Below are 57,671 nucleotides of genomic sequence, written 5' to 3'. Positions count from 1 at the left end.
GGCGTGGCGGTCGCTTTTATGTTCGGATACGTGTTTGACACGACCAACGGCTCGCTGAACCTGTTCCTCTCCAGCCTTGGACTGAAGCATCTTGGCGAAACAAGCTGGCTTGGCACGGAAGGGCTTGTCAACTATGCGCTGGCCTCTACCGGACTGTGGCGCTTTATGGGCTACAACATGGTCATTTACATCGCTTCCCTGCAGGCCATTCCGAAGGATATTTACGAAGCGGCGAAAATCGACGGTGCCGGCTCTTTGCAGACCTTGTGGAAAATCACGCTGCCGAACATGAAGCCGGTTATTCAACTGAACCTGTTCCTGACCGTGACGGGCGCGCTCGAAGTGTTCGACCTTCCGTTTGTGCTGACCAAAGGCGGACCTGCCGGAGCGAGCCAGACGTATGTGCAGCGCGTCGTGGAAACGGCCTTCGCCTACAACAACTATGGATTGGCCTCGGCGATGAGCGTCATCTTATTGTTCTTTGTGGTCATCGTACTGGCCGTTCAGCAGCTTGTGCTCAGCAGAGGAGGAAATAAATAATGCATTCGTCCAAATTCCGGATCCAGGACCTGATTAAGTACTTGACCCTGCTCATCGGGGTATTCGTCGTCCTGTTCCCTCCCTATGTCGTCATCATCAACGCATTCAAATCGAGGGATGAATTTAACAGCAGCAGTTCGATGTCGCTGCCCCATAACTTTTTGAATTTCGAAAATTTCAAGGTCGTACTCGAGCGCGGCGGCCTGCTCAGCGGATTCGGCAACATTCTGATCATTATCGTCGTCTCGCTCGCGCTGAACATTTTGTTCGGCACGATGGTCGCCTATGTCCTGGGCCGGTTCGATTTTAAACTGAAACCGATCGTGTTCGGGGCATATCTTGTCGCTACCATCATCCCGAGCATCACGACACAGGTAGCCACGTTCGGCATTATCAAAAGCCTAGGCCTGTACAACACGATGGGTGCCCCGATCGTACTGTACATCGGAGCCGACGTGATCCAGATCATTCTATACCTGCAGTTCATCCGCAACATCCCTTATGACCTGGACGAAAGCGCCATGGTGGAAGGCGCATCCCTGTTCAAAATTTACCGTTCGATCATTTTCCCGCTGCTGACGCCGGCTACGGCAACGCTCATTATTCTGAAAACGATCAGCATTTATAACGATATGTACATTCCATATTTATACATGCCGAAGCAGAGCCTCGGCGTCGTCACCACTGTATTGATGCGGTTCCAGGGCGTCAACACGGCCGATTGGAACCTCATCTGCGCCGCGATTCTGGTCATCCTTTTGCCTACGGTCATATTGTACTTTTTCCTGCAGCGTTATATCTTTGAAGGAGTAACCAGCGGAGCGGTTAAATAAGACAAGCATCAGGGAGTGGACTATCGGTTATGAGTACTGCAATCGGCCGCATCATACGCAGGGGATGGCTCTTTCTGGCCAATCTGTCATTGGAGAAAAAGCTGATTCTCGTATTTGTCTTTCTGTTATCGCTGCCCATCACTTATGTCAGCTACCTGTCGGCAAGGTCCACGTTCAATTCCGTGCTGCAGAACGCCACCAACAACGCGGGACAGATGGCCGACAACGCCTCCGATACGATCGACCGGTACGTGGACGACCTGAAGCGCTACACGGCGCTTCCCCTGTATAACAAGGATGTGCAGTACTATCTCGGACAGGAACACACCGACTGGTACAAGAATGAGAGCATGGGCATGTTTCTCAGCTATCTGAGCCATACCAAAAAAGACGTCGTGGCCGTCTATCTCGTTGACCGGTACGATAATATTTTTTATGACAAGAACGGGAACATCAACGATCTGTCGGCCGAAAATCAGCTTCCCGGCTGGAAGAAGCTCTTAGGTGAGGCGGGCGGAGCCCGTCCGATCCTGGAAGGCCGCCACCCGATCACGGTCAACGGCAGCAGTACGATGGATGTTATCAGCGTGTTGCGGACCATTAACTCGGCCAGCTCGCTCCAATATCTCGGCATCATCGTCCTGGATATCGATATCCGCCTGTTTCAAGGCATTGTCGAGCCAATGGATCGGGTGACCCAGGGCAGCTCGCTCATTATGGATGAGCAAGGACAGCTGGTGTACGCCAGCGGTGATGCGAATTCGGTTCAGGATCGGCTGACCGCGCTGATGACGGCGGCCAAGGGTCAGAAGGATGGCCATTTTGAATCGACTATACACGGAACCCGTTATCTGACCGTCTACTACACGTCGGATCAGACCGGATGGACGACGTCCGTCACGATTCCGCTGTCCAAAATTTTGTACAAGGTCCAGCAGAACAGCCGGGCGCTGATGGTTACGACCTTAATCCTGCTGGCGATCGCCCTGTTCGTCGCAACCTTCTTCTCTCACGCCTTGACCAAACCGCTGAAATCCATGGTTCGGCTGATGCGCAAAGTTCAGCACGGCAACCTCGACGTTTGGATTTCGCCTAAATACAATGATGAGATCGGCATGCTGGGCAGCCATTTCAACCGGATGATTCTGCGGGTCAAGGACCTGCTCACCGAAATCAAGCTGACGGAAAAACGCAAGCAGACCGCCGACATGAGGGCGCTGCAGAGCCAGATCAACCCTCATTTTATTTACAATACGCTCGAGTCCATCCGCATGCTGGCCGAGAGCAACGACGATCCGCGCGTTGCCAAGCTGACCTACCTGCTGGGAAACCAGATGAGGTATTCCATAGTCCGCAGCGGGGACCCGGTGACCATCCGGCAGGAGCTGGAGCATGTCCGCAACTATTTCGATCTGCTGGCCATCCGTTTCCCGGATAAATTCCGGCTCATCATGGATGTGCCTGAGCCCTACCTCGGCCTGTCGGTGCTCAAGCTGGTGTTCCAGCCAATTGTGGAAAACTCGGTCTTTCATGGGCTGGAGCGCAAGCCCGGACTCGGCACCATCACTATCACCGCTTCGCGCGAACAGGACCACGTCGTCTTCGTGATCGGCGATGATGGAGTCGGCATGGATGCGGATACCGTCCAGCAGCTGAACCGCAGCCTGAAGCACGGCGACTCGGGCGGTGCATTCGGCATCGGGCTGCATAATGTGGCCGAGCGGGTACGTCTGCATTACGGCGGCACCTGCGGTCTTGAAGTGGAGAGCGAGCCCGGGCACGGAACCCGGGTCGTTGTGCGCATTAAGGAAGAACTCCCCGACGAAGACCAAGAGTAAACATCATTACAGCAAAGGCGGGAGAGAAATATGCTTCGAATTGTGATTGTGGACGATGAAGTTCTGATTCGCGAAGGCCTGTCGCGAATGATCGAAAAGGAAAGCGGCCTCTTCCGCGTGGTCGGGCAGTTTCCGGACGGCAAGGATGTACTGGACAGCCTTCCCGGCCTGGAGGTCGACGTGGTTATTACCGATATCCGGATGCCGGTTGTGGACGGTCTAGATCTGATCAAGCAGCTGAAGGCTGCCCGCCCGCACGTCCGTTCCATCCTGATGAGCGGTTTCACCGAATTTAACTATGCCAGGGAAGCGATCCGCGCTTCCGCGGTCGACTACCTGCTCAAGCCGATCAACAAAGAGCAGCTGTTTGAGCTGTTGTACCAATTGGACGAGGAGCATCAGTCTTCGCTCGAAAAAGAAGCCTTGAGCCGTAAGCGGCTTCTTCATTCCTGCTTTCTGAGCGAGTCTCCCCTTCCCTATCTTTCCGAAGATACCGGGCTGCCCCTGTCCTGTTATGCCACGTTCGTTCAGAAAGGCGGATCGCTGGAAGCCGCAGCCGGGCGGATCCAGCAGCACCCGGAGCTCGTCGGTGACTGGATCTCGGTCCAGGAGCGCATGCTCGCCTGGGTCTTTTATTTTCCGGAAGCTCCGGGGCATGAACAATTGGACCGGATCGCCCGTCTGCTGGGCGGTGCTGAGGAACAAAGCGAAGAGCAAACGGCGGTTCATATCGGATTCAGCCGCATCCACAACGGCACTGCCGAACTCAGAGCCTCCTATGAAGAAGCCATGCAAGCCTGTGACCTGGGCCTTTATTCAGATTCGGCCCCATATTATGCCGCCGGTTATGCCGGGGAAGCTTTCGGAGATATCGTCGAAGCGGAGGATGCCGTCCGCGGCATGAACCTTGCCGAGCAGCTGCAGCTCCTCCATATTCCAGCCGTGCTGGAATGCGTCCGTCAGTGCTTTGAGCGGCTGAAAGAGCAGCGTGCAGGTACCGGGACGATCGTCCGCGTCTGCAGTCAGCTGGAGGATATGGCATGCCGGGAAGTGCAGGAGTACCGGGAGATTCGGGGCAAAGAAGCCCGCGCCCGGCTGGAGACGCAGCTGCGAGCCTGCATGAGCTTCTCCGGCATGGAAGAATGTTTTGTGGAGGCGTTCAGGTCGGCGCTGGAGAAAGTGTACGGACTGCGCAGCGAGATGGGCGGTAAAGCCGTAGAGATCGTCAAGCGCTGGATCGCCGAGCATTACAGCGAGCATGCCGAGCTGAACACCCTGGCGGCCATGGTGTATCTGACACCGAGCTACCTCAGCAAGCTGTTCAAGCAGGAGACCGGTCTGACGCTGACCGAGTACATCACCGACGTGCGTCTGAAAAACGCCAAACGCCTTCTGCGGACCGAGACGAACATGAAGGTGCACCAAATCGGAGCGGAGGTAGGATATGCGGATCCCGCTTACTTTAATAAGCTGTTTAAGAAAGTGGTCGGCGTCACGCCGAATGAATATAAAAAGTGGAAATAACCGCCAATAAACAAGCGCCCTGAATCGTCAGGACGCTTGTTTGTTTTTATTATGCTCAAATGGAAATCAGTCAAAATCGGTTGAAAAAGCGAGATCCTTTTGCTGTTCCAATTCCGCCAGCCGCTCGGTAAGAGCTTTGTGAATCGTCGAATATGCGTCGCTGCCCAGCACGATTCTTTTAGGCGCCGGATTCTGGTCTACACTGTTGATCATCGCAGCAGCCATTTTGGCGGGGTCACCCAGCGAGGGTGCCTTGGCTTCTTCGATAATCCGCCGCGCGTGGATGGCCGGGGAGGCCTCATAAGCATCTATCTTTGGTGCCAGCGCGGAGCTTTGATACCGGAAGTTTGTCCTTGCACTGCCCGGCTCCACAATAGTGACGCCTATATTAAAAGGGGCAACTTCAGCCATGACGGATTCGGCAAACCCCTCAATCCCCCATTTGCTCGCATGATACAAAGAACTTCCCGGGAAAGCGGCCTGGCCGCCTACGGTCGACAGCTGGAGGATCCGCCCATAGCCTTGCTTCCGCAAGTGAGGAAGAGCCGCGCGCACCACCTGGATGGATCCGATCAGGTTCGTTTCAAGCTGATGGCGTATCTGCTCATCTGTCAACTCCTCTGCCGCACCGAAAAGGCCGTAACCCGCGTTGTTGACCACGACGTCAATGCTGCCGAGATCATGAAAAGCGTTGTCCACAACCCGGTGTATGGCCGGCGTATCGGTGACATCCAGCTTGGAGACCCATAATAGGTCGCCATATTTTGCTTGCAAATCATTCACAGCCTCCATATTGCGGACCGTTCCCGCGACCCGTTCCCCTCGTTTCAAAAGCTGCTCCGTCATTTGACGTCCAAAGCCGCTGCTAATGCCGGTGATCAGCCAAGTACGATCATTCATTGTCGAATCCTCTCCCACTCTCTTAGTATGTGCCATTAGTTTTTATAACTAACTGGTTAGTTATAAATTACACCTATCGAACGATATTGTCAAATGGAAATGACTTATAGACTGATTCCGATACTATAATTCCGTTTCTTGCACGGAAGTTAGAACCCCGCCCTGTTGAACCATGCCCGTTCAGGTTAAATACTATTGTAGTCATTTTGATGGGACGACAGGAGGGAATGATTGTGTACAAGGATCTTGAGGGCAACACAGCCATTATTACCGGAGCTTCTTCCGGCATCGGACGGGCTATGGCGCTGAGGTTCGGGCGCGAAAAGATGAATGTGGTCATTAACTACCGCAGCGGGGAGCAGGAAGTGAATTCGATCATCCAGGAGATTGAACAAAGCGGCGGTCAAGCGATAGGCGTGTACGGCGATGTCACCCGTGAAGAGGATGTCAAAAAGCTGGTAGCCGCCGCGCATGAGCATTTTGGCTCGCTGGACGTCATGGTCAACAACGCGGGCATCGAAAACGAAGTCCCCTCGGAGGACTTGACGCTGGAGGACTGGCGCAAGGTGCTGGACGTGAATCTGACCGGAGCTTTCCTCGGCTGCCGCGAGGCGATCGATTACATGCTGGAACACCGGATCAAGGGACGGATCATCAACGTTTCGAGCGTGCACGAGATGATTCCGTGGCCCCATTTCGTGCATTATGCCGCGAGCAAGGGCGGGATCAAAATGATGACGGAGACGCTGGCGCTGGAATTTGCGCCGAAGGGAATCCGCGTCAACAGCCTCGGTCCCGGCGCGATCGATACGCCGATCAATGCCGCCAAGTTTTCCGATCCTGCCGCCAAAGCAAGCGTTGAGGCGCTGATCCCGCTCGGGTATATTGGCAAGCCGGAGGAAATCGCCGCTGCAGCCGCCTGGCTGGCCTCCTCCGAGTCCAGTTATGTTACGGGCATTACCCTGTTTGCGGACGGCGGGATGACCAAATACCCCGCTTTTCAAGGGGGACACGGTTAACTCCCCATACAACCTGTATCATGCACGGACAGGAGGAATGTGCACATGAACGAAACCTGGTGGAAAGAAGCCGCCGTGTACGAAATTTATCCCGTCAGCTTCATGGATACCAATGGAGATGGCAAAGGCGACCTTCGCGGAATTATTTCCAAGCTGGATTATTTAAAGGACCTCGGGATCGATGTCATTTGGATCTGCCCGATTTACGAATCTCCCGGTAAAGACAACGGATATGACATCAGCGACTATTACGCGATCAATCCTGAATTCGGCACGATGGAGGATTTCGATGATTTGCTGCAAGAAGCCCATGCCAGAGGAATGAAAATCATGATGGACCTGGTGCTGAACCATACCTCAGACCAGCATCCCTGGTTTAAAGAATCGAGATCGTCGACCGACAACCCCAAGCGAAGCTTTTATATTTGGCGCAAAGGAGTCAACGGCCTGTACCCGAACAACTGGGAGTCCTATTTCAGCGGCTCGGTGTGGGAGATGGATCCGGAGACGGACGAATACTATATGCATCTGTATTCCAAGCATCAGCCGGATTTGAACTGGAGAAACGAAGAAATGGTACATGAGCTGTACCAAATGATCCGGTGGTGGCTGGAAAAAGGCGTGGACGGCTTCCGCTTCGATGCCATCGCTCACATCGTAAAGGCGAAAGGACTGCCGGATGCCGACAATCCCCAGCATCTCCCTGTTGTGAGAGCGTACCAGCTATTTTCCAACCTGGAAAAAGTCCATTTCATGCTCAAAAAGCTGAACGAGGAAGTGCTGATGGACTACGACATCATGACCGTCGGCGAAACCTCGGGACTCGGCCCGGAGCAGGCTTTGGAGTATGTGGGAGACCAGCGCCATGAGCTGAACATGGTGTTTCAGTTCGAGCATATGACGCTGGACTCCGCCTCAAACGGCACCGGTAAGTGGGAATTCCGGGCATGGACGCTGCTGGAGCTCAAAAAAATAATGAGCCGGTGGCAGACTACACTGCATAACCAGGGCTGGAATGCGAACTACCTCGGCAATCATGACCAGCCCAGAGCCGTCTCAAGGTTCGGCAATGACAAGCAGTACCGCGTCCAATCGGCCAAAATGCTGGCCACCTTCATGCTCACCCTGGAAGGGACGCCATACATTTACCAGGGCGAAGAAATCGGGATGACCAATGCAGCCTTTGACCAAATCGGCGACTACCGGGACGTAGAAACCTTGAATTATTATGAGCAGTCCCATCTTCAAGGCAAGCCGATCGACCAGACGATGCAGGCCATCCAGGCGAAGAGCCGGGATAACGCCCGCACCCCGATGCAGTGGGACGACGGGCCTCAAGCCGGCTTTACAACCGGCGAACCTTGGATCAAGGTCAACCCCAATTATACGGATGTGAACGTGGCTTCGTCGATGAAGGACCCGGATTCTATCTATCATTACTACAAGCGGATGCTCTCCCTGCGCAAGACCTATAAAGCGTTGATCTATGGAGAGTATAAGCTGCTGCTTCCATTGGATCCGGATCTCTATGTTTACACCCGTACGCTCGATCAAGACACCGTCCTGGTCATCCTTAACTTTTTTGATGATACGTCGGTCATGGAATGGCCGAAAACGCTGCGGGGCATGTCGCGAGACCTGCTGATTAGCAATTACGATCTGCCGCCTGACGCGGAAGGAGACCGCATTCAACTGCGCCCCTATGAAGCCAGAGTATACCGATTGTCCTGACCCGGGTTTGGCAAGAAAAAAGGCACCCGCTGCAAGCCTTACGGCTGCAAACGGTGCCTTTTCCTTGCTTCAATGATCTTTTCTCCGTGTTCTTTATCCCCGTTAATCGTTCAACAAGGCCAGGTCAAGCTGGCGCAGGCGCACCGGATCGGCAATCATTTCGATGTCGGTGATTTTATCATTCTTTACCGTAAATACGAGTACGAACAGGATTCGATCAAGCGGACCTATGACGGCGCCTACGGAACCGTTCACGAGCGCAGGCTGGGCACCTTGGGCACGGCCGGCGAATTGCTTGGCCGCAGCTTGCGAACCGTGAACAACCGGCGCGTTTGCGGCCGGCGGAAACGCCGGATCGTTTCGTGTCACCACATTCGGATCCAGGATAGAGAGAAGTTTCTCAAAATCTCCGGCGCGCGATGCAGCAAGGAATGCATCCACCAGCTCCCGTTTGCGCCTGAGCTCTTCGGCTCCCGAAGCCGATTCATCCCCCTTCACCCGTTGACGTGCACGGCTGGCAAGCTTTCTGGCTGCCGCCTCGTTTCTCCCCAGGATGGAAGCGATATCCGCGAAAGACATGCCGAAAATATCGTGCAGCACGAACGCGATTCGTTCGGCGGGACTTAATTTTCCCAAGACCACAAGCATGGCATGCCCCACAGCGTCGGCCATCAGCGCTTCATACTCTGGGTCGCTTCCGTCACGGAAGTGGGTAACCGGCTCTGGTGCACGATCCATCGTCAGATCCTCATACCGTGATTTACGGGCTCGGAGCATATCCAAACAGACCCGCGAGACGATCGTTGTCATCCAGCCCCCGATATTTTCCACGCTGCTCGTATCCGAACGGCTAAGACGTATCCATGACTCCTGTACGGCGTCATCCGCCTCATTCCGTGATCCCAGTATTCGGTAAGCCACCGACTGAAGGTGATTCCGATGCGATTCGAATTGTTCTGCAAGCCCGTCGTGATCGTTCACGCGCCCCAACCCTTCCTTTTCCTTATTACTCATATGTCGTAAGAAATCTAACGGATGTGACCGAAATCGTAAAAAAAATCGCAAAAAAATTATTTTAACTTTAACGGTCACGTTTACCTGCCGGCGAACGACATTGGTAGTGAAGGGAATCCCGCTGCCAAATAAAAGGCCCGTCGGTATCCCGGTAAAAAACATGTACAGGAGATGATTGTTGTGAGCACGAGTTTAATCCCTTTTATTGAAATGAATGGTCAAGCAAATGAGGCTATCGATTTTTACGTCAAAGCGCTGGAAGCCAAGGTTGTCTATGCACAACGGCTGGGCGATTTACCGGAAAATCCGGACTCCCCGCTCCCGCCGGAGAAAAAAGCTTGGATATCCTTTGCGGTCTTGGCCATCGGTGAATCGCAGCTTCAGCTGTCCGACCTTGTTACCAGCAGCAGCTACCAGAAGGGCTCGCCAGTGACCATCGTTGTGCAAACCGATGACAAAGATCAGGCCGCCCGATACTTTGACGCCTTGAAACAGGGCGGTCAAGTGAACACGCCGCTTGAAGCCAGCTTCTTCAGTCCCGCTTACGGCAATGTGACGGATCCATTCGGTATCACGTTCCGGATCCTTGCCAAAGGACAATAGTGAGCTATAAGCACAGCTCCCCCTTTTCACGAAGGTAAGCTAACCGGTTTCAGGAAGCGGAATCGTATAACAAATCATAAAATAACGCATCGAATCCGCCTTCGATGCGTTATTGTCTATCAATATTGTATCCTGGAACTAAAAGCGGGCTCAATGCCCTCTTTTAGTTCGCAGGTTTTTGTTGTGATCGGTTTGCCTTGGATAGCATGAACTCCAGCGACCACTTAACAAAACAGGCTTTAGCTATATATAGCGGGAACGAATAAATAGATTTCCAATGGTCCATGTCATAAATATCAATCCAGACAAAGAGAGGCTCTGCAATGAAGGCAGCCCCTAGGGCCAGTATGACGTTGGCGACAAAGAATGACTTCCAACTTCTGAAATACTGATAGATCAACATATGGATGACAGGTAATACGGAGTAATCAATCGAGCTTAAGCGAGGAATCAGCCTGAAGACTTGATGAGGGTAAGACCATAATCCGAGTCCTCTTCCAATATCATCCAGAAGGACAATGATGATGGTTAGTGCAAAGCCGTAAAGTAAAATATCCTTCAGTCTTGACTTATCGACCATTTTCCACCAAACGATCCATGGTACAATTAACAGCACCAATAAAAACCACCATTGAATCGAGAACAGGTCATGGCGATAATAATACAGCTTTCTCATTTCACGAAGTTTACGCTCTGCATCCTTGATTGCTTCAAAGGAAGGATATGGGTCAGACAAAAGTAATGCAGCTCCTTTTTTACGCCAATTCATCGTCCGTGGATTGTCCTTAAACTTCCCCAAAGTAATCCCGCTAATTCCATGTCTTCTTTAAGCCAATCGCGTTATACCTCCCAAGGAAGAATAATCTTTCGCCAATTGACAAAAAATTCGATTAAACTATATTTCATTGGAGCGTTGAAAAGTGAATAACTATAGAAACAAATATAGAAACCGTTATTATCATGCCTATGTAACGACGTTCGGCACCATCCAGCTTCACCAGCGTAATCCCCTGGTCGTAGCGTTATGGTCCGTAGCGTTCCCCGGATTTGGCCACATCTTATTACACAAATTCATTTCCGGGTTCGCATTATTTTTTTGGGAATTTTATATCAATCAAAAAACTCAGCTCAATACGGCCATTATGTATTCGTTTAACGGAGATATCGCCCAGGCAAAGGCTGTTTTAAATGAAAAGTACATTTACCTCTATATCCCGGTTTATTTGTTTGCCATATGGGACAGCTATCGGACCACAATCGATGAAAATAAGATTCACCTGTTGGCGAAAAGGGAAAATGCCAAATACCCGAATTTTTCGGTCAGTCCCTTCGAGATCAACTATTTGGACAAGAAAAAGCCATGGCTTGCATTGGTCTGGTCGATGACCGTTCCAAGTCTCGGACAACTGTATATTCATCGGATTGTAGCCGCTGTTCTGACGCTTGCTATGACCATGTTCATCGTCATTTATTCCAATATGATTGAAGCCTTGCATTACTTTTTGCTGGGGGACTTCCCTAAATCAAGAGAAGTGATGGGCGTTCAGTGGTTCCTTTACTTCCCCTCGATCTACTTCTTCACGATGTACGACTCTTATACCAATGCCGTAGAGCTGACGAAACTGTTTGATTGGGAACAAGCCGATTATTTGAAACAAAACTATCAGCCGCAAAATTTTGTACTGCATAAGGGAGAAAAAGTCTAATGGGAATCCAATTTTTCTCTACATTTCAGCATTCACACTATGTTGAGCTTGCTATAAGCAAGCTTAAGGAAAACGAGGTCGTCCATATTTACGCTGTACCCCTAGATAATCGTTCGATGGATATGAAGTTGGTTGATACGATGCACGGGACGGACGGAACCTCGTTAGTCGATATCGGGCTTATCCTAGCCATGATGGGCGGGACCATTGGGGTATCCAGAGGTTTTGTTCTCCACTGGGGTCCGGTCTATTGGGGGCTAATTGGAGCGGCTGTGGGATTTGCTGTTGGCTTTGTTTACGATCTGATAAAAAACATTGTGAAACGAAAAAAGATCCGAACAGTCAAGACAACAGCCGGTGAAGTGATATTGATCGTCCAATGCAGAGCGGAGCAAGCCCCGTTTGTTGAACAGACGCTGTGGGGGAACAGGGCACTCGGAGTTGCCAAAACACAAATGCAAACAGCTCCATCCGAGCCCGTTACAACAGACTTATGATTTGTCCAGGCCCAGAAGGAAGTTGCGGGTATATACATAGGCGTCGGTCCAACCCATTTTGGCATAGAAGCGCAGTCCGTCCAGTCCTTTGAAGTAATAAGCTCCCTTTAATCTCTCATTGAAATCGGGGATGACGATTCCGGCTTGCGCTTGATGGTCCTGATAAGCTTGTATGACGTTGTGCCCGTCCATGTGCCGGTCCAGAATGGCCAGATCCACAAGAAAGTCGCCGTAAGCGCAATTGCAATCCAGAATTCCTGTAATCCGGCTGCCGTCAGACAAGATGTTCCACTGGTGAAAATCCCCATGTATAAAATAGCGGTGCGGCTCGTTAAAGTGTGAATAAGCCGTTAACCGGCTGTAAATCTCATCGAATACCTCTTTTTCCAAACAGGAGGTATGGAATAAGGCGTACCAATTCTCCCAGAAGCTGCCCGTTTGGTCTTCCGCATAGACGGATTCCCAATAATTCTTCCAGGTTCGGAACGCACCGTCACCGCCCGCCCCGATCCAGCCGTATCCACGGGCTCCACCCAGATCAATATGGTTCAAGCGCGTCAAAATCCGAATAAGCTCCGGAAGCCGGTGTCGCTGCTCCTCAGCCGAATAATCCGCCAGATTGCGGCCTTCTATCTTTTCCAAAATAGAATATTCCAGATTCTCTGTTTTTCCATGTCCGATGCACCGGGGGAAAGGTATGCCCTGGCTGGACAGCAGATTCGATACGTAGATTTCCGACTGGTACGCCCCCTCCAGGTCGCTGAACTTGATCACGTACCCTTGACCTTCATGGTTAAAGGAAAAAACGCGGCTTAAGTTCCCCCCTTGCATCGGCGTGATTTCTACCGCTCCAACACCCAGATGCTCGCTGATCATCTCCTCGACCAAAATGATGTCCACGATTGGTTTTTCGTATTCAGTCATGCCATCCGCCTCCCTTTCACTTCCATATCGTTCGATCGGTTACCCTCGATTCCGGATTGAACCCATTATATCCCGGATTGTCTCATAGAAAAATGGGGCCGGGCAATAAAAATATGGTTTATCATGCGGCTCTTCAATGCTCCATAGAACTCCGCCCGTACCCGTGAAAAAATACTTTTCTTTTGTGTTGACCATATACTGTTTATATAATATACTGTTTTCAAAGGTTACTGTTTATACAATAAACAATAAGGAGAGGGATTTTAAATGAGCATTTCAACCCCCGCAACGGCCAAATTGGCCGGCCGCAAAGAATGGATCGCGCTTTGCATCCTTTGTCTCCCGCTGATGGTCGTCTCGATGGACGTGTCCGTGCTGTTCTTCGCGGCACCGGCCATTGCCGCGGATCTACTGCCGACTGCCACCCAGCAATTATGGATTTTCGACGTTTACGGCTTCATCCTCGCCGGGCTGCTGCTGACGATGGGCGCCGTCGGCGACCGGATTGGACGGCGGCGCCTGCTGATGATCGGTTCCGTCGGATTCGCCTTAAGCTCTTTGTTCGCAGCGTACGCCCAGTCGGCCGAAACGCTGATCCTGGCTCGCGGGATTCTGGGAATCGCCGGTTCGACCCTCATGCCGTCGACGCTGGCGCTCGTCCGCACGATGTTCCAGGACCCGGCACAGCGGACGAAGGCGATGGCCATTTGGAGCGCCGTCATGGCGGGCGGCGTCACCGTCGGGCCGATTATCGGCGGCTTGCTGCTCGACTCTTTCTCCTGGGGATCCGTGTTCCTCATCAATATCCCCGCCATGGTCCTGCTGCTCATCATTGCGCCGTTTTTGCTGCCGGAGTCCCGCAGCACGGCAAAAGTCAAAGTCGATGTATTCAGCTCGACCCTCGTGCTCGCCGCGATCCTTCCCGTCACTTACGGCGTCAAGACACTTGCGGAAGACGGCTGGGCGATCCTTCCCGCCGCACTGCTTGCCGCAGGCTTGCTCGTCGGCATTCTGTTCGTACGGCGCCAGCTGACCATCTCTAATCCGCTGCTCGATATCCGTGCGCTGATGGAGCGGCGGACCGGCGGTTCGATCCTCGTAAACTTTATCGCTACGTTTACGCTCATGGCCAGCTCGCTCATCAATACCCAGTTCCTCCAGTCGGTTCTTGGATACTCCCCATTCGTCGCTTCCCTCTGGAGCGTGGCGCCTTCTGTGGTGGTCGGGGCAGCGGCACCGATTGCCGGTAAACTGTCGCAAATCTACGGAAGACCGCGCGTCATGGCCGGCGGCTTTCTCCTGTCGGCAGTCGGATTCGGCGTACTGACCCAGGTCCGCCTGGAAGGCTTCTCGCCGCTGACCGTGCTGCTCGTCGGCGCTGCCTTGGTCGCCGCGGGCATCGTATCCGTCATGACCCTCGTCACCGATTATGTCGTGGGCGTCGCTCCGGCCGACCGAGCGGGAGCCGTCGGCGGCCTCATTGAAACGTCCAACGAGCTCGGAGGCGCATTCGGCATCGCGCTCCTCGGCTGCGTCCTTGCGGCCATCTACCGCCACGCGGTCACCCCGTTCCTGCCCTCAGGACTCGCGCCGGATGCGGCCCAGGCAGCAGGGCAGACCATTGCTGGCGCATCGGCCGCCGCCCTGCATTTACCGGCGGATGCTGCGGCGCAGGTCATGAAGGCTTCCCGTGAAGCGTTTATCACCGCCATGCACGCCACCTGCCTGATCTCCGCCGTCATCCTGCTCCTGGCAACCGCAGTCACGCTCGTACTGCTTCGTGACCAGAAGAAGGCCGTGCACACCGCTGCGTAAGAACAGCGCAAATGAAAAAAAGGCTGCTTCCAGGAATCATCCTTGGAAGCAGCCTTTTTTTATGTTCAGCGGCAAAATTATCGGTTGGCGCCGCCGCTCATTTTCCGATTCAAATACTGTTCGATCCCGTCCAGCATCCGCTCCAGCCCGAATTCCAAATCATCGCCTACCGTGTTTTCGGCCTCTTGCTCACCCGAATATACCCCGGACATAACGATCGGATACAGGTTCGGATATAGTTCAGGCTTGACCAGCGTCTGAAGCGCCACCGAATAATTGATTCCGCTGAACTCCTCCTCGCTCGAACCCGCCTGAACGGCCCGGTCGATGTCGCGCTGGAGCATCCCGCAATGACGGGCATAGCCGCTCAGCAGAAGAACGATCGACATTTTCTCGAAATGGTCCAAAGGCATGTCCCGCAGCGGCCGGAGCGCCCAATCGACGATCCGTAAATTGTTAGGCGTGATCGGAATGCCGAAGATCGGAATATCACCATACCATGGATGTTTCCTGAATATAGCGACCGTTCCCAGCACATACTCGCGCATACTCTTCCGCCATTCATGCTGGGGACGCTCAGGAGTCAGCGGAATATCGCATGCCGCATCCTGCATGAGGATGAGCAGGTCGTCTTTGCTCGGGATGTAGCGGTAGAGGGACATCGCCGTGAAACCGAGCGCCGACGCGATCCGGTTCATCGAAACGGCGGCGAGGCCGTCCTGGTCCGCGATTTCAATCGCCCTCGACACGATCTGGTCGATGCTCATCTCCCGCTTGGGCCCCCGCTGCGGAGGCTTCACCAGTCCCCAGCTCAGCGCTGCGCCGGCAGGAAGCATCTTCGCCGCTTCTTCCGGTGTCACTTCTTCATTACTCATCAGATCTACCCCCTAGTCGTCCTAAGCCATTATGCGCCCAAAAAATGTTTATACCATAAACAGTATATCACATTTGACTGCATTTTAAAAATTCACGGGAGTCATTCCCCCATTCTTCTGCCCCCGCCTTTTTCCCTCACCGAGCCGATTCGTTCTTAGGCATCCCCTCCAGGAGGCTTCGGCATTCGTTCGGGGTCATGCCGTATTCCTTTTTGAAGACGCGGTAAAACGAACGCAAGCTGTTGAAGCCGGAGTCAAACGCAATCTCGGTAACCGGATCGGCGGTGGACAGCAGCAGCATGTGGGCGTAGGCCGCCCGCTGGCCGTTGATATAATCGCGGAACGAGACGTGGAACTGCTCGGAGAAAATTCGCGAAATGAGGAACTTGCTGATCCCGAGTTCTTTGGAAAGCGTGTCCAAGTTGATGGCCTCCAGAAAATGAAGGTCGATATAAGCAAGAATCTTTTGGAAGAGATCCATATCTTTCGTATAATCCACCCTTTTCAGGGACAACAGCGGCAGCACATGTCCTAATAATACCGAAAGGTACGCCTTGAGCAATCGGCTGTCGCCAGGTTCGTTGTACAGCTTGTACAAGCTGGTCAGGGTGCCTGATACGATCGGATGTTTGTGGACGACCGGGTGGTCTGGAACATAATGAAGCAAATCTCCTGTGTAATCCCCCGGAAACGAAGCGTCAAAAAAGATCAGCAGGATTTGGCTGTGGTCTATCGTTTGATATCCGTGCGGCTGATTAGGAAAAATGATCGCCATGTCCCCTTCGGAGAGGACGTACTCTTGTTGATCGATGTGGACACGGATGTCGCCGGACAGGACCATGGCAATTTCGACGTTTTTATGCAGATGCAGAGGATAGGTATTATTGGTGGAAATGAATAAATGAAACTGCGGGTCCCTGTGCTGGTATTTGATTTTCATTGCGATCCTCCGTTTCGGTCTGATGTGAACCCTGGCAGCCAAGCTTGGTTTGTTATGAAAAAGATAATATGGATGTCTGTATCTGCACAAGCACCGGTCGCAACTTCTGGCACAAAAAAATTCGTTTTTGGCAGGTAAAAGCAGCCTAAAGGATTTAAAGTAAGAGCAGTAAGCGGCTCCATGGAGCGGAGAACACAGCAATCCGCCAGGCATCCTGCTCCATATGCCGTTGAAGGGAGGAAGTGTGATCGAATGACAAATCGAACAGTAAGGGGTGCATTTATGTTACACGGCAAGCGGATGAAACAGAAGAACAAAGGAATTAAAAGCATGGCTGTTGTGTTGAGCATTATGGTAGCGTTTCCACTTGTGGGAATGCCGCATTCCGGTTCGGTTTCGGCCCAGTCGGCGGATGAGCAGAAGTTTGCGGGTGCATCGATTCCCGCTTTTCCGGGTGCGGAAGGCGGTGGGGCTTATACGAGCGGCGGCCGCGGGGGCGAAGTTTATATCGTCACCACACTGGAGGATTACGGCGCCAACGAAAAGGCGGTCCCGGGATCGCTTCGCTATGGGATTATGTCCACGCCGAAAGAAGGCCGCACGATTGTTTTTAACGTATCCGGAACGATCGAGCTGGAAAGCTCACTGCTGTTCAAAAACATTAAAAACCTGACCATTGCCGGGCAAACCGCGCCGGGCAACGGCATTACCCTCGCAGGTTGGGACACCAACATCAGCAACTCGGAGAACATTATCCTCCGGTACCTCTCCTTCCGGCCGGGGGCGACCAACGTGTACAACGGCAGCGATTCGATGGATGCGCTCTGGGGCAGGGACAACAACTATTTTATCATTGACCACTGCTCCTTCAGCTGGAACACCGATGAAACGCTGTCGCTGTACAGGGGCGAAAACGGCACTGTCCAATGGTCCCTCATTTCGGAGAGCCTCACCCTGTCCGGGCATTCCAAAGGCAGACACGGCTACGGCGGCATCGCTGGCGGGGACAAAACGACGTTCCATCACAATCTGTATGCCAGCCATACTTCCCGGAATCCAAGGCTCGGCGGCGGGTATGCCGGCGCGGCGGATGCCGATCACGTGGCGGTCGTGCAGCTCTCCAACAATGTGATCTATAACTGGGGCTTTAACGGCACCTATGGCGGAGGGTTCACCTTTACGAATTATATGAACAATATCGAAATCGCCGGTCCAGGCACAAGGGATAATGTAACCGGCCGGGTCATCGATGCGGGCGAATCCAAAAAGCTTGGCGGCTTCTACATCGCCGGGAACCGGATCAATGGCAAGCTAACGGGATGGCTGGACGGATCGTCCCCATTGGTGAAAAGCTCCGGTGACGCCAGCGGAGACCAGCCGACGTCTTTTGCGTCCAAACCGTATCTCTCTGCGGACAGCACGGGTGTCAATCACGGGGTGACCAATCCGGCGTTTGACGATTACGTGCAGCATGGCGTGGAAAAAGCGAACGAGCCGCTGCTGAAGGCCATTTTGCAGAAGGCGGGTGCGACCTACCCGCGCCGCGACGCCATCGACGCAAGAATCGTCGCGGAAGTGGAGCATGGCCTTGGAAGATACATCAACACCGAAAATGAGGTTGGCGGGTATGTTTCCCCATTCGGCGTGATCGAGGAGCAGCGCGGCGCCGATTTTGATACGAATCAGAACGGAATCGACGACCAATGGGAAAAGAAAAACAACATCTGGGGCATTCAAGATGCCTATAAGACAGTAACCGGCACGGGCTACACCTGGCTTGAGCTGTACCTCAACAGCCTGGCCGACATGGACCATGCGGCCGAAAATCCGGATGCCACGCTTGCGGCGCCGCTGAACAATGCGCAGTTTGCACTGGGAGAGGACATTGAGGTCAACGTCAAAGCCTCCTCCAAATTCGGAAATAAAATCAACAATGTGGCCGTATACAACGGATCGCAGTACCTTGGAGAAGCGGTGAAAAAAGGCGGCGCCTATGTGTATACCATCAAGGGCCTTCAGGATGCTTCCTACAATATTTCCGCCAGAGTGTCAGACACGGACGGAAATGCGACCCAAACGACCGCAGCCACCATCCATGTCAATACGGCCCCTCGTACGCTGGCTGATGCAGGCTGGGCATCGGCCGATATCGGCCGCCCGGACATTAAAGGAACCGGAAGTCTGACGGACGGCGTGATCACCGTTAAAGGCAACGGCAAGCTGGGAACGAGCGAAGGAAGCACCGAGCAATCGCCGGAAAACGATGCTGCGAAAGACGATTTTCATTTTGTATATAAGGAAATGACCGGAGACATGGAGTTCACCGCGAAGCTGGAAGCCATCGGAGCCGTTGACAATCATGCCTTTACCGGACTGATGATCCGCGATGATTTACAGGATAACAGCGCCACTGCAGCCCTTGGATTATCCTGGGTGAAGCTGTCCAAAGAAACAAGCTGGTCGGCTTATCTGACGGGAAGAGATCAGCAGGGCTCAGGCTTTGATCCGTTGACCGAAACATTGGACAGCGCATCCAGCGCGCAGGAAGCCGGTATTCAGCTAGTTCCCGACATTCCGTTCAAAATCGGCGGCGTCGAGCAGGGCTACTGGCTCAAGCTCGGCCGGAACGGCGACACCTTCTACGCCTACGGATCGACGGACGGCAAGGAATGGAAGCCGATCGGTCAGAGAACCATCGGGATGAAGGATTCGGTCTATGTCGGTTTTGCCGTGGACAGCAACGATGTGGCCAATGCGATCGAGCAATTAAACTTTGCCAAATTCTCGAATGTGAAACTTGAGGATCACTTTGCTCCCATAAGCAACTAAGCTTAAATCGACGGGATGTGTGCATATGGGCGTCTCTCTGAGATAACCCTTTTTCCGGTATGTAAAAATCGCCCGGCGGCCGTTTCCGCTCGGGCGATTCTTTTTTTATCACAACTTAGGCTTCGATCGTTTTAATGACTTTCGCCGGGTTGCCTCCCACGATCGTGTTGTCCGGAACATCCTTGGTCACGACCGCTCCGGAAGCGATGACAACGTTGTTGCCGATCGTTACGCCTGGATTGATAACAGCCCGACCGCCGACCCATACATTGTCGCCGATCGTTACGGGTTTGCCGTATTCCGGCCCCTTAATCCTTTCGTACGAATCCACCGGATGAGTCGCGGTATAGACGTGAACCCCGGGCCCAAACAAGCAGTTGTCCCCGATCCTCACTTCGCACACATCCAGGATAGTACAGTCAAAGTTGGCGTAAAAATGTTCACCGACATGAATATTGTAGCCATAGTCAAAGCGGATGTCGGGCTCCATCGCCAGGAAGTTCCCGGTTGAACCGAGCAGCTCCTTCAGAATTTTCAGCCGCAATGCTTCATCCGTTTCGGTCGTCTGGTTGTACATGCGAGTCATTTGCCGGGCATATGCCCGCTCCCGCGTCAATTCAGGGTCGGCAGCGACGTACAATTCGCCGTCCAGCATCTTTTGTTTTTCTGTTTTCATCTTAGGAGTGAAGTCCCCTCTCATCTTGATGTAATGTTTGGTGCAGCTGTACGGGCTTGGCTGCTCTAGACAGAGAACCTGCGATCCCAATGCCGATCAGCACAGCGATCAGTGCGTGCAATAACCCGAAATGCTCTCCCAGGAAGCCCAGCGCAGGCGGACCCACCAGAAAAGCGATGTAGCCTGTAGTCGCCACGGCTCCGACTCTTGCGGCAGCGCCTTGAGGATCATCCCCCGCCGCTGATAGACCGACCGGAAAACCAAGGGAAGCTCCAAGTCCCCACAGGACAACGCCTATGGAGGCCACAACTTCATTCGGACCCCAGATCACCAGCGATAACCCCAGAATGGCTGCCACGGCGCATCCGGATAACACCGGCACCCGGCCATAACGGTCCAGAACCCATCCGCCCGTAAACCGTCCCAGCGTCATCGCCGCAACGAACAAGCCGTAAATAAATGAACCTGTCAGCGAGCTCACCCCGTAGCCATCCACCATGGACAGCGGCAGCCAGTCATTGGCGGAACCCTCGGCAAACGCCATGCCCAAAACGATGATTCCAATCAGCAAGGTGCGCCTCTCCGTCCACATCCTTAACTGCTGCTGAATCGCCGATCCTTTAGGCCCTCCAGCATTCGCCGGTTCCTTCCCCGACCCCTCAGGCAGATAACGCCAGCCATAGAGTACAGCTGCCGCCATAATTAAGGCGAGGATCGTGAAATGGACCATCACCTGAAGATGGATGGCGACCGCGGCGGCGCCGAGTGCTGCGCCCACAAGCGTCCCCACACTGAAAAAGCCGTGAAACGCCGGTAAGAGCGTCCGGTTCAACGCCTTTTCCGCAGCTGAGCCCTCCACATTGAGCGCAACTTCCGCCGTACCATAGCCGCCGCCGAAGATAATCAGGCCGATAATAACTACGGGTACCGAAGCCAGCGACGTACCGATTCCTGCAACGACGAAGCCAACCACAATCAGCAAAGAGCTGATCAGGATGACAAATCGTGCGCCTTTCCGGGCTACGATCGAACCTGACGTAAGCAGACCGAACAAAGAGCCGGCGGCAATCGCAAATATAATCATCCCCATCCCGGCGGTGGAGACTTGAAGCGTGTCCCGAACGTCAGGCGTGCGGGAGACCCATGACGCAAAGGATAGACCCGGCAGGGCAAACAGCAGAAACAGGATATTCCGGACCGTTCCCGGATGCGGTTTACTTTTCACAGATGTCATTAGGCTGACCCTCACCTCCGCTTCTCTACCAACTGCAGGGAATAAGCCAGGCTTTCCAACGTCATAGTCGTCAGCCCGTACATGTAGTCCTCATCCGGATGCTCCAGCAGCGCCAGCTGCGGCATATGCAGCTCCGGGATATACTTCAGGCATTCCTGGCGAATCAGCCGGATATCATCCGCCTGCACCAGACTTCCCGTCAGAGCGATCGTCTCCGGGTTCATGATCGCAATCAGGCTGGACACCGCATGCGCAGCCAGGGAATGGAAGGTCTCCCGGTCGTGCAGCTGCCGCAGCTGCTCGGCCTGTGAAATACCATACGGTAAGAAGGCGATCTCACCGGCAAAGCGGGTATTCCCCCGATGAATATGCCCATCGACGATTAACCCGGCGCCCGGTAAGCTTCCTTCGAGAAACGTTGCGACTGCAATCGACTTCTCGCTGTCGTATTCCTGCTTTCGGTAAAAGCCGTACACGGTCGAGTTCATGTCGTTCTCCAGAATGACTTCGATCCCATGCTTGTCGCGAATGATCGCCTCCAATGGGGCATGAATCAGTTCAGGAATATCGCTGACATTGATGACGCCCTGATAAACGGCACCCGGAACGCCGATCCCAACCGCCCGGATTTGCGGGTATTGGGAGATGAGCCCGTCCATCAGTTTCTCAATCGCTGCAACATCGATCCGGCCCGCTTCCTGCTGCCCTTCCTCTACCGCTTCACCGGCCAGGTTAGCGACCCTGTACGTGAGGGAGTGCACCTTCACGCCGGCCCGGATGATCACGCAGGCAATATAAGAATAGTTCACATTATACTGATACAGTCTGGCCGGACGGCCGCCGCTCGATTCCTCCCTGTCCAGCTCGAGCAGTTCACCGGTTTCCAGCATTTCGTTCAGGATGCTGCCGCAGGTCGCCACGCTTAATCCGGTCATCTGTGCCACCATCGATTTGGTACCCTGTTTCATCGATTTGAGCGCTTGCCGCACAAGCTCCTGATTCATCTTTTTGACTCGCATCGTATTGTTCGTGACAGGATTCACTTCCGCCAACCTCCCCTCCTCGACTTATTAAAATACTTTTAATAAGTAATAACATAAATGATTTTGTTGTATCTGTCTACCCAGTGATCCTGATCGAGTGCTAATGCTGGATGACCTTTTACCAAGATACGGGACGCTGCAAGTGTTTAACGCCATGCAAAAAAAGCCGACCGATTTTTAAAATCAGCCGGCAAATTTATTTTTAGTTCTTCGGACGCGGGGAATCGAATAAGTACGATACGAGGTTATCCACAAAAGGATCCTCCAGTGTCGAATGCCGGTTCAGAAGCCTGTACCACATCGATCCATAACACAAGTCCGCGATAAGCTCCAAATCTGCATCCTCTGGCAATTCGCCACGCTGCTGTCCCCGCTCCAACAACCGAATCAAGGCTGCTCTGCGCGAAAAGATAAAGTTGTCACGAAAGGCTGCGGCAAATTCAGGGTTAAATTGGGCTTCCGCCATCAAACTGCATACGATTTCATCCATTCCTTCTAACAAGGAACGGAACGTCCGGCTTAAATATTCACGCACATCGCTCTTGAGATGGCCTGAATCCGGCAGGCCGATCTCCGTGTTCACGTGTAGTTTCAGCGCCTCCATCACGATAAAAGGAACACCTGGCCACCAGCGGTATAACGTAGGTTTTCCAACACCGGCCTCTTTTGCGATTTTTTCCATCGTTAAGCTCGGGTACCCGCCCGATTTGAGAAGGTCAAGAGTCGCCTTCATTACGGCTTCATACGCTTTTTGGCTTCTTGGCCGACCTACAGCTGTCGTTTTGTCTTGCTCAGTATCCATGATAGCTCCCTTAAAATAATTTATTTACAGAACGTTACGTAATATATTATAATTCAAACCAGAACTTCAATCAAGCACAGTGAGGAGTCGATCCAATGGAACAATCTTTAAAAGGTCAACGTGCCATTATTATGGGCGGAACATCGGGAATGGGGCTGGCATCAGCCCGGTTGTTGGTCGAAATGGGTGCTGACGTCGTCGTCACGGGACGGGATCAGGCCAAGTTGGAGACCGCTCTTCAGCATCTGGGTCCGGGTGCGAAAGGAGAGCAGCTCAATGCAGCTTCTTATGAAGATCTAAAATCTTTCTATGAACGTCAAGGAAGCTTTGATCACCTGGTCATTGCCGTTTCGGGGGCTAAAGGTGGCGGAAACTTCCGTGAGCTCTCGCTCGATGAATTGCGCAAAGGGTTCGATGCCAAGTTTTGGCCGCAAGTGATGTCTGCCCAGCTCAGCCTGAATACGTTGAGCGACAACGGTTCGATCACCTTCCTTACATCGATATCGGCCCGTTCCTACGCGCCCGGCAATGCCGGACTCACCGCGATTAACGCCGCCTTGGAGTCTATGGTTCCCATATTGGCACAAGAGCTGGCACCTGTACGCGTTAACGCCATATCTCCTGGCGTCGTAGATACGCCTTGGTGGAATTGGCTGCCGGAAGATCAAAAAAACGCTGCGCATGATTTTTACAAGGAGAAATCCCCGGTTAACAGAATAGGCCAGCCGGAGGATATCGCCAAAGCGGTCCGTTACTTAATCGATAACACGTTTGTGACCGGAACCGTGCTTGAGGTGGACGGCGGGCTTCGACTTCGGTAGCACCGAACCCTTTCTGCGGGAATTATGGGTATTTCTTATGAGCGCTGAACAGGCTGCCGTTAAGAAGCGGCAGCCTAAATCATAACTCTCGAAGCACAAATAAGTTTCGTGCTGTGTGTATTCTCTGCAATTCTAAGGGAGGAGTAGCCGCTCCATTCCAATATCTACTCCTTAAACTGCGATTGGGGCTTCATAAATGATTTTTGAACGTTTAAAAGAACTCATCAATCAACGACATTCCTTTCGTGATCCGCATCCGACTATCCTGCAAAAAGTCGCGGGTCCAACCGTCTGGTTCACGTAAATCCCAGCTCCGGTGCATCCCGACGAATACAATGATTTCACGCAGTATAAGGAAGAGCGGCAGTTGGTCTTTCCAGCCATCAGGCATAGTACGTCCATCCTCGGTATAGCCACGCACGAAATGTTTAACGAAAAGTTCATATTGCGCTTTCCGCTCGGATTTCGAATCCTCCCCATAAACATACAGCAAATAATAAAGCTGGACGGCGATGTCTTCGACATACCAGCTGTACTGGCATTCGTCGAAGTCGAAAAGTATGATTCCTCCAGCTTCATCCACCATAAAATTCCCGACATTAATATCCCCGTGGATCAAACCGAATTGATCCTCTGAAGCTGGCAGGACAGCCAGCTGTGCTTTAAGCTCATCCAGGGCGTGAAGTATCGGTTGATGCTCTGAGGGCAGCACATTTTGGGCTTGCAAGAGGTATTCATTAGACTTCCAAGTATGTCTTCTGAGTGTTGGCTTATAACGCTTCGACAGTTCGTGAAGACGGCCGGTGATGCGTCCGCATTGTTCATAAAGCATGGCATTTCCTAAACACTCCGGGTACCCAATCTTGCGACCAACCGCGTGCTTGAATGACGTCACGTAGAAATCAATGGCATTTCCTTGCACCTGTTCGATGTCTTTCCCGTCCATTGAAGATACCGGTTCTGAAACAGAAAGTCCATTCGCCGAAAGATAACGAATCCATTCGATCTCAGCTGCAAGTCCTTTCCATGTGCGAAGCGTGCTCGGGGTGAAACGGAGGATATATTTTGAATCGCCCTTCATGTAGGAATAAATAAAGTTCTGAAAGCCTCCGATGAAAGTCAGCTCCTCTGGGCTAACGCCAAACCGGGCAGCACCTTCTGCGGCATGCTCGTTCAGGAACATTAATTTTACTTGGGGGTCCATGATTTCTCCTTGTAAATATAAAGTTTCATAAGAAAATAGGGAAAACGCTAGAACTTTATCTTAAAGGTTATTACTCCTCAAACTGTAAGGTGAATACGAGCGCCCATTCCGTTTGGCTTAACGATTCCGTTGAAAGATCCGATGTACGGATGGTATTGGAACTTGTGGCTTGCATGCCAAACACATGCACGGCCTGATCGGGCGTAAACGAACGCGGCTCCGCATCCTGAATCAATCCTCGAGCCGTCAGCTTTTTGTCCCAAGGAATCTGAAATGTGGTTAGGTCTGTTCCCGAGCGATTAACAATGCCTACCTTAATACTTGCGGACTCGTCCTTCTCCCCCATGAATACCGTGTCAATGGATATGATCACTTCTATTTCGTTATTCTTCTGCTCTTCAGGACTGTAAAACACATCCCCTATCCAGCCTATAGAATCTACTCTCTGACCGTTCTTCCAAATGTCTATGTCCAAATTAGCGTTTGGCTTGCTCCCTTCATATTTCAGCTTAAATGCACCGGACATCGCCCCGACGAATGGCTGAAACTTGGCTGCCTCACCCTTGAACAAATCAACGGGCACCAGCTCTATTTTGGCAGGGCTAGAATCCCTCTCAGGTGACGTCGTTTCCTTACTCTCTGCAAAACATCCCGTTAAGACGAATAAGATGATCAATATGCATGCTTTTAAGCGCATGTTACCTCCCCAAAGATGATCTCATAATTCCAAATTGTACCATACAGTGCGTTATAAAATGATGTTATCCGGAACGGTTAGCGAAAAAAAGCAGCCGATCGTTGGGATCCGCTGCTTTGATCTGCTTCATAGTTTTGGGTGGGTCACATTTCACACCGTTCATAACGTCCACGATTTTGACGCCGGTCCGTACAGATCATACATCGAAACCGGGATGCCAAGCTGCTTCATATAGGTAAACATTTGGCCGCGGTGGTGATAGATATGCGTCGTAATCTCGATCAACCATTTGATCTGAACGGACGGCTGGTGCTTGGCAAAAAAAGGGGCGGTCGATTTGTACATCAGATCTGCCTCATCCAAGTTGTTCATGTAGTCTTTTAACGCTGCGACTCCGCGATGCATGACCTCTGACAGGGCGGCTGCGTCTTTCACATGCATAACGGACATGACCAGACTTCTAACCTGCTCCATGGGCTGTTCCTGCAAAATGGCCAGTTCTTGCTCGGGGACCTGGACAAGATGGCGGGCAAGCTCGATTAAGCTCCGCATGTTCTCGCGCGGACGATATTCCCAGTGCTCCTCCTCAATTATGGCAAGCAGCGAGGCAGTTGTCGTGAGCGCAAGCTCCATCTCTTCAAACAGCAAATCCTTGATGCGGGATACTTCCGGATTCATCTCTCTCATCCTTTCTTCGGGGCAGAGGATCATTACGAGCATGAATATAACACCTAAATAAGTCAGAACTTGGCTTATTTTATGTGATAATATGGAAGACAAATATGTGGCGAGGGATGAGCGTGTATTGATCAAATCACAGCGCCTGATTCAATTAATGATGGTGATTAACGCCAAAAGGTCGTTTACGGTCAGAGAGCTTGCCGACGAGTTCGGCTTGTCTCCGCGGACGATTACCCGGGATTTGCAGGAACTGAGCGAAGTTGGGTTTCCGATCTATTCCGTGCAGGGGCGCGGCGGCGGTTACCGGCTGCTTCAAGAAAGGATGCTTCCGCCGATTGCCTTTTCAGAGAACGAAGCGGTCGCCGTATTTTTTGCCTGCCAATCCCTGCAGTACTTTGGTTCCGTTCCCTTTGACGAGAGTGCGGCTTCGGCGATTCATAAGTTTTATCACTACTTGCCTGCCGATGCGAAGGAACAGATCGACCGGCTGCGGAATCGGGTGGTCATCTGGAATCCTCATCGGACGATGTCCGCCGACTCCCTCCAGACCCTGTTGCGAGCGATCATGAACGACAGCGTCGTCACCATTTCGTATAAATCAGGCGATGGCGTCACACAAAGAGATATTCAGCCCGTCGGCCTCTATGCGAGCGAAGGATACTGGTATTGTCCGGCCTATTGCTTCCTCCGCCAGACCTATCGGCTTTTCCGTGCAGACCGAATCAGCTCGGCAAGCTTGAACGATACCTTTCATGACTGGCAGGATCTGAGCGAACGATCGGTATTTGATTGGATCACACCGGATTTGTCCCGCTTCGATCAGCAGTGCGATTTGATCGTCGAATTAACAGAAGAAGGAGTACGTTCGCTTGATACCAACGTCTGGTTCAGTGCTCACATAGCAGTTCATGAAGATGGAAGTGGTACTTTACGCATGCGGATTCCCGTTCAGAAAATCGAATTTTTTACAGATTTGATTTGGCCCTTAGGGGGAGAAGCAAAAATCGTGGAGCCTATTGAGGCTGTAGCTTATATCCGGCAAAAAATAGAAACGATCACAAAATGCTATTTTTGATCCCATGAGTTAAAAGAAGGCAGCCGTTCGCACCGACCGGATACCTTCTTTTCCTGATTAAGTAGGGACACTTCATTCATCTGTCGACGGTTGCACCCATGACGGCTGCTTTTACATAGGGCTGACCCTGCAATGCTTTCAGGCTTTCGGCCGTTCCCGTCACGACAACGCCAAAGAGATGCACGTCACTTGTTTCCGGGTGTTCCTTATCCTTGCGCAAATAATCGTAAATCCGCTTAAATTCCTGCTTATATTTTCGATTGTGATGCACTCCGTATTCCAGTGCGCTAAGAAAATCCTTTTCAGAAACATCATTACTATCCGGATGAACGCCAAAACCGTATACGCTGCTCGCCCAGTCGGGAAACGGATCAACAACGGATCCATCAGGCATTTTAGAGGCTATATATGGTTTCATATTCGAGTAAGTGTCAACCCAATACCACACGGGATGGACACCTGGCGGAAGCATCGCCTTGATCTGCTCTACCGAATAATTTTTATCAAAAGAAATGCCCATTTCAACCCGCTTCCGTCCATCCATGTCCTTCAGCTGCGGAAGCTCGTTAAGGTAGTTCGCGTATTTCACACTCGGAAGATAGAACAGCATCTCTCTCTCCCCATTATAGCGGTTATAGGGACGTGAATAATGAAATCCTTTGGCCTCCATATCTGGGTCCATAAGCGACAGGTCAGAATAGTCGCCGAAAAAGCGAGAAAAACTTCCCCAGGAGCTAAAATCGTAGTTTTCCTCCCCCCAGATGACCGGGACGCCCTCTACAACCTTATACGTCCGGTATTCAAGCGTACCATGAAGAAAGCCGTAGTTAATCTGGAAACCTAATATATACTGATTGGGACCACTGATCGCTTTAAGCATCTCAATGTCACGCATTGCATGTTCTTCGCTTCTGTACTGAAGCTGTAAATTCGCAAACCATCCTCCCGCAAGGATAAGCAGAGTTACAGCTAACGAGATACTTACGTTCCTTGCAATCGTTCTGCGGCGTGCCTTCCTGACAAGAGCCGACAGCTTCGCCCCATCATCAAAGCTGGATTCGTTATCGTTCATCATATAGTCCTCCATATTTTTTCTGAAATAGCTTGCGTGCCCGATATAAGTACGTCTTCACCTTCTCCTCACGAATGGCTATGAGTTCAGAGATTTCTTTATAGCTAAAACCCAGTTCGTATTTTAAAATAAGCAGCTGTTTATAGATCGGAGCCAGTTCTTCCATCACCTTTTCGATCTCTTCTCTCCGTTCCTTTCGCAGCAGGATTTCCTCTGGAATTTCACTGCCTTCCACCGTCGCCTCTTCCATCGAAATCTCGATTCGTTTGCGTTTTCGGAGCATATCGTAATATCGATTGAGTGCGACCCGATACAGCCACGCCGAAAACTTATCAGGCCCAATGGAATCAATATACAGGAGACCATTATATACGGCGTCCTGGACGATATCCTCTGCGTCAGCCCTGCTTGCCCCCAGGCGAATCAGGTACCGCTGAATCTGTTTCATTTTATCCTGCATTAGCAGCAGCATCTGCTTATCCACTTTCAACCTCCCTTCAAGCAGTACAACGTTTGGGTAGGTGCATATGTATACAAGCGCGGCAAAAAAGATTTTCCCTCTCGTAGAATCGGACCCATCGGTGAATCGCAACAGCCATGAATTAAACAAAAAAAAACAGCCGATCTTATCGATCAGCCGCCCGACTACTTATTTGTTTGTAAAGTTGAACACCTTTGCCGCCCCGATCTCAGCCCGCAATTCCTTGTCCTCTTCCGTGAACCTGTTGTTCGTATAACGTGCCAGGGTTTTTCTCCAAAAATGAATGGTCCTTGAATTCCTCTCTGTCGGAGTCGTGTAGATCAGCCATTTTCCCTGGAACCGGTTGAATATTTGGGTAATGGCCTCCTCGGCAACGCCCTGACCCCGGAAAGGCTGCAGTATAAAATATTCGTTCACCAAAAAGTCGCTGTCATCCTCCACATAAGGCGGCGTGGCAATCAATGCGAATCCTGCGGGCACTTCGTCGACCCGAATCAAAAAAGGAAAGAGATGCTCCTCTTTTTCCCACCAAATATCAAACTCGGGCATTTGCTGCTGAAGCGTTTGAAAGGCATCACTGTCTTCAAAAACGCCATACCGATTGGGAAGCACGTTACGGATCCCTGCTAAATCGTGAAGATACAGGGGGTAGAGATTGTAGATGATCAATTGCGTATCTCGCCTGCTTAATTCAACCGTTATTTCCGCCATGTCGGATCCTCCTCAAAGAGCCTTTTATCTTTTACCGTAAAGTATACCGGCTGGCGCTTTGAAACAATATGCATAGAATACACATAACCGTTTAGGATACAAAAAGGGGCTCGCGCTGGTTTGATCACACGCAAGCCCCTACCATTATTTTTTCTGGTATACGATCTTTCGGATCGTTTCTTCAGCGAGGCAATAGGACTGGGAGAGCTGCTCCACACCAATTCCTTTACGGAACGATTGCCTGATCTCTAGATTGCGTTTCCGCAGATAGTCCCGCTGTCCCGAAAGCTGGCCCCATTTTTTGCGGCCATCCTCGCGAGAAGGAATATAGATCGTCCTGCCTTGGACGTATTTTTGAATTTCCTGAAGCAGCTGTTCAGGTAAAATGCCGCTCGCAGATACATATTTCATTGGCTTCGCCCTTTCATCTAAGTGAGTTGCAGATGGTAAGGTAGCAAAGCCTGTATGACAAACATCCTGCTAATGAATTGAAAATGATGCGGTTAATAGATAAAGCTCCATGCAAAACAACCGCCGCTGTTTGTCATATAGACTCTGCATGGAGCAAAGATGTAAACTTTGCATCGGGTAAGCTTTTGGATTCAGTAGGTCTTGAGCCGGCATCATCGCGATATTCCTCTCTTTCGGTTATTCATCCGCCTAGTAGTTTCCACATGATGATTGTGAATTCCTTTTTATCATTAGAAGGAAAGACTCCTATTTCAATCCCACAAAATCGTATCCGTCGTAATATAGGCCGCACCCGCCTCCTCAAACGGCTGCGAAATCTTCCGCTCGTTTACGGTCCAGATCGACACGTCAACGCCGGCCTTGCTGCAGTTTTGCACGTCATCCGGCGTCGCCGAATGATAGTCGTAATCCAGAAAAGCAGGCTGCAGCCGGCCGATGAGCTCAAGGTCTGCTTCGCTTGGCGGCTTCGCCGATAAAAAGCCGAGCGGCACCGCCGGATCGATGGCACGCACCTTCAACAGATCGTTGGCATTGAAACAGATAAAGCTCATTTGTCCCATCATGCCGGAGCCGCGGACCAGCTCAACGAGCCTTTCCAGATCGCGATCCTGGTGGTATTCCTCGATCTCGACGAATGCGTGCATGCCGTATTTGACGCATACGGACAATACTTCCTCCATTGCCGGGATTTGCAGGCCGGAATAATCATTGATCCCGTTTCCGGAGGTGATGCCCAGCTCGCGGATCTCGGCAAACGAGAAATCCTTCGTCCTCCCCGTTCCGTTCGTCATCCGGTCGACGGTACGGTCATGATGGACAATCCAGCGGCCGTCCGTCGTGCAGTAAGTATCGCATTCGATGCCCCAGAATCCCGATCGGCCCGCCAGCTCAAAAGCCGCGATGGTATTCTCAGGCGCCTGCATACTAAGCCCCCGATGGGCTACATACTTCGGTTGCTGATTCACCTGTCTTCACCCCATGATCCGAATTTTTGTTGCTGTCCTCATCCTTTAATCGAACCGAGCATAACCCCTTTGTTAAAGTATTTTTGCAAAAAGGGGAATATGATCAGCAGCGGCAGCGCCGTTAACATGATCGCCGCCATTTTGGCTGCAGGCGTATATTGATACAATACATTGGACGCATTGGAGATGGTAGGGTCATCCTCAACGAGCATTTGCCGTAAAAATACCTGCAGCGGCATAAGCTTCGCATCGTTTAAATATATAATAGCGGAAAAATACGTATTCCAGTTGCTCACCAGATAAAACAACGTAAAGGTCGCAATGACTGGCATAGACAACGGCACGATGATTGATAGAAACAGGCGCCACTCTCCGCCCCCGTCGATCCGGGCCGACTCCTCCAGCTCAAGCGGCATGGACTGAAAAAAGCTTCTCATCACAATGACGTTGAATGCGGCAATCGCCGAGCTAAGCCAGATTGCCCAGAAGCTGTCCAATAGATGGAGCGATCGGACGACCAAATAAGTCGGAATCATGCCTCCTGAGAACAGCATCGTGAAAAATACCATAAAATTCATTGAATTCCGGAATTTCAACCACCGCTTGGATAAACCGTAGGCCATAAGGGAGGTCAGCACGATATTCAGCGCCGTCCCTCCCAAGCTGATGATCACTGCATTCCGGAATGCAAGGGTAAAGCCCGGATGGGCCAGTAAATACAAATAACCGTCCAGGGTAAACTGCTTCGGAATGACGAAGAATCCCCTCGTTAAATACTCATACTCCGTTGAGAAAGAAACCGCAAGCACGTAGAACATTGGAAAAATCGCGATTGCGGCCGCCAGGAAGAGCATGAAATAAACGAGACACGTGAAGAACAGATCGGTGCCTTTTGCCTGCCGCATTTAAAACACTCCTTCCTGGCCGAATCTTTTGGCGAGCCGGTTCACACCCCATACCAATACCAAACCGACCACGGATTTAAATAAACCGACGGCCGTCGAATAGCTGTAGTTGCCTTCGATCAGACCCTTTTTGTATATAAAAGTCTCAAACACCTCGGACACCCCTTGGTTCATCGGGTTTTGCAGCAGGAAAATATGCTCGAAGCCGAGGTCCATCATGTGCCCGAACCGCAAAATAAACATGACGACGATGACGCCCCGCAAGCCGGGCAGCGTAATATGCCACACCTGACGCCACCGGTTCGCCCCGTCCATCATAGCCGCTTCGTACAGCGTAGGGTCGATGCCCGACAGGGCGGCCAGGAAAATAATCGCTCCCCACCCGGCCCCCTGCCAAATGTTTTGTAACAGCCACACCCACCGGAAGTAGCGAGGATCCGTTATCAGTTCAATCGGGCCCAGCCCCCAGTCCTCCAATAGCTGATTGATGCCTCCGGAACCTGTAGCGAAGAGCACGATCGTAATACCGACGATCACGACCCAGGATATAAAATTGGGCGCATACAGAATGGTTTGGACCGCCGTCTTGATCCGTCTGGCTCTCACTTCATTCAGCAGCAGGGCGACGAGGATCGGGGCCGGGAAAAAGAACAGCACATCCAGCAGATTGAGCAGCAGCGTGTTTTTGAGAAGCAGCAGGAAGTCGCCTTCGGCAAATAATCTGCGGAAGTAATGAAGACCTACCCATTCGCTCCCCGTTATTCCCTTGAAGGGACTATACTTCATAAAGGCGATCGAGATCCCGAACATCGGGATATATTTGAAAATGATAAAATAGAGCAGACCCGGCAGGATCATGAGATAGATGGGAAATGCCCTCTTCCAGTACGCTTTCATGTCTTCAACCCTCCAACTCGCTGTAAAGCCAGCCCGGAAATAAACGGCCCCAGGCGGCCGCAGCCGCCCGGGACCTTCAGGCGAACGTTATGGATTCGCCGTGTATGCGGCATTTACTTCCTCGATAATCTGGTCTCCGCCGCTGCTCTTCCATTCTTTGATCGCTTCATCGATGCTCTCTACCGGCTTTTTGCCTGCGATAATTTCAATGACGGTTTTGTGGAAGCTTTCGTCGAGTGCCGTCCCTTTCTCCAAGTACGTATTGGACGAGAACAGATAGGCGTCGGACGCGTTCTTATACGGATACTTGCCAGCGTTATCAATGGATTGCTCCATCTCTTTAGCCCATGTGGGATCGCTCCACTTGTAGGTGTTGAACGTATTGGAATTGTTCCGCAATACCCAGTTCCACAAGAGGCTTTGCCGCCCTTCGCCTTCGGCCTTCAATTCATCGGTCATTTCATAGGCTCCGCTGCTGTTTTTCTTGTAATGGATATTTTCAATCCCGTTCTTCAAGATGTCTTCCCCTTCCGGCGATACCCACCAGTCAAACAACTGCAGGATGCGGTCCCGCTTCTCGGCATCCACGTCCTTGCTCAGGACGACCTTGATTGTTCCGCTCGTTGGCGTCGACGTTCCCCGCATCCCGTCCTTGCCCATCGGCGGCGCCAGCTCCACAAATTTGGCTCCAGGAGCAATCGTCTGCAGCTGCTGATTGGTTTGCTGGCTGAACTGGTAATGCATGTCGGCAAAGCCCACTTTGCCTTGCGCGTACTTCTCGTTGAAGTTCGTGTTCGTAACAAAGTCTTTGTCGAGCACGGCTTCCTTGTATGCACGGCTCATAAAGGTCAAGAAAGCCTTCCATTCGTCCGATTGGACCTGCATCGGAATCAGCTTACCGTTCTCCTCCTTCCAGCCATTCGCGAGCCCAAATGGCGCGAACAGCTCCGGCATGCCCAGCAGGCTTGCATTGCCCAGCGCCGAGAATCCAAACGTATCGTTCTTCCCGTTGCCGTCCGGATCCTGAGTCGTGAAAGCTTTGGCGATATCATAAAATTGGTCGATGGTGAATGTATCAGGGGACGGTACGGGAATGCCCAGCTTATCCAGCCAGTCCTTGCGGACGTAAATGGTATTTTGGGCTGTGGCGTAGATCGGAATGCCGAAGATTTGGTCCTTCGGGTTCAGCAGCGCCCATTCTTCCGGTTTCGCGATGCTTTGCAAATGAGGATATTGGGCTAACTGAGGCTTTAAGTCCTGAAATACGCCCTCCTCCACCCATTTCAAATACTGGCTTGGACTATCGATCCGCATAACGTCGGGCAGTTTGCCGGACGCCGCAATCACGTTCAGCTTTTCGTAAAAATTCGCATTCGGCACCCATTGAATTTGCAGGTCCACATTGAATTTGTCATCGATGTACTTGATGATCGGATGATTGTTGTCCGGCCAGCCCCCGCCTTTCCATGATGCAATCATCATGTCAATTTTGATTTTCTTCGGCTTGTCCTTGTCTCCGTTCGTTCCAGATGCGGTACCCATATCCTCCGATCCCGCGGATGAACATCCAACGGCCGCTAAAAATACGAGACTCATAACCAGTATGATTGAGAGCATTCGTTTCACTTCAGGTGACCTCCATTACCCATTGGATTTTGTCCTCTTCCATTTCAATATATCTTGCTGACAGGGGTCACTTTTTCACAAAATGACGATCTTTTTATCCAAATTTCCGATCATGGATTTATCTTTTTCGGGAATTTCAGCGTGACGACGCTTCCTTTACCCGGTATTGACTGTACGCGGACGCCGTAAGCTGAACCGTATTTCAGCACCATTCGGGCATGAACGTTAATGATTCCAACCGATTCCTCTTGGGCGAACGGCTCTGACTGCTGCTCTACCAGCTCCATTCGATGCATGATCCGCTCCAGGTCTTCCTCGGGGAACCCATTCCCGTTATCCGTAACGTCAATGACGAGGTCGCCCTCTCTCTCATAGGCTTCCACCGTAATTTGGGCATGGCCGTTTTTGGGTTCAACCGCGTACTTCACGCTGTTCTCCACGATCGGCTGCAGCGACAGCTTGATCATGCGGCAGTCCATGCAGGACTCAGGCACCGATATGCTGCTGTGAAAATGATCAAAGCGGATATGAATGATATCCAGATAATTGTGCAGATTCTGCAGTTCATCCCGCAGCAGCACTTCCGATCCGGGCATTTTCGAGGTATACCGGTAGACGCCCGCCAGGCGGGTCGCCATTTTTTCTATGGTCGGCACCTTCTCTATAAAAGCGATGCTCTTGATAATTTCCAGCGTATTGTACAGCAAATGAGGATTGATCTGGTTCTGAAGCGCCTGAATATGCGCATCCCTTTGCCGCAGCTGCAGCTTCATCTCATTGATCTCCAGACGATGGACGGTGTGGATGAGCTCATTCAGTCTGGACGTCATCTGATTAAAGCTCCCGTTCAGCTGCTGTATTTCGTCCCTGCCGGGAACCACGATCGCACTGACCTTGGTATCGCCTGTCTCCACGCGCTTCATCAGATTCCGCAGGTGAAGAATGGGCTGGACCACTTGCCCGACCATCCTGGGGATAAAGAACAGCGATAACACAATGATGCCCGTCATCACCCACAACGTAGCTTTGCGGGCGAAGTCCAGGCCGCTGGCCATCTCGTGCATAGGCACGGAGGCGACCATATTCCAGCCGGTCACTTCCGAGCGGTTGCCGGACATCAGAATTTTTTCCCCGTTTCGTTCGATGACGGCATCTTGCTTCCCAAGAGGAAGGACGCCCAGAGCTGTGTTCTCCACGTGCCGGCCCGCCAAACTCACGTCCGGGTGATACACGATTTCTCCGCTCGAATCGACGATAAAAAAATACCCTGTTTTCCCGAGCCTCGTCTGTCCAAGAATATCCTGGACTTCTGTAATCGATAAAGCGATATTCAGATTGCCGACGAGCTTAAGCGAATTCGGATCAAATACAGGGACGATGAGCGTAATATAAGGGTATGCGGGCACAACCGCATCTTCATGGCGGTAATAGGAGGGAACGATTTTTAATTGATCGGACAAGGGGCCCACCATCCAGGGCGAGGATTCAATCATCGGATGGCTCAGGGAGTGATCTTTCGAATAAATCAGCCGGCCGTCCAGCGAACGGAGAACGATGCCCAGGACGTTGGAGTAATTGATCGCAATATATTTCGACATGATGCCTTCGACCAGCGCTTCCTGTTCCCGGTTGAAATTCTCGCCGCTGATGAGCCATTTCTGAAGAAGACCGCTCTCCGGATTGTCGCCAAGCAGCGAATTCGAGGGCAATGGACCAGCAATCGAAGCGTAGGTCGATTGGGCCATTTGCGTAAAATACCTGTCCAGCTGATGATTGATTCTTGCGGTTGAGTCCTGGGCAATCGTGTAGAAATCATCCTTGGCCGATTCCGTGTAGTAGTAGGATGTGAAGATCGCCATCAGTGCAATGGACACAAAGCTCACCGACAGCACCAGTCCGAGGATCTTCGTCTTGAAGGAGAAGCGGTAATGCCAGTGGCTCCATTTCATGATCCCATCCTCTTTCTGTATTCGAGGGGCGCCACCCCGGCAAGTGCTTTGAATACCCGCGTAAAATAAGGCGTAGACGAGTAGCCGACGATTTCCGCAATTTCGGATACGGCGTATGAGGTCGTTCGGAGCAGCTTTTTGGCCTCATCAACGCGCAAACGGTTGACGTAGCTGACAAGCGAGCTGCCCGTATGCTTTTTGAACAGTGCGCTGAAATGGGAGACGCTGAAATTTGTCAGGTTCGCCATGTCTGTGAGCGACAAGTTCTTTTTATAATTGGCGTCGATATACCGGCACGACTCGGCAATGGCCGCGGGCATGCTCGTTTTCGGTGCTCCCGGGAATCCAAGGTACCACTTTTCCAGCAGCGTCATGTAATATTTCAGGGTGGACGCATCATCGCCTGACTGATATTTCGGAACGTCCGTGAAGTCCAGGCCGAATTCATTCATCAGGTTCTTCAGCTTGTGCTCTATCATATTCAGCAGTCCGACCCGGGCATTTCTGTTCAGCAGATGCAGCCTTAAGATGGACTCGATGAATTGGCGCTGCTTTTGCATCACGACATCGACCGCCAAGCCCTGGCTGTTATCCAGCAAAGACTGAAACTTGACGATGTAATCGTTCAGGTCCTTTAGCGACTCCAGCTTCTCCTTCGATCGGTTTAATGCCTCGGTCAGCGTTTCAAACTCTACCGGCTTTAGCAAATAGTCCGATACGCCATACGTCATCGCCCTCTGGGCATATTGAAAATTGTCGTATCCGCTAATAATGACCGATACGAGCGGAATGCGATGCTCAGCTATTCTTTTGATCAGAGATAACCCGTCCAGTTCAGGCATCATAATATCGGTGATCACGAGCATGGGCCATACTTCTTGAATCATGCTCCACGCTTCTTCCCCGTTACTGCATTCTCCGACGACCTCGAATTCCTCCCCGGCCGTCTTCACCATCTGGACGATTCCTTTTAATACCCACGGTTCATTTTCGGCGATCAGAACGGTGTACATTTTGCGCTAAACCTCCATTGTTGGCCATTATCCAGGATGCTTGGGATGTCCTTTCTGGCATCTTTAAAAAAACCATTCGTGAACGAATGGTTTATTCCTGCTTCTTGACGGCCGGGTAATTGCACCCATTCCATGCTACAATATCCGGTATATAACAAAAGAAGGCGAGGAGGCAGTAGACTGTTATGAATGTAAGGCTGGCAGAACGAATCATCGAAAAATGGGCATCGGCGAATGCCGGTGTGATCGGTCTAGATCCTAATCATATCCAGGCTTCATACATCTATAATCCCGGTGGCTTCGGCAATTTGTCTCTCCGCTTGTCGGACGGCCGCACGCGGCTTCACGTTAAGCTGGCTCCGCCTGATCGGAGCGAGCGGCTGCAGCAGTGGGCGGGCGTCAGCGATTATCTTGCCGAACACTACGCCGCACCCAAGCTGGTCCACAGGATTGAAAGCGAGATCGTAGAAGGGTATCCGTACGGCCTTGTGTTCGAATACATCGAGGATGCGGTCCCGCTGGCGGAAGCGGCAAATCCGGAAGCTATTCTGACGAGCGTCATCGAGACCGCCTCCAGGCTGCATCGCGACGGCATTCTTCGCGGAATGCTGCCTGAAGCCGAAGCCCGCACTTATGCGGATGCATTTGAAGACGAGTACATATCCAGATTTACGGAAGACTTGGAAGGAATCCGCGGATCCCGGGAGCTGCTGCGGGACTTCGTGTCGGATGAGACCATTTCGTGGTTTGGAGAAGAGATCGAAAGGCTGAGGGAAACTGTCCGGCAGACCCCTGCTTTCGGGCTCCCTGCGCGCGATGTGGTTCATAACGATCTAAACGGAAACAACGTGCTGGCTTGCGGCAAGGGAGGCTTTCGGATCATCGACTGGGACGATCTTTCCGGCCAGGGAGATGCGGCGATGGACTATTCGGTTATGTTATGGCCGCTAAGGCATGGCCCATCATGGCCGGTTTGGAGGGAACGTGTTCTGGCGGCGGCAGGAGATGCGGTTGCCGAGCGGCTTGAGCTGTATTTTCGTGCAAAACTGCTGGACGACGTCATTGACGTACTGGCCGATTACGTCGAGTCGGAGGAGGACCCGAAACATCGGGAAGAGGCCCAGCGCAAGGCCAAAGCGGTCCATCTCCGCTCGTATCCGCAGTATCTCGCCCAGTATGGAGCTGGATAAGCAGGTAGCGTTAGAGGTGGAAACGAATTGCTGTTCTTGAATACGGAGAACACATCATAAAACTCTTTCCAACCGCCTTGATAGACAGGTAGGAAAGAGTTTTTTCACGATGTACAGACTGCGTTTATTTCCGGGCAACCAGCCGCATCAGCATGTCGACCTTCGGAATTCGATATACGCCGCTTCCATTCGAATTGATGACCATTACGCCGGAGAGGACAGATAAGTAACAAGCGATGAGTTCCCGGGGATCTCCTTCCACCAATTCCCCTGCCTGCTGCCCCTCCTTGAATAACGGAAGCAGTATATCGACAGAGGAATCCATGGAATATTCCTGTTGAAGCTGCTTGACTTGCTCGGGCACGCCGTCGGACGTGATCGACTGGTGAATCAGCATGAAATACGGCGCGCCGCCTTCATTTAGGATTTCAGCCGTTAACGCCTTGATTCTCTCGAGCGGCGTTCCCGGCATGTCATAGATACTGCGCAGCGCCGCTTCCGATTCGGCCATCGCCTCCTGAACGAGCGACGTGAACAATTCGTCTTTGGATTTAAAATAATGGTACAGCAGCCCGTTGCTGATGCCTGCCGTCTCCGCGATCATACTCATCTTTGCGCTGAGGATGCCTTTGCGGGCAAACACCTGAAGCGCTGCCGCCTTGATTTGTTCTTTTCGTTCATCGCGTATTTGGTGCAATTGCTCTTCGTTTAATGGTGCCAATGTCAAGTACCCCTTTACCGGAAGCTACCGTTTTTCTACCAGTATATCAAATCCATCTTGGCTATCGCTATGGTCTTACCAGCTCGAACGGCGATTCCGGGAACCACGGAAGTATTTCTTCGAGAATCGTTTCCACAGGTTGGCCGTTGTTCACCGTAAGACCGGAGAGCAGCTTCCTGCCTTCATCCGAAGCGGTTAACACTTGGACAGCTGTCTCAGGATTGAAAATGTTACGGGGGGATACCGCTAACGTATTAACCGCCCAATAGAGTCCATAGAACTTCCAATCGGGTTTGCTGACCGCATACCTCAGGAACAGCTCCATATATTCCCGGCTAAAGGCGTTCCCCTTCCCCGAATCCGCCCCTTCGTATTCGACCCCCTCCCATCTGAGATCGGCTGTACAGTTCAGCCAGAACGCCGGCTCGATGGCCTCCTTGATTCGGCGGAGTACGCCATGCTCCCAATCCGGCCGCTTCTCGGCGCGCTGTTCCCGCAGACAGGCTTCCAGGATTTCGACAGAGATGGCAGCAACGGTCATGCCCTGGCCGAAGATCGGGTCATAGATGCAGTAAGCATCTCCCAGGACCAGCAAGCCTTGCGGCCACTGCGGCATCTGTTCGAATCGATGGCAGTACAATTCCGGAACGCGGAAAGGTCTGGGTGACGCCATCGGTTCGAAATCGCGGACGAGTTCTGCGATCTTCGGGCTCGGAAGCTGCTCCAAGGCGCTCTCGAATTCGGCGGCATCCGTCGGAGGGTAATTCCCGCCCGGACGGGCGAGCAGCACTTCAGCCGTTTCGTTTTCGATAAAGGAGAAGACGCTCGTAAACGTACCGCTCGCAGGCTGCCCTTGAATGTTGATGACGTCCCATTGATCGATCAAATGAGTCAGTTGCGGCGGCACTTTATAGCGGCGGGTGCTGTACCCGAGCGAAACTTTCAACAGATCCGGCTTGGGAACCTCGTAGCCCAGGTCCGTAAGCCAGCCCGACAGCTTTGAAGATCGCCCGCTCGTATCAATAACCAGGTCGGCCATCAGGGCTTTCTCTTTGCCTGACTGCTCGCGGTCTCTGGCTTGCACCCCTAGTACCTCGGATCCGTCAGGGCTCGTTAACAACCCCGTCACCTGGTGTTTCGTCAGAAATTTCACGTTGGAAATGGCTGCCGTCCGCTGGCGGATGACCCACTCCAGAAGCGCTCTGCTGAATTTAAGATCATCCCGGTCGTACTTCATTTCCAGGGTGCCGTACTGGTTCATGAAATACGCGTTTTTGTTCAGTGAAGACGGGCAGCCGTTCGCGATCATATCCTGCTCGTATCCAGGAAAGAGCCGTTCGATGACCGCTTTCCCCCGCGCCGTAAAGCGATGCGGATGGAATGCCTGCGGCGTTCCCGGCCGGACGTCCGGCCCTGCCGGATAGGCATCATTTTCGACGATCAGTACCTCTTTGAAATGTTCCGAGAGCACGCGTGCGGTCATGAGTCCCGCCATACCTCCACCGATGACGATGGCCTTGCTTGTGTTCGCCTTGGTAACCATAAAATGATTCCTCCCAGTTTTGGATTGACTCATTCAGTCAACAATATTCCAAAAAAATATGAAGTTATTAATTTAGATTGACTCAGTCAGTCAATGTCATTATGCGGTGATTAACAGTTATTGTCAACCCCTTTTTTCAGGCGTCAGCATTTGCCTCTTCAGACACTTTCGGGCACAACAAAACGGCGGCCGACGAAGACTTGAAGAATAGCAGTCTATCCCTGCGGCAGCCGTTGTTTAACCATGCTTTCCGTTACATTTCAATATGAACGTGAAACCTGTCATTTTGGATCACTTCTGCGGCAGTCTCGGCCGGATCCTTTTGATTCGTACCCACAAGATAATCCGCATTGACTGCTGCTGACTTCAGTTTATTTAGCAAAAACAGCGACCGGTCCAGTGAATGTATATCCCCTCTCTTACGGAGCCGCTCCGCTATCGTTTCTTCGTCTGCGTGCAGTACCGCATATTTGAGCTGTACGTTTAAATCCGCGATCTGCCGGCAGAACCACTCGAATTCATCTTCGACGACAAAGTCGATCACGACATGAAAACCACTTTGGATAAAGTTTCTGGTGACCGAAAGGATATTCATCCAAGCCAAGCTCAGACGTTCCTCCCATGTCGGGGAGGGCTCCGTCATCTGCATGTGGAGTAAATCGTCGCCCTCTATCAGCACACAGCGTTCCACGAGCCGAGCGAGCTCTTTCGACGTTGTCGATTTTCCGACCCCGAGTGGACCGGAGATCAGATAGATTTGCTTCGTATCACCGTTCATATGTAATCATCCTCCTCACTCTACAATAGCCATCAGCTGCGTCTTACCTGTCCGATCGGCCGGGTTCAGACTTCTGTAATATGCCAGAGAACGCCGGCGGGATCCAGCAGATGGATGGCCCGTCTGCCGTAAGGCTGGATTTCAGGAGGCTTGGCTTTCACGCCGTATTTTCCGAAGACACCGGAGTGTTGAAGGTGGCTCCACCACGCATCTAAATCCTGGACGCATAGCTCCAGCATATAGTTCATTTGCAATTCAGCGTTCTGATAGTTCTGTAAATGGAACTCCGTTTCGTCCATCCGGAAAATCGTCAGCTCATCGCTGGTGAAGATTTTTTCAAATCCCAAATCCTCATAGAACTGCACAGCAAGCGGGTAATCCTCACCGGACGGAACAAAAGGCCTTAGCTTCAGCGCTTTCATCGTCATCATCTCCTTAACAAGAGTTATTAAAAACGCCCCACGGCATCATTATATCAGCCGCAGGGCGTAATCCAATGAGTATTATATTTTTATACTGATTATATGCCTATCTCAGCCAGCGATGCCGGTCCAAATGGATCATCGAGCGTGTCACCCGAGCTCAATAGCCAGGCAGTGGGCATGATTTGTCGGCCTATGCTCCGGAAGGGAAACCACCAGAGCTCCGTAAGGCTGTTCGAACGGTACATCGCCCACACCCAGCAGCCGCACGGACTTTACTTTGTCAGCCGGGCTCAACGTACGAATGACGGCCAGACGATCCTCCGGCCACCGCATTTGGAAGGCGTAGAGAATATTCCCCTTCTGCGTAAATCGGTAATCTGCCGCTGTCCATTCCACTTTGTTTTCGGTGAAATGGTCAATGACCACCTGTGAAGGGCCTTCGCCTGACACGCGGAATGGGCGGGTGCCAAATATTCCTTCTCCGCAGACTCGAATCCACTCGGCCATCTCCCTAAGGATATGCGTGCACTCGTCGTCGATCGTACCATCCGGCTTCTGCGGAATATTCAAGAGAAGATTGCCGTTTTTAGAAACGATATCGACCAGGATTTCGATGACATGCCCCGGCTTTTTATACACAGACCTCACATTATAGAACCAGTCTCCTACGCATGTGTCGGTCTGCCACGGTTCGGGCTTAATGTCAGGCTCTTGGCTCCGCTCGATATCCAGCACGCCTATCGTGTATATTTCCTTGCGCCGATCCTTCTGGTTATAGACCGCACGGTTCACGCCGCCATGAATCGCCGCGCTCGTATTATACAGGTGTGCGACAGCGCGTAGTCCAGCCTCGTAAGCGGGATCATCCAGAGACAGCTCCGGCTTTTCCCAGTAGCCTGGTGTGAACGGCAGCCCGCCGTCCGAGTACAGCAGATCCGGCTGATACTTATCAATGATTTCCTTGATCACGGAAAACCAGTGACGATGCCACCATGGATTGGATGTATACCAAGGCGCAATCGAATCAACCTGTATCCTGCCATGATGGTGTTCCTTATTGGGCAGATACAAATCCTCGTTCGCCGGATCGTTCCCATCGTAAGGAATGCCGGCATATGGCCCCTCCTTATCGCTGCCTTTATTCCAATGGAACCAGCTGAATGTGGCGCCGAGATGCTCCGTTAGGCCAAAAGGCAGCCCACGCCGTGCGGCGGCATCCTTCCACAGAGCGACAATATCTTTTTTGGGTCCCATATTGACCGAGTTCCAGCGATGGATGCTAGAATCATAATTGAAGAAGTTATCATGGTGCATCGCCTGCGCCACGAAATATTTGGCCCCGGCTGCCGTGTATAAGTCCATTAATGCATCCGGGTCAAACGCCTCCGCTTTCCACAGCTGCACAAGATCTTTATAGCCAAATTTCGATGGGTGCCCGTAGTGACGGACATGGTATCGGTATTGTTCCGAACCTTCGATGTAGATGTTCCGTGCATACCAGTCTCCGTACATCGGTACGGACTGGGCGCCCCAGTGCGACCAAATCCCGAACTTGGCGTCCCGGAACCACTCCGGACATTCGAATTGGCGGAGGGACTCAAAGGTAGGTTGGTAGGGGCCAGCGGCGATTTCGTTCCAGTTCATCGGTATTGCCTCCTTTGCTCGAATCAGGAATTGATTTTATCCTAGCAATCCTCATGCCATGAATGAATACAGAATCCTAACCTTCTGTTGGATAAAATTATCTACTCTATATAGAACGGGGAATATATATATGGGCAACCAATCACTAGCAAGGCTGTATATGGAAAATCTGGACGTACGGGTCACATCGATGGGTTATAACCAGGTATGGACGGATTGGCGGGAGCTCGACTATACGCCGGACTTTAACAAGTTTTATTTGATCTGTGACGGGGAGGGATGGCTGAAAATCGGCGATTCGGAATTTAGACCAAAACCCGGACAATGGTTTCTTATGCCTCATGGCGTGAAGCAGTCCTATTCTTACACTTCGGGCCCCAGATACACGAAATATTGGTGCCATTTTACGGCTCGGATTGGAGACCGCAATCTCTTTGACCTGATTCAAACCCCACTGTATGTGGACACAAAAAATGACAGCGAAGCGATCCGGCTGTTCCGCGAATTGCTCGACAGCGATGCTGCGGCTTCCATTAGCGGTCCGCTGCTTGTGAAATCAGCCATGCTAAGATTGGTTTCTTATTATATTGAGCATACGGTTTCCTCTGAGGTCAGCCTCCATCGTTCGACGGAGCCCGAACCTCTCGAACAGGTGATTTCGTATATTCAGAGCAGCTACCGTCACAACCTGACCATTACGGACTTGGCAGAAAAGGCTCATTTGCATCCCAACTATTTCATCCGTGTATTTAAACGCCAGTTCGGGATTTCCCCGATCCAATACATCAAGAAAAGAAGGCTGGAGGAAGCAAAACTGCTGCTTGTGACGACGAACCTCCCGTTATCTGAAATCGGCGACCGGATCGGAATATCCGATATCTCCTACTTATCCAGGATTTTCAAGGAATCGACCGGCTTCTCGCCGACCGCATACCGGATGACCTTCAACTCCCATCAAACGGTATCGCCTTAATTAAAAGCTGGTGCAGCTGCCGTTAACACGAAAAAAAATGGTGCTTGTACAAGCACCATTCCAATGAAAAACATGCCTTGCCTAAAGAGTCAAGCCCACTGTCTTCAGCACTTCCGAATAAGACGGTTTGGGCTGATGCTTCGCATCAAATAAGAATGGCCAATTCTTTCGCCCCCGTACAGGGAAATGGTCCAGCCAGGTATAATCATCGGCAGCGCCCCAAAAAGTGACGGAAGTGATATATTCGCTGTATTCCTGGAATAACCGGAAAAATTGACCGTAACGTTCCGCTTGATGAGCCAGCATCTCTTCCGTCGGAGCCGTGAGGTCGGTCCGCCGGTCATCGAACGCAAACATCGAAACGTCCAGCTCCGTAATATGCAGCTTCACGCCCAAACTGGCGTATTTCTCGATCGCCACGCGGATATTATCCAGCGACGGGTGATACAGGCTCCAGTGCGCCTGAAGCCCGATGCCATGGATCGGCACCCCCTGCTCGAGCAGCGATTTGACGAGCGTGTAGATTTTCTCGCTTTTCACCGGATCGGCTTCGTTGTAATCATTGTAGAACAGCAGCGCCTCCGGATCGGCTTCATGGGCATACTCAAACGCCTTGGCGATGAAATCCTCGCCGATAATATCGAGCCACTTCGAAGGCCGCAGCAGTTCGCTGCCGCTGTCGGATACCGCTTCGTTCACCACGTCCCAAGCATAGAGTTCTCCCCGGTAACGGGATACGACCGTGTTGATATGAGATTTCATGCGGGCCAGCAGCGTCACCCGATCCGTTTGGCTGCCGTCTTCATTTTCAAACACCCATGCCGGCGTCTGATTGTGCCACACCAGCGTATGGCCCCTTACTCCCATGCCGCTGGCTTTAGCCAGGGCCACCATACGGTCTGCCGCCTCAAACGTATACCGGTCCTCCGCAGGATGCAACCTTTCGAATTTCATTTCATTTTCGGCAGTCACGCTGTTGAAATGCTCGATAAGCAAATCACGCTGCGAGTCCAACGTCACCGGATTGACAGCGGCCCCGATCAAAAACTGTTCTTTAAACGCTTCGCGCAATCTCATCATACCTATCCCCTCCTAGAGAAGTTCTACACGCCAATGCTTCATGAAAGACACCTTCATCCCAAAGTGTAAGCCTCCTCATGATCACGCAACAACCTGCCGTTGACCGTGTCCTCACCCGGCAAAGTATGGTTGTCTTTGACCAGACCTTGCGACTTTCAAAATAACATCCAGCTCAAATGAGGACATTCCCAGAGGAACATCCCCATTGCATAAGGAGCGAACGGAAGTCGGGTTATTTCAGGACCTGGTATTGAAAATCGGAAAAATCCGCCGTCCCTCCGACCTCCCGGGTGGAAAACAAAAACAGACCGATGCGGCATCCCATAAAATGGTCCAGCTTATATACCATCTTGTGCGTAATCCCGAGCTGCCTCCAAACCGCGCCATCCCGGTAATAAAACATGCACTCATCCGCATTGTTCACGAAATTGCCGATCGTCTTAAGTGTGACGACGTTTCCGGAAACGGGGATTCTGGCGAGTTCGGTCCCGGGCTCTTCGTCGACCAGTTTGCCGAATATGGAGCGGTCTTTGGCCTCTCTGGCCAGCATCACCAGGTAGGACCGGCCGGCCTCCTTGGTCAGGGCGATCAAGCCGTACGTACCGATCAAAAAGCATAAGCCTGCATAATCGCCATCCTTCAGCCCGCTGCCGTCCAGCGTGACCGTTACTTCGCATGCCGGTCCCATGGCGCGCTGCGTCAGCGTATTGACCGCGAACGTCAAATTAGGGCTGATCTTGCCGGATGTGACCCGGTAGACTCCCGGTTTGTCCGTTACGGACCATAATGCATCGTCAGGCGTATGATTCCACTGCCAAACATCCTTCAGGCGTACTTTGCCGTCTTCGTCCGGCGTGTAATCAAAGTCGTCGCTTCCAACCAAAGGCTTGTAGGTATACCCCGGTCTTGTGCTTGGCAGCTCGATCATTGGGGGTGCTGCTTTGGCGAATACCAGAAAACCGTTCTCAAAGCGCAGCGGAACAAGCACCGGGATCCGGCCGACGGCGCCGTGATCCTGAAACAGCACAGCCACCCATTTCCCGTCCGGCGTATCCACGATGCCGCCCTGCGCTACGCCTGAATTGAAATACCCCATATCGTCATTAAAAACCTCTCCGCCCGTAAATTCGCCCTCCAGGGAATCCGCTGCAAAGCAGGCCTGCGTTCGGCGCCCTGAAGCCTTCGAAATATGGATAAAGAAAGCATAATACCTGCCGTCGATCTTATAAAAGTGGGCACCCTCGTACCCGAGATGATACGGCTCCCGTTCTTTCACGATAACGCGGTTCAGCCCGCCGGGTTTGGGACCGGAAAGATCCTCCTTCAATTCGAGCAGGTGAATCTCGGCATTCCCGTAAATCAGATACTTCCGGCCATCATCGTCAAACAGCAGGGAGCAGTCGTGATAAAAACCCTCGATGTATTGCTTCGTCCATGGACCGGTTACACTATCTGCCGTGTACAAGTAAGTCCGGCGGGTATCGTTCGCCACGAAAATGACGTAGAATTTACCCTTGTGGTAACGAAAAGATGGCGCCCACATGCCCTGGCCGTAAATATGTTGGCCGTCTTCGAGCCGCTGTGCGGGCGTATTGTCCAGTACGTCGTACACATGTGAAGCCACCTCCCATTGAATCAGGTCGTATGATCGCAGAATGACGCAGCCCGGCATCATGTGCATCGTCGTGCTCACCATATAGTAGGTATCCTCTACCCGGATCACGTCAATATCCGGATAATCGGCCCATATAATCGGATTTGGATACATGTTCTCTCTGCCCCTTCCTAATCGCGTTGTACAATAATTTCGATCGACACCTCGGCCAAAGCCGGATTTAAATCCCTTTCTTCCGTTAAATCAAGCACCGGATATCCGTCCATGCCGAAATGAACGCGGCGGATTCCGGAGCCTCTTGGCCCCTCTACTCCCGGCCGGGCATGGTATACGTTCCAAGTGACGCCATCGTCATCGGTAATATAAGAATTATGGCCCGGACCGTATTCGCCCGGGACGCTTCTCGACGTCAGCAGCGGATAATTGCCCTTCGTCCAGCTGCCTGGATCCATCAGGTCCGCATTCGCGTCGGCGGTCAGCAGGCCTACACAATAAGTAGCGTCTACCGCCGCGCTCGAGAAGGTTAGATAAATCCTGCCGTCCCGGATCAAAGCAAACGGCCCTTCATCGACAAAGGTATGGTTATTGGCCCAGCCAAAGTCCGGCTTGGTCAGCAGCACCGGATCGCTCGTCAGCCTCCACGGCTCCTTCGGATCCAATTTCGCGATATAAACCCAGGCGCCAAGATCTACAGGCACGAACTGCCGCTCCGACCAAGCCGCGTAACAATCCCCGTTCACCTGGATGACGGTCATGTCCAGGGAGATCACCTTGCCCGCCTCGCATAACTCGGTACCGTCTTTCCTAACGACGCGCCGGGGCATTGACCAGTCAGCGGCGCAAGTGGGGTCCCCACCCTCGCGCAGCTTCATCACGTGGCACTCTTCATAGAAAAATTCGCCTGTCGTTGCCGCATGAAAAATGTACAGCCCGTCCTCGATAATATGGAACTCGGGCGCCCATAACAGCCCTTTAATGTGATCATAGGTTTGTGTATCCAAAATTAAAGACTCGCCGGCCTGAACAAGACCGGATATCGTCTCTGCTTCCCGGATATACAAAGTTCGGTTGCCGTCGGCGTCGTTGGTCGCAATGAAATAATACTTGCCGTTCCATTTCGCGATGCAAGGGTCCGCCCGGTTCGGCGCGATCGGAAACGCATAATGCTCCTGACGAACCCTTCCCTTTACCCGATAGGTTCCCGCCTGATCCCAGCGAACCGCTGCCGTATCCCAGTCCACGGCTTTGGGAGCCATGGTGCCGTCACTGTATACCGCGGTCGCTTTGAGCGCTTTCAAATCCTCGGCCGATGCCGCCTTGATGCCATCCGGAACTTCAATGGCGACATTCTCGGGAACCGTAAGCCGGCATACGAGGCGTTGTGCCGTTTCCCGCGGAACGCGGATCACGTTACGGGGCTGGACGCCTTCAATGTCGGCCGATACGGCTTCGAGAGTAAACGCCTCCGCTTTTTCCGGAGTCCCGGCGCCAGCCAAATCATAAAGGTCCTGAATCTTATTTTGGTAGCTGCCGCCCTTCCCGTCGCTCCAGCGGATGACGTATGCCTGGCTTGATTCATCGTACTCGCAAGCGACGTCATGGGCGTAAACATCGCTCTTCAAATCGACAAGCCCGATTTCTTGATACTGCAGCAAATCGTTGGAAGTAAAGAACAGCACCGCCCCTCGGCTCTCTTCATCCTGCTGTCCATCCGCGACCGTCCGCACGGCAACGACACCGAATTTTCCGTCGGCCATGTGGAAGAGGTACGGATTTTTCAGGCTTTTGGCCCGGAGCGTCCCGTTTTCATGGTTCGTTGCCTTCGCGAACAGGACGCCTGAATTATGGTTCAAGGCTTGGAAGTCCCTGCCGTTCTCGCTATAGGCAAGATGCATGCTGTACGCCAGTCTAGGTGCATAGATGATGTCCTCCTGCGGAGTGCGGGTATAGCATAGTACTTTGATAAATTCGCTTTTCAATATCATGGCATGCCTCACCTTTATTGATCATTTCAAATACGGATTTGCTAACGGAGTAACGCCATTTCTGATTATTCTATTGACTTCATATTGCGTTTATTATGAAATTATAAATTAGGACATCTCAGCAATGAATGATCTATGCTGACAGAAACTTGATCTATTCTAAGATTGGAGATCGTGATGACGACATCCATTTACTATGTCGGATATGATGCCGCCCATCCCGGAGACTTTATTTATGACATTCCGGATGGACATGATTTTTGGCTGCTGATTCTTACGCAAACGCCGGCCGAGTTCTGGGTTCAAGGAGAAATCCGGGAGTACCCGGCAAACTGTGCCGTTCTCTTTCCCCCTCGGCAAAAGATTATGTACCGCGCCTGCTCAGGCCAATTTGTGAATGACTGGGTCCGTTTCGAGACGGACGAATCCTACGTTTTGGAAACGGCACTTCCGCGGGGCGTTCCGATTCCGGTGCCGGATCCCGGGTACTGCCGCCAGCTGTTTCAGCTTCTGGCCACCGAAAATTTTTTCAGCTGCGATTACCGGGAGCTCTCGATCGACTACCTGTTTCGGATCTTGTTCAACAAGCTGCTCGAAGCTTTTCAATCCAAGGAAAATTCGCCGCATTACCAGAAACTGCTGAATCTGCGCAAGGCGATCCATAACCGTCCCGGCGCTGAATGGAGCGTCCCTTCCATGGCCGATGACGTTCACTTGAGCCCCGGGTACCTGCAAACGCTGTATAAGGCGACTTTCGGGATTTCCTGCATGGACGACGTTATCCAGTGCAGAATCCGCCTCGCCAAGGAAAGGCTGATCCATGGATCGCTTCGAATCGCTGATATCAGCGAGCTGTGCGGATACAACAATGTCGAGCATTTCTCCAGACAATTCCGGCGTATCGTGGGCTGCACGCCTCGTGAGTACCGGCAATCGGGTGATTTACGGCCTTGAGATTAAATCAAGCAGCTTTCTATCCGTTTCCAATAGAAACCTTCTCCTTATAGATAAATAAAATAGAGCAGCAGCATGCGGGACCGCATGCTGCTTTTTCGTTAATACCATAACCCAACCTTACCCGACGATGCCGGTCCGCTCGATGCTTTCCACAAAGTAACGCTGCACGAACAAATAAATAATGATCAGCGGCAGGATCGCCAGCAAGATGCCGGTATCCTGGACCATGCTCATATAGAAAGGATCCTTGTTGGTCGCAACCCCGCCCTCGAGCATGATGGAGAGGTTGTGCGGCAGCGAAGCCAGTTGGGTGGACATCACTTTGCCCGACGTTAAATACGTTGTCGTAAAGAAGCTGTCATTCCACTGCCATACAAACGAAAACAACAGCACGGTAACGATGGCCGGAACGGCATTCGGGAGCATGATGCGCATAAAAGTTTTGCTTACGCCCGCCCCATCGATATAAGCCGCCTCCTCCACTTCTTTCGGGATGCCCCGGAAAAACTGCCTGAAAATAAAAATGTAGAGACCCGCCTTCAGCGAGTTTGCGGTGACTGAGGTTAGAAAGAAAGGCCAGTACGAATCCAGCAGGTTCACCGACTTCCCGGTCAGCAGCGGGATCAGCCCCATGAGGCTGAAATCCTTCAAATTCATGTAGATCGGTATCAGAATGGTCGTTGGCGGCACCAGAATGGTCAGGATGACGCCTCCAAAGAGCAAATTGCTGCCTTTGAATTTAAGCCGCGCGAAAGCGTAGCCTGCAAACGCGCAGGACACGGCCGTCAGGATCGTCGTCATGGCCGATAACGTAAACGTATTGAACAGCGTGTGCCAATAGTCCATGATCGAGATGGCCTTTTTGAAATTGTCCAGCGAATAATGCTCCGGGATAAAGACGACGATCGGCGAATACAGGTCGCTCTTGTCCTTGATGGCCGTTGAAATCTTTTGAAGAATGGGGTACAGAATGACAAACGACAGTCCTGCCATCAGGACCAGCCGCACGACGGTCCACAGCCAGCGCTTCCAGCTTTCGAGCGACAACAAACGGGCGATGATCAACGCTGCTCACGCTCCTTCTACTCTTGATAGAAAATTCTTTTGGAAATGAAAAACGTAATGATTAGCAAAATAACCATGATCGCCAGGAAGTAAATCCAGGCCATCGCCGAGCTGAGGCCGAAATTGAAATTTGTAAATCCCGTTTCCCTGATCAGCGTCGTCATTTCGCTCCGGGAGAACGAATCGATCACCGTATAAATCACGTTGACCAGGATGAGCGGGCTGACCATGGGCAGCGTGATTTTCCAAAACGCTTCGTAACCGGTCGCTCCCTCGATCTTGGATGCCTCATACAGCTGGGGGGATACCGACTGGATCCCTGCCAGGAAGATCAGAATTTGCACGCCCGACTGGCTGACGATCTGGTAGATGCGATCCACGGCGCTGGTCAGGTACGTGACGATGTTATCGCTGACACCGGAATTGACCATGATCCGCGTCAGCTCGCTGGTCCCCAGGCCGCTCACGGCACCGCCGGCGTTCTGCTCATTGATGGCCTGAACGAGGCTGGACGTCTCCAAATTCGCAATGACTCCAGACGCCAGGATAACCGGAAGGAAAAAGATCGATCTGGCAATGGCTCTGCCGACAAACCTTTGGTTCAGCAGTACAGCCAAAAACAGGCTGAAGATCACAATGAGCGGTACGTTGATGACCATGTTTACGATCGAGGTCGTCAGCGTACGGTTAAAGCTAGTATTGACCGTAAGGGCTTCCACATAATTGGAGATGCCGATAAAGCTGATGTTCATGCCGTTAGCATTGGCTTCGATGGAGCTGAAGCTGTACCTTAATGAGGAAATTAACGGTATCAGGAAAAAGAGAAGAAATCCGAGCAGCCACGGCAAAACGTAGATAAAACCCCAAAGCGCCTTCTGTTCGGCGTACGTCCGCCGCTTCGCGCCGATTTTCATGATCGACTTCAAGATTGCACACCACCCGTCAAATAGCTCTCGGCTTTCACCGTTTGTCCGTCCACCGTCACATCCGTACGGTTATAGTTCACAATGACGTAAATGCCATTCCCGTACACGGTTTTGAACACGCCTTCGCCAAGCTTCTCATGGCCCGTAATCGGCTCGTTCCGGACGTTCTTCAGCACATCGTTCACCTCGCGGTACATTTCGGCAGCCTGGTCGATCCACTGCTTGTAATGGACGGCATACAAGTCGTTATAATCTGTATCCTTCACTTTGTCATTGGGTTCATGGATCCATTCGAAGTACACGCCCGCTCCGTATTCGAGGCATTTCAGGATATACTGCCGTTCATCCGTATAGGTTGACAGGTTAAACGGGCTTCCCGTGTAGTCGATGGACCCCCGAATGACCATTTGATAGAATGGGATCTCTTCGTCCTCGATCTTGAATCGGCTGCCGGACATCGGCGCGTTCGTAATATCCGACAAGAATGGAAGCGCATAAGCGTTGCCGCCGTCCGCCATGACCTTCAAATTTTGCTGCGAGATGCTGCCCAGCGCCTGAACCGAAAGGTTCTCGGACTGCGTGCGATCCAGTTGATTGTGCTTGCGGTAATCGCTGTTGAGCTGATCGGCGAGATCCCGGAGTGAAATACCGCCCGTTTGATACCCTTTCAAGCCCTTCAGCACCGACTCGGTATAGGAAACGGTAAGCCGCGGGGATACAACATAAGAAGGCGGCTTATCCCGGTCCCTCCGATTGAGTGCCTGATCCAGCGGATAGAGAGCGGCTGGAACGCCTCTCAGCGTTCTCGCAGCATTCGCGTTCTCGTTGAATCCCTTTCCCGTATTCGAGGTCAAAACGGCTACATCAGGAAAGAAAGAAACCCCTTGATCCCGTGTGAACGATAGGAAGCTCCGCAATCCATTGCTGCCGCCGACCGCCTTGTCGACCGAAAGGTGATCCGGAACCTCATGATCCATCCCGCCATTGAACCAGCCCGAAAATTTCAGTTTGATGTTGGAGATATCGCGGCTCTTCATCTGGTTGATGATATCCTCCGACTGTTCAAACGTCGTGAGGGGCTCGATCGTCCGGTAAGGAATGCCGGCGAAATGCTTTTCTTTGGCGATGCCGCCGACCAGCTGCAGGTAGAATGGCGTATCTGTTGCACCTGCGGCCGGCTCTGGCTTAGGGAGACCGCCATGCTGCTCCAAATAACGCTGGTAGTAGCGGGCCAAGCCTTGATAAGAAGCCTCCTCTTTGTTCAGAAACGCGTACCGGACCGTAAAATCTGTTTTCATCGCCTGCTCCTGGAACCTGGGCAGCGTACGTTCCTGGCCGTTCGCTTGCAGCGTCACTTCGCCTTTGTTCATGACATTGAAGCTGGGATATACATAGTTATAGCTGTTCAGCTTTCCGCTGATATCGGCATGAATGGCCGCAGCCGATGCGCCTTCCTCGATGATGCCGAGGATCGCGCCGCTTTCCCGGAGGATGCCGAACACCGGCAGCCGGACCGCCTGCTCGGTCTCGGCATCCTCGGTCGTCTTCATTGTGAGATCTTCCCCATACACCGGTTGCTGGTAAGCGGGATACTGCTTCTTCCCGTTGTTGAAATGGATGAGCGCGCCGGAGCCGTCCGGCACGAAGATCGCACCCTTCTCCTTGGAGCTGCCGGCGCCAAAAAAGCTGAGAAAGGAAATATTCCCGATTGGATATGCGCTCGGATATTGAATACCGGATGCAGGGATTTTGGCGACTAGGCTGTCGCCGTCCAAGGCATATTCGATCGATGCGAGGAATATCCGCGGTTCCGGCTTCTCCTGTGTAAAATGCAGCTCCTCCATGTCCTTCATGAGGTCCTCTTCGGTATATCCGGCATCGTCAAATGCCTTGAAGGCGCGATCGAGCTGCAGTCCATTTAAGGCGCTGTCGTTACGGACATACACCTTTTTATCCGGATCTTCTTTATAGGCGATTTTCAGAGCCCGCTGACCCGTTTTGTCCAGCTTGCCCAGCATCGCCTCGATCCGCTCGCTGCTGAGCATCATCGGCAAATCGGCCGCTGACTTCACGGCGGTTCCGAACTGGTACGTGACCCTTACCCCGCTTGGGATCGGTTCGAATTTGATCTGCTTATGCGAGACGCTGTCCGTGAACGTATTGATGGAATTCACCTGGCCGAAATTGTTGTAATAATCGATCTTGAGCTGGGAAGAAAGGTTGGCTTTGTTCACCCCCGAAGCGAGCGGATCCTTGCCCTGCTCCGGCGGGTTGCTGTACCACGTCTCTCCGGTTTCCTTATTTAACACAGCAATAGCACCCGTACTCTCATCCACGAACAGCCGCAGTCGTTCATTTTCGGCTACGCCTTTCATGCCGGCTGCGCGGGCGTCGGTGAAAGCCGACTTCAAAGGCTGGCCCTTAGTGAATTCAACTGCAGCCGGTGCATCATTGGCCCCCGAGCGGGCCACGTTCGAATCGGCACAGCCGGCCAGCGCGATCCCCGCGATCAGTACCGGGAGCCACAGGGCGATTCTGGCTTTGCGCATGGTTTCTCCTCCTTTCTTTAGTTTCTCAGCATGATTTCCTGATAAATGACGTGAACGAACGAAATCATCTGCTGAATCAGTCCGAAAAACAGCAGGCAGATAAAAGCCATAAATCCCATCGCCACGATCGTCAGCAGGATCGTCCCGATGGTCTTCGACGGCGAGTATTGATGCACGGTCATGTTGCCGACGAACAAAAGATACGCCGACCAGAGGAAGGCCGCGGTGCTGCAGAAGTTATAAAACGCCGTCTCCTGCAGCGATATGACATTGCTGAGCCAGATCCACGGTAAGTTGATGATCATCATCGGAACGAGGGCAAAACACGTCGACGTAAAAATTTCAACGAACTTCCCTTCGCCGTCCATGAGCGTCGTCAGCGACCAGTTGGCCACGCACCAGAACAAGACCGGGACAACGATGTACACTACTTCCATCAGGCTGTTCATATCATCCGGATTAGTGATTTTGACCAGGAAGCCGCTGTACTGGTTGCTAAGGACATTGGTGATGATCATCAAAAACAAAATGATCAAGGAAGCGATCAGCGTGTGCCGCTTGTTTCGTTCGTATTTCAGGTCCCAATAGGCGTTGAACGGATGCACGATGAGATAAAGCGGGTATTTTACGAGATCACGATTCAATCGTAACACCTCCTTGTCTCCTCATCCGCTTCCGGAGCTTTTTGAAGAGCAGGAGAGCTGCGGCAAGCACGATCAATCCGGTCATGACTGCCGGGAAGTATTCTCTCATCACCTCTTTGCGGTAAAGCAGGTACGCCTTTGAATAATTGGCTTGATCATAGCTTTCCTTGAAATACTGCATAGCCCCTTTGTAGTCCCCTTTCCGAAGGAGGGCCTTGCCCACGCCGGAATAAGCAAATTCCAGGTTCGCATTCATATTGATCGCCTGTTGATAGAGATCAAACGCCTTTTCCTCATCGCCCCTGTAGTAGCTCCGGACCGCTTCGTTCAACATCCGGCCATACGCTGTTGTCTGAAACACCGTTATCTCGCCGAATGCCTTATCCAGCACAAGAAAATCGTCCCCGACCCGTTCAATCGCCGCGGGAGTGTTAAATTGGCCCATTTGGTTGCCCAAGCCGCCGAATATGTACATCAGATGCCCATCCCCGCTGTAAGTGAAGATTCTGCCCCGCTTGGAGTCGAGGACCGAATACATTTCGCTGTCGGTGACATCGATATCGATGAGCCGTGAAGGGCCGACATCTTTTGAATACCGGATATCCCCCACCAGGCTGAGATATCCCGTCCGCCGGAGAATATCGTTGCCCTGAGCGTTCAGTTTTTTGATCGGATTATTCGAGTAGTCACCGCTTGTTGCGTAAATGAAGCCTTCGTCATCCATATCCAGGTTCGTGAATTCGGTAGGCGTGAACATCACCATTTGGCTCCGCTGCGCCTGCGTAGACATCCTTTTCCAGAACAGCTCCACCGGATCAACCGTCACCCGGTTGGCGCCGATGAACGAGGTGAACGCCCCGTCCGGATTGAATTCCATAAAACCGTCAAATACGCCGGTCGACATGACGTAGATCCGCTGCGCCGTGTCAACAACCACCCGAACCGGCTGAAAATCGAAATTGGCCTGCAGCAGGTCGGACTTCGGCGCTTCAAGCACCCCCGCCACCCTTAGGTTTGAATCCAGATGAACCACCCGTTTATTGCCCGTATCGGCGATAAAGAGCTCTTTTCGGTCGGTCACGAAGATCCCTTGCGGGTTATTGAACGTATCTTTCTTCCCCTTGTGGTCAAAGGAATCCACCACCTTAACCGGCTTAAAATGCTCGTCGAGGACGACGATGCGGTTGTTGCCGGAATCGAGCACGTAAATCTCTTTGTCGGCCGTTACGTGGATGTCGCTTGGGTTTTTGAAGGGGCCCACGCCAAGCTGCGCGCCGTTCAGCAAAGACGTTGCCTCATAGGCGGCAGGAGCCGGCGTCGTGTCATTCCAGAAGGAATAGTTATAGGAGGCGCTGCCTTCGGCGTGAGCCGCATTTACGCCTATACTCGTCCCCAGCAGGCAGCAGAGGGCAGCCACCAGGAGGTACTTTTTCACTTTCGGTATGCTCATTCGCATCGTGCTAGTCTCCCCTCTATTCTTTCATTCCGGAGGTCGCCATCGTCTGAAGGACGTTGCTCTGCGAAATGATAAAGAGTGTAATCGGCACGACCATCAGAATCAGCGCGACGGCGGCTCCCACGCCGGCACGGGCAATCCCGCCCGCGGTAATTTGGCCTAAGGCGTAGTGAAGGGTTTTGAGGTTCTCGCTGTAAATGAAATTGCCC

Annotated in this window: 53 protein-coding genes (2 of these 53 running past the window's edge); 16 read left to right on the top strand and 37 right to left on the bottom strand. The window is 52.1% G+C overall.

Features of this window, described 5'->3' with window-relative positions; all coding sequences use genetic code 11:
* The 4 genes in view from ABIE48_RS06620 to ABIE48_RS06605 are tightly spaced (at most 30 nt apart) and all read left to right on the top strand, a layout consistent with a single transcriptional unit that may run on beyond the window.
* Window positions 1–540 carry the 3' portion of a carbohydrate ABC transporter permease gene (locus ABIE48_RS06620; RefSeq protein WP_076169143.1) on the top strand. It extends 354 nt beyond the left edge of the window, so 540 of the gene's 894 nt are visible here — the last part of the coding sequence; its start codon lies off the left edge, out of view; it ends in the stop codon at window positions 538–540.
* Window positions 540–1,373 carry a carbohydrate ABC transporter permease gene (locus ABIE48_RS06615; protein ID WP_145024701.1) on the top strand — a complete coding sequence of 278 codons (834 nt, stop codon included), beginning with the start codon at window positions 540–542 and terminating at the stop codon, window positions 1,371–1,373. Before ABIE48_RS06620 ends, ABIE48_RS06615 begins: the two co-directional genes overlap by 1 nt.
* Window positions 1,374–1,402: 29 nt before the next feature.
* Entirely contained in the window at window positions 1,403–3,211 is a 1,809-nt protein-coding gene (locus ABIE48_RS06610; RefSeq protein WP_192715009.1) for a cache domain-containing sensor histidine kinase, read from the top strand.
* 30 nt (window positions 3,212–3,241) lie between these two features.
* Entirely contained in the window at window positions 3,242–4,735 is a 1,494-nt protein-coding gene (locus tag ABIE48_RS06605) for a response regulator transcription factor (protein ID WP_145024706.1), read from the top strand.
* Window positions 4,736–4,801: 66 nt separating this feature from the next.
* Here ABIE48_RS06605 and ABIE48_RS06600 read toward each other — a convergent pair whose 3' ends face one another.
* Window positions 4,802–5,635, bottom strand: a complete 834-nt coding sequence (locus tag ABIE48_RS06600) for an SDR family oxidoreductase (protein WP_192715010.1) — start codon at window positions 5,633–5,635, stop codon at window positions 4,802–4,804.
* Window positions 5,636–5,868: 233 nt separating this feature from the next.
* Here ABIE48_RS06600 and ABIE48_RS06595 point away from each other — a divergent pair, with 233 nt between their 5' ends.
* Together ABIE48_RS06595 and ABIE48_RS06590 are read left to right on the top strand one after the other, a co-directional pair.
* Window positions 5,869–6,654 (top strand): glucose-1-dehydrogenase, encoded by a 786-nt coding sequence (locus ABIE48_RS06595; RefSeq protein WP_145024710.1) that lies wholly within the window; start codon window positions 5,869–5,871, stop codon window positions 6,652–6,654.
* Window positions 6,655–6,699: 45 nt separating this feature from the next.
* Window positions 6,700–8,385 carry a glycoside hydrolase family 13 protein gene (locus tag ABIE48_RS06590; protein ID WP_192715011.1) on the top strand — a complete coding sequence of 562 codons (1,686 nt, stop codon included), beginning with the start codon at window positions 6,700–6,702 and terminating at the stop codon, window positions 8,383–8,385.
* Window positions 8,386–8,487: 102 nt separating this feature from the next.
* Here ABIE48_RS06590 and ABIE48_RS06585 read toward each other — a convergent pair whose 3' ends face one another.
* On the bottom strand, window positions 8,488–9,366 hold the full coding sequence (locus ABIE48_RS06585) for a sigma-70 family RNA polymerase sigma factor (RefSeq protein ID WP_192715012.1): 879 nt from the start codon (window positions 9,364–9,366) through the stop codon (window positions 8,488–8,490).
* Between the two features lie 204 nt (window positions 9,367–9,570).
* Here ABIE48_RS06585 and ABIE48_RS06580 point away from each other — a divergent pair, with 204 nt between their 5' ends.
* Window positions 9,571–10,002, top strand: a complete 432-nt coding sequence (locus ABIE48_RS06580) for a VOC family protein (protein ID WP_483312648.1) — start codon at window positions 9,571–9,573, stop codon at window positions 10,000–10,002.
* 163 nt (window positions 10,003–10,165) lie between these two features.
* Here the strand turns inward: ABIE48_RS06580 and ABIE48_RS06575 are convergent, their stop codons facing one another.
* Window positions 10,166–10,771 carry a CBO0543 family protein gene (locus ABIE48_RS06575; RefSeq protein ID WP_192715014.1) on the bottom strand — a complete coding sequence of 202 codons (606 nt, stop codon included), beginning with the start codon at window positions 10,769–10,771 and terminating at the stop codon, window positions 10,166–10,168.
* A gap of 151 nt (window positions 10,772–10,922) precedes the next feature.
* Here ABIE48_RS06575 and ABIE48_RS06570 point away from each other — a divergent pair, with 151 nt between their 5' ends.
* Window positions 10,923–11,708 (top strand): hypothetical protein, encoded by a 786-nt coding sequence (locus ABIE48_RS06570; protein ID WP_145024718.1) that lies wholly within the window; start codon window positions 10,923–10,925, stop codon window positions 11,706–11,708.
* Window positions 11,708–12,205 (top strand): YqgE/AlgH family protein, encoded by a 498-nt coding sequence (locus ABIE48_RS06565; protein WP_260869378.1) that lies wholly within the window; start codon window positions 11,708–11,710, stop codon window positions 12,203–12,205. Before ABIE48_RS06570 ends, ABIE48_RS06565 begins: the two co-directional genes overlap by 1 nt.
* Here the strand turns inward: ABIE48_RS06565 and ABIE48_RS06560 are convergent.
* Window positions 12,200–13,129, bottom strand: coding sequence for a phosphotransferase family protein (locus tag ABIE48_RS06560; protein ID WP_192715015.1), 930 nt, complete (start codon window positions 13,127–13,129; stop codon window positions 12,200–12,202). The genes ABIE48_RS06565 and ABIE48_RS06560 overlap by 6 nt on opposite strands.
* Before the next feature lie 267 nt (window positions 13,130–13,396).
* On the opposite strand from ABIE48_RS06560, the gene ABIE48_RS06555 reads away from it, so the two are divergent.
* Window positions 13,397–14,944: an MFS transporter gene (locus ABIE48_RS06555; protein ID WP_192715016.1), complete on the top strand. Its 1,548-nt coding sequence runs from the start codon at window positions 13,397–13,399 to the stop codon at window positions 14,942–14,944.
* 77 nt (window positions 14,945–15,021) lie between these two features.
* Here the strand turns inward: ABIE48_RS06555 and ABIE48_RS06550 are convergent, their stop codons facing one another.
* Both ABIE48_RS06550 and ABIE48_RS06545 read right to left on the bottom strand, forming a co-directional pair.
* Complete coding sequence (locus ABIE48_RS06550; RefSeq protein WP_192715017.1) at window positions 15,022–15,819, bottom strand: TetR/AcrR family transcriptional regulator; 798 nt, start codon at window positions 15,817–15,819, stop codon at window positions 15,022–15,024.
* 136 nt (window positions 15,820–15,955) lie between these two features.
* Window positions 15,956–16,759, bottom strand: a complete 804-nt coding sequence (locus ABIE48_RS06545) for a helix-turn-helix domain-containing protein (RefSeq protein ID WP_192715018.1) — start codon at window positions 16,757–16,759, stop codon at window positions 15,956–15,958.
* Between the two features lie 252 nt (window positions 16,760–17,011).
* Here ABIE48_RS06545 and ABIE48_RS06540 point away from each other — a divergent pair, with 252 nt between their 5' ends.
* Window positions 17,012–19,588 (top strand): Ig-like domain-containing protein, encoded by a 2,577-nt coding sequence (locus tag ABIE48_RS06540; RefSeq protein WP_354518542.1) that lies wholly within the window; start codon window positions 17,012–17,014, stop codon window positions 19,586–19,588.
* A gap of 115 nt (window positions 19,589–19,703) precedes the next feature.
* Here the strand turns inward: ABIE48_RS06540 and ABIE48_RS06535 are convergent, their stop codons facing one another.
* The 4 genes from ABIE48_RS06535 to ABIE48_RS06520 all read right to left on the bottom strand — a co-directional run bounded on the left by ABIE48_RS06535 (window position 19,704) and on the right by ABIE48_RS06520 (window position 23,343).
* A complete protein-coding gene (locus tag ABIE48_RS06535) occupies window positions 19,704–20,264 on the bottom strand; it encodes a sugar O-acetyltransferase (protein WP_192715020.1) in 561 nt (186 codons plus the stop codon).
* A gap of 1 nt (window position 20,265) precedes the next feature.
* On the bottom strand, window positions 20,266–21,498 hold the full coding sequence (locus ABIE48_RS06530) for an MFS transporter (protein WP_192715021.1): 1,233 nt from the start codon (window positions 21,496–21,498) through the stop codon (window positions 20,266–20,268).
* An 11-nt stretch (window positions 21,499–21,509) separates the two neighbouring features.
* A complete protein-coding gene (locus ABIE48_RS06525; RefSeq protein ID WP_192715361.1) occupies window positions 21,510–22,541 on the bottom strand; it encodes an ROK family protein in 1,032 nt (343 codons plus the stop codon).
* 202 nt (window positions 22,542–22,743) lie between these two features.
* On the bottom strand, window positions 22,744–23,343 hold the full coding sequence (locus tag ABIE48_RS06520; RefSeq protein ID WP_192715022.1) for a TetR/AcrR family transcriptional regulator: 600 nt from the start codon (window positions 23,341–23,343) through the stop codon (window positions 22,744–22,746).
* Between the two features lie 95 nt (window positions 23,344–23,438).
* Between ABIE48_RS06520 and ABIE48_RS06515 the strand changes: the two genes are divergently transcribed.
* Window positions 23,439–24,164, top strand: coding sequence for an SDR family oxidoreductase (locus tag ABIE48_RS06515; RefSeq protein ID WP_192715023.1), 726 nt, complete (start codon window positions 23,439–23,441; stop codon window positions 24,162–24,164).
* 211 nt (window positions 24,165–24,375) lie between these two features.
* On the opposite strand, the gene ABIE48_RS06510 is transcribed toward ABIE48_RS06515, so the two are convergent.
* The 3 genes from ABIE48_RS06510 to ABIE48_RS06500 all read right to left on the bottom strand — a co-directional run bounded on the left by ABIE48_RS06510 (window position 24,376) and on the right by ABIE48_RS06500 (window position 26,785).
* On the bottom strand, window positions 24,376–25,368 hold the full coding sequence (locus ABIE48_RS06510) for a phosphotransferase enzyme family protein (RefSeq protein ID WP_192715024.1): 993 nt from the start codon (window positions 25,366–25,368) through the stop codon (window positions 24,376–24,378).
* Between the two features lie 70 nt (window positions 25,369–25,438).
* Window positions 25,439–26,065 carry a hypothetical protein gene (locus tag ABIE48_RS06505; RefSeq protein WP_145024743.1) on the bottom strand — a complete coding sequence of 209 codons (627 nt, stop codon included), beginning with the start codon at window positions 26,063–26,065 and terminating at the stop codon, window positions 25,439–25,441.
* Window positions 26,066–26,224: 159 nt separating this feature from the next.
* Window positions 26,225–26,785, bottom strand: coding sequence for a DinB family protein (locus tag ABIE48_RS06500; protein ID WP_260869379.1), 561 nt, complete (start codon window positions 26,783–26,785; stop codon window positions 26,225–26,227).
* 85 nt (window positions 26,786–26,870) lie between these two features.
* Between ABIE48_RS06500 and ABIE48_RS06495 the strand changes: the two genes are divergently transcribed.
* Window positions 26,871–27,821 carry a helix-turn-helix transcriptional regulator gene (locus ABIE48_RS06495; RefSeq protein WP_145024745.1) on the top strand — a complete coding sequence of 317 codons (951 nt, stop codon included), beginning with the start codon at window positions 26,871–26,873 and terminating at the stop codon, window positions 27,819–27,821.
* A gap of 76 nt (window positions 27,822–27,897) precedes the next feature.
* Here the strand turns inward: ABIE48_RS06495 and ABIE48_RS06490 are convergent, their stop codons facing one another.
* The 10 genes from ABIE48_RS06490 to ABIE48_RS06445 all read right to left on the bottom strand — a co-directional run bounded on the left by ABIE48_RS06490 (window position 27,898) and on the right by ABIE48_RS06445 (window position 37,911).
* Entirely contained in the window at window positions 27,898–28,893 is a 996-nt protein-coding gene (locus ABIE48_RS06490; RefSeq protein ID WP_186325999.1) for an anti-sigma factor, read from the bottom strand.
* On the bottom strand, window positions 28,883–29,377 hold the full coding sequence (locus ABIE48_RS06485; protein WP_354518537.1) for an RNA polymerase sigma factor: 495 nt from the start codon (window positions 29,375–29,377) through the stop codon (window positions 28,883–28,885). The genes ABIE48_RS06490 and ABIE48_RS06485 overlap by 11 nt, the downstream gene beginning before the upstream one ends.
* A gap of 165 nt (window positions 29,378–29,542) precedes the next feature.
* Window positions 29,543–30,085, bottom strand: a complete 543-nt coding sequence (locus tag ABIE48_RS06480) for a GNAT family N-acetyltransferase (protein WP_192715025.1) — start codon at window positions 30,083–30,085, stop codon at window positions 29,543–29,545.
* Window positions 30,086–30,229: 144 nt separating this feature from the next.
* Window positions 30,230–30,496 (bottom strand): CD3324 family protein, encoded by a 267-nt coding sequence (locus ABIE48_RS06475; protein WP_192715026.1) that lies wholly within the window; start codon window positions 30,494–30,496, stop codon window positions 30,230–30,232.
* Window positions 30,497–30,807: 311 nt separating this feature from the next.
* A complete protein-coding gene (locus tag ABIE48_RS06470; protein ID WP_192715027.1) occupies window positions 30,808–31,521 on the bottom strand; it encodes a glycerophosphodiester phosphodiesterase family protein in 714 nt (237 codons plus the stop codon).
* Window positions 31,522–31,559: 38 nt separating this feature from the next.
* Window positions 31,560–32,426: a carbohydrate ABC transporter permease gene (locus ABIE48_RS06465; RefSeq protein ID WP_192715028.1), complete on the bottom strand. Its 867-nt coding sequence runs from the start codon at window positions 32,424–32,426 to the stop codon at window positions 31,560–31,562.
* Window positions 32,427–33,323 carry an ABC transporter permease gene (locus ABIE48_RS06460; RefSeq protein ID WP_192715029.1) on the bottom strand — a complete coding sequence of 299 codons (897 nt, stop codon included), beginning with the start codon at window positions 33,321–33,323 and terminating at the stop codon, window positions 32,427–32,429.
* 87 nt (window positions 33,324–33,410) lie between these two features.
* Complete coding sequence (locus ABIE48_RS06455; RefSeq protein WP_192715030.1) at window positions 33,411–34,865, bottom strand: extracellular solute-binding protein; 1,455 nt, start codon at window positions 34,863–34,865, stop codon at window positions 33,411–33,413.
* 194 nt (window positions 34,866–35,059) lie between these two features.
* Window positions 35,060–36,898 (bottom strand): cache domain-containing sensor histidine kinase, encoded by a 1,839-nt coding sequence (locus ABIE48_RS06450; RefSeq protein WP_145024762.1) that lies wholly within the window; start codon window positions 36,896–36,898, stop codon window positions 35,060–35,062.
* Window positions 36,895–37,911 carry a response regulator transcription factor gene (locus ABIE48_RS06445; protein WP_192715031.1) on the bottom strand — a complete coding sequence of 339 codons (1,017 nt, stop codon included), beginning with the start codon at window positions 37,909–37,911 and terminating at the stop codon, window positions 36,895–36,897. The genes ABIE48_RS06450 and ABIE48_RS06445 overlap by 4 nt, the downstream gene beginning before the upstream one ends.
* Before the next feature lie 185 nt (window positions 37,912–38,096).
* Between ABIE48_RS06445 and ABIE48_RS06440 the strand changes: the two genes are divergently transcribed.
* Window positions 38,097–39,101: an aminoglycoside phosphotransferase family protein gene (locus tag ABIE48_RS06440; protein WP_192715032.1), complete on the top strand. Its 1,005-nt coding sequence runs from the start codon at window positions 38,097–38,099 to the stop codon at window positions 39,099–39,101.
* A 124-nt stretch (window positions 39,102–39,225) separates the two neighbouring features.
* Here the strand turns inward: ABIE48_RS06440 and ABIE48_RS06435 are convergent, their stop codons facing one another.
* The 5 genes from ABIE48_RS06435 to ABIE48_RS06415 all read right to left on the bottom strand — a co-directional run bounded on the left by ABIE48_RS06435 (window position 39,226) and on the right by ABIE48_RS06415 (window position 44,212).
* The gene (locus tag ABIE48_RS06435) at window positions 39,226–39,822 is read right to left on the bottom strand and encodes a TetR/AcrR family transcriptional regulator (RefSeq protein ID WP_145024768.1); all 597 of its coding nucleotides are present in this window, start codon (window positions 39,820–39,822) and stop codon (window positions 39,226–39,228) included.
* A 67-nt stretch (window positions 39,823–39,889) separates the two neighbouring features.
* Window positions 39,890–41,365 (bottom strand): FAD-dependent oxidoreductase, encoded by a 1,476-nt coding sequence (locus tag ABIE48_RS06430; protein WP_354518532.1) that lies wholly within the window; start codon window positions 41,363–41,365, stop codon window positions 39,890–39,892.
* Window positions 41,366–41,618: 253 nt separating this feature from the next.
* Entirely contained in the window at window positions 41,619–42,143 is a 525-nt protein-coding gene (locus ABIE48_RS06425) for a P-loop nucleotide/nucleoside kinase family protein (protein WP_192715034.1), read from the bottom strand.
* Between the two features lie 65 nt (window positions 42,144–42,208).
* Window positions 42,209–42,565, bottom strand: coding sequence for a VOC family protein (locus ABIE48_RS06420; RefSeq protein ID WP_192715035.1), 357 nt, complete (start codon window positions 42,563–42,565; stop codon window positions 42,209–42,211).
* Window positions 42,566–42,715: 150 nt separating this feature from the next.
* Entirely contained in the window at window positions 42,716–44,212 is a 1,497-nt protein-coding gene (locus tag ABIE48_RS06415; RefSeq protein ID WP_192715036.1) for an alpha-L-fucosidase, read from the bottom strand.
* Between the two features lie 130 nt (window positions 44,213–44,342).
* On the opposite strand from ABIE48_RS06415, the gene ABIE48_RS06410 reads away from it, so the two are divergent.
* Window positions 44,343–45,185 (top strand): AraC family transcriptional regulator, encoded by an 843-nt coding sequence (locus tag ABIE48_RS06410; RefSeq protein ID WP_192715037.1) that lies wholly within the window; start codon window positions 44,343–44,345, stop codon window positions 45,183–45,185.
* A gap of 81 nt (window positions 45,186–45,266) precedes the next feature.
* Here the strand turns inward: ABIE48_RS06410 and ABIE48_RS06405 are convergent, their stop codons facing one another.
* The 3 genes from ABIE48_RS06405 to ABIE48_RS06395 all read right to left on the bottom strand — a co-directional run bounded on the left by ABIE48_RS06405 (window position 45,267) and on the right by ABIE48_RS06395 (window position 49,865).
* Complete coding sequence (locus ABIE48_RS06405; protein ID WP_145024778.1) at window positions 45,267–46,265, bottom strand: endo-1,4-beta-xylanase; 999 nt, start codon at window positions 46,263–46,265, stop codon at window positions 45,267–45,269.
* Between the two features lie 232 nt (window positions 46,266–46,497).
* Complete coding sequence (locus ABIE48_RS06400; protein WP_192715038.1) at window positions 46,498–48,033, bottom strand: glycoside hydrolase family 43 protein; 1,536 nt, start codon at window positions 48,031–48,033, stop codon at window positions 46,498–46,500.
* 17 nt (window positions 48,034–48,050) lie between these two features.
* Window positions 48,051–49,865 carry a family 43 glycosylhydrolase gene (locus ABIE48_RS06395; RefSeq protein WP_145024782.1) on the bottom strand — a complete coding sequence of 605 codons (1,815 nt, stop codon included), beginning with the start codon at window positions 49,863–49,865 and terminating at the stop codon, window positions 48,051–48,053.
* 177 nt (window positions 49,866–50,042) lie between these two features.
* On the opposite strand from ABIE48_RS06395, the gene ABIE48_RS06390 reads away from it, so the two are divergent.
* Entirely contained in the window at window positions 50,043–50,819 is a 777-nt protein-coding gene (locus ABIE48_RS06390) for a helix-turn-helix transcriptional regulator (protein WP_145024784.1), read from the top strand.
* A gap of 120 nt (window positions 50,820–50,939) precedes the next feature.
* Here ABIE48_RS06390 and ABIE48_RS06385 read toward each other — a convergent pair whose 3' ends face one another.
* The 6 genes in view from ABIE48_RS06385 to ABIE48_RS06360 are tightly spaced (at most 17 nt apart) and all read right to left on the bottom strand, a layout consistent with a single transcriptional unit that may run on beyond the window.
* Window positions 50,940–51,887 (bottom strand): carbohydrate ABC transporter permease, encoded by a 948-nt coding sequence (locus ABIE48_RS06385; protein WP_076169184.1) that lies wholly within the window; start codon window positions 51,885–51,887, stop codon window positions 50,940–50,942.
* A gap of 17 nt (window positions 51,888–51,904) precedes the next feature.
* Window positions 51,905–52,813 carry a carbohydrate ABC transporter permease gene (locus ABIE48_RS06380; RefSeq protein ID WP_116232513.1) on the bottom strand — a complete coding sequence of 303 codons (909 nt, stop codon included), beginning with the start codon at window positions 52,811–52,813 and terminating at the stop codon, window positions 51,905–51,907.
* The gene (locus tag ABIE48_RS06375) at window positions 52,810–55,362 is read right to left on the bottom strand and encodes a DUF5696 domain-containing protein (protein ID WP_145024786.1); all 2,553 of its coding nucleotides are present in this window, start codon (window positions 55,360–55,362) and stop codon (window positions 52,810–52,812) included. Before ABIE48_RS06375 ends, ABIE48_RS06380 begins: the two co-directional genes overlap by 4 nt.
* 17 nt (window positions 55,363–55,379) lie before the next feature.
* Window positions 55,380–56,006 (bottom strand): Yip1 family protein, encoded by a 627-nt coding sequence (locus tag ABIE48_RS06370; protein ID WP_145024788.1) that lies wholly within the window; start codon window positions 56,004–56,006, stop codon window positions 55,380–55,382.
* On the bottom strand, window positions 55,996–57,462 hold the full coding sequence (locus tag ABIE48_RS06365) for a hypothetical protein (protein WP_145024790.1): 1,467 nt from the start codon (window positions 57,460–57,462) through the stop codon (window positions 55,996–55,998). Before ABIE48_RS06365 ends, ABIE48_RS06370 begins: the two co-directional genes overlap by 11 nt.
* Before the next feature lie 16 nt (window positions 57,463–57,478).
* A protein-coding gene (locus ABIE48_RS06360; protein WP_192715363.1) for a carbohydrate ABC transporter permease crosses the window boundary here: on the bottom strand, window positions 57,479–57,671 show its final stretch. Its footprint extends 671 nt past the window's final position; only the last 193 of its 864 coding nucleotides appear in the window; its start codon lies beyond the right edge, outside the window; it ends in the stop codon at window positions 57,479–57,481.

Origin of the sequence: Paenibacillus sp. OAE614, assembly GCF_040546645.1 — a bacterium.
GTDB classification, from domain to species: Bacteria; Bacillota; Bacilli; order Paenibacillales; family Paenibacillaceae; genus Paenibacillus_AQ; species Paenibacillus_AQ favisporus.
This window is presented reverse-complemented; position numbering and strand designations above follow the sequence as displayed.

Coding starts and splice junctions, on each gene's coding strand:
- ABIE48_RS06615 (WP_145024701.1), top strand. CDS start 540: ATGCATTCGTCCAAATTCCGGATCCAGGACCTGATTAAGTACTTGACC.
- ABIE48_RS06610 (WP_192715009.1), top strand. CDS start 1,403: ATGAGTACTGCAATCGGCCGCATCATACGCAGGGGATGGCTCTTTCTG.
- ABIE48_RS06605 (WP_145024706.1), top strand. CDS start 3,242: ATGCTTCGAATTGTGATTGTGGACGATGAAGTTCTGATTCGCGAAGGC.
- ABIE48_RS06600 (WP_192715010.1), bottom strand. CDS start 5,635: ATGAATGATCGTACTTGGCTGATCACCGGCATTAGCAGCGGCTTTGGA.
- ABIE48_RS06590 (WP_192715011.1), top strand. CDS start 6,700: ATGAACGAAACCTGGTGGAAAGAAGCCGCCGTGTACGAAATTTATCCC.
- ABIE48_RS06580 (WP_483312648.1), top strand. CDS start 9,571: ATGATTGTTGTGAGCACGAGTTTAATCCCTTTTATTGAAATGAATGGT.
- ABIE48_RS06575 (WP_192715014.1), bottom strand. CDS start 10,771: ATGAATTGGCGTAAAAAAGGAGCTGCATTACTTTTGTCTGACCCATAT.
- ABIE48_RS06565 (WP_260869378.1), top strand. CDS start 11,708: ATGGGAATCCAATTTTTCTCTACATTTCAGCATTCACACTATGTTGAG.
- ABIE48_RS06560 (WP_192715015.1), bottom strand. CDS start 13,129: ATGACTGAATACGAAAAACCAATCGTGGACATCATTTTGGTCGAGGAG.
- ABIE48_RS06555 (WP_192715016.1), top strand. CDS start 13,397: ATGAGCATTTCAACCCCCGCAACGGCCAAATTGGCCGGCCGCAAAGAA.
- ABIE48_RS06550 (WP_192715017.1), bottom strand. CDS start 15,819: ATGAGTAATGAAGAAGTGACACCGGAAGAAGCGGCGAAGATGCTTCCT.
- ABIE48_RS06545 (WP_192715018.1), bottom strand. CDS start 16,759: ATGAAAATCAAATACCAGCACAGGGACCCGCAGTTTCATTTATTCATT.
- ABIE48_RS06540 (WP_354518542.1), top strand. CDS start 17,012: ATGACAAATCGAACAGTAAGGGGTGCATTTATGTTACACGGCAAGCGG.
- ABIE48_RS06535 (WP_192715020.1), bottom strand. CDS start 20,264: ATGAAAACAGAAAAACAAAAGATGCTGGACGGCGAATTGTACGTCGCT.
- ABIE48_RS06530 (WP_192715021.1), bottom strand. CDS start 21,498: ATGACATCTGTGAAAAGTAAACCGCATCCGGGAACGGTCCGGAATATC.
- ABIE48_RS06520 (WP_192715022.1), bottom strand. CDS start 23,343: ATGGATACTGAGCAAGACAAAACGACAGCTGTAGGTCGGCCAAGAAGC.
- ABIE48_RS06515 (WP_192715023.1), top strand. CDS start 23,439: ATGGAACAATCTTTAAAAGGTCAACGTGCCATTATTATGGGCGGAACA.
- ABIE48_RS06510 (WP_192715024.1), bottom strand. CDS start 25,368: ATGGACCCCCAAGTAAAATTAATGTTCCTGAACGAGCATGCCGCAGAA.
- ABIE48_RS06505 (WP_145024743.1), bottom strand. CDS start 26,065: ATGCGCTTAAAAGCATGCATATTGATCATCTTATTCGTCTTAACGGGA.
- ABIE48_RS06500 (WP_260869379.1), bottom strand. CDS start 26,785: ATGCTCGTAATGATCCTCTGCCCCGAAGAAAGGATGAGAGAGATGAAT.
- ABIE48_RS06490 (WP_186325999.1), bottom strand. CDS start 28,893: ATGAACGATAACGAATCCAGCTTTGATGATGGGGCGAAGCTGTCGGCT.
- ABIE48_RS06480 (WP_192715025.1), bottom strand. CDS start 30,085: ATGGCGGAAATAACGGTTGAATTAAGCAGGCGAGATACGCAATTGATC.
- ABIE48_RS06475 (WP_192715026.1), bottom strand. CDS start 30,496: ATGAAATATGTATCTGCGAGCGGCATTTTACCTGAACAGCTGCTTCAG.
- ABIE48_RS06465 (WP_192715028.1), bottom strand. CDS start 32,426: ATGCGGCAGGCAAAAGGCACCGATCTGTTCTTCACGTGTCTCGTTTAT.
- ABIE48_RS06460 (WP_192715029.1), bottom strand. CDS start 33,323: ATGAAAGCGTACTGGAAGAGGGCATTTCCCATCTATCTCATGATCCTG.
- ABIE48_RS06455 (WP_192715030.1), bottom strand. CDS start 34,865: ATGGGTACCGCATCTGGAACGAACGGAGACAAGGACAAGCCGAAGAAA.
- ABIE48_RS06450 (WP_145024762.1), bottom strand. CDS start 36,898: ATGAAATGGAGCCACTGGCATTACCGCTTCTCCTTCAAGACGAAGATC.
- ABIE48_RS06445 (WP_192715031.1), bottom strand. CDS start 37,911: ATGTACACCGTTCTGATCGCCGAAAATGAACCGTGGGTATTAAAAGGA.
- ABIE48_RS06440 (WP_192715032.1), top strand. CDS start 38,097: ATGAATGTAAGGCTGGCAGAACGAATCATCGAAAAATGGGCATCGGCG.
- ABIE48_RS06430 (WP_354518532.1), bottom strand. CDS start 41,365: ATGGTTACCAAGGCGAACACAAGCAAGGCCATCGTCATCGGTGGAGGT.
- ABIE48_RS06425 (WP_192715034.1), bottom strand. CDS start 42,143: ATGAACGGTGATACGAAGCAAATCTATCTGATCTCCGGTCCACTCGGG.
- ABIE48_RS06420 (WP_192715035.1), bottom strand. CDS start 42,565: ATGAAAGCGCTGAAGCTAAGGCCTTTTGTTCCGTCCGGTGAGGATTAC.
- ABIE48_RS06415 (WP_192715036.1), bottom strand. CDS start 44,212: ATGAACTGGAACGAAATCGCCGCTGGCCCCTACCAACCTACCTTTGAG.
- ABIE48_RS06410 (WP_192715037.1), top strand. CDS start 44,343: ATGGGCAACCAATCACTAGCAAGGCTGTATATGGAAAATCTGGACGTA.
- ABIE48_RS06405 (WP_145024778.1), bottom strand. CDS start 46,265: ATGATGAGATTGCGCGAAGCGTTTAAAGAACAGTTTTTGATCGGGGCC.
- ABIE48_RS06400 (WP_192715038.1), bottom strand. CDS start 48,033: ATGTATCCAAATCCGATTATATGGGCCGATTATCCGGATATTGACGTG.
- ABIE48_RS06395 (WP_145024782.1), bottom strand. CDS start 49,865: ATGATATTGAAAAGCGAATTTATCAAAGTACTATGCTATACCCGCACT.
- ABIE48_RS06390 (WP_145024784.1), top strand. CDS start 50,043: ATGACGACATCCATTTACTATGTCGGATATGATGCCGCCCATCCCGGA.
- ABIE48_RS06375 (WP_145024786.1), bottom strand. CDS start 55,362: ATGCGCAAAGCCAGAATCGCCCTGTGGCTCCCGGTACTGATCGCGGGG.
- ABIE48_RS06365 (WP_145024790.1), bottom strand. CDS start 57,462: ATGCGAATGAGCATACCGAAAGTGAAAAAGTACCTCCTGGTGGCTGCC.